The organism is Gabonia massiliensis (assembly GCF_001403595.1).
GTDB classification, from domain to species: domain Bacteria; phylum Bacteroidota; class Bacteroidia; order Bacteroidales; family Coprobacteraceae; genus Coprobacter; species Coprobacter secundus.
Genome location: NZ_LN877940.1, coordinates 260,809 through 318,479, shown reverse-complemented (window position 1 = coordinate 318,479; position 57,671 = coordinate 260,809). Strand labels below are relative to the sequence as shown.

48 protein-coding genes (2 of these 48 only partly in view) are annotated in these 57,671 nt (G+C 35.8%); 27 read left to right on the top strand and 21 right to left on the bottom strand.

What is annotated here, in order from left to right; all coding sequences use genetic code 11:
• From rbfA to aroQ, 4 genes are all read right to left on the bottom strand, one after another.
• On the bottom strand, positions 1-230 hold the 5' portion of the coding sequence (gene rbfA, locus BN2628_RS11355) for a 30S ribosome-binding factor RbfA (RefSeq protein WP_021929804.1). Its footprint begins 106 nt before the window's first position; the window shows 230 of its 336 coding nt (coding positions 1-230); it begins with the start codon at positions 228-230; the stop codon falls past the left edge of the window.
• 137 nt (positions 231-367) lie between these two features.
• A complete protein-coding gene (locus tag BN2628_RS11350; RefSeq protein WP_044226760.1) occupies positions 368-1,000 on the bottom strand; it encodes an O-methyltransferase in 633 nt (210 codons plus the stop codon).
• Position 1,001: 1 nt separating this feature from the next.
• A complete protein-coding gene (gene pyk / locus BN2628_RS11345) occupies positions 1,002-2,468 on the bottom strand; it encodes a pyruvate kinase (RefSeq protein WP_044226756.1) in 1,467 nt (488 codons plus the stop codon).
• A gap of 26 nt (positions 2,469-2,494) precedes the next feature.
• Entirely contained in the window at positions 2,495-2,917 is a 423-nt protein-coding gene (gene aroQ / locus BN2628_RS11340; RefSeq protein ID WP_021929801.1) for a type II 3-dehydroquinate dehydratase, read from the bottom strand.
• A 131-nt stretch (positions 2,918-3,048) separates the two neighbouring features.
• On the opposite strand from aroQ, the gene xerD reads away from it, so the two are divergent.
• From xerD to BN2628_RS11310, 6 genes are all read left to right on the top strand, one after another.
• A complete protein-coding gene (xerD, locus tag BN2628_RS11335) occupies positions 3,049-3,954 on the top strand; it encodes a site-specific tyrosine recombinase XerD (RefSeq protein WP_044227030.1) in 906 nt (301 codons plus the stop codon).
• A gap of 333 nt (positions 3,955-4,287) precedes the next feature.
• Positions 4,288-5,964, top strand: coding sequence for a tetratricopeptide repeat protein (locus BN2628_RS11330; protein ID WP_021929799.1), 1,677 nt, complete (start codon positions 4,288-4,290; stop codon positions 5,962-5,964).
• A gap of 143 nt (positions 5,965-6,107) precedes the next feature.
• Complete coding sequence (locus tag BN2628_RS11325) at positions 6,108-6,890, top strand: class I SAM-dependent methyltransferase (protein WP_044226753.1); 783 nt, start codon at positions 6,108-6,110, stop codon at positions 6,888-6,890.
• Positions 6,891-6,989: 99 nt separating this feature from the next.
• Positions 6,990-8,408 (top strand): adenosylhomocysteinase, encoded by a 1,419-nt coding sequence (gene ahcY, locus BN2628_RS11320; protein WP_044226750.1) that lies wholly within the window; start codon positions 6,990-6,992, stop codon positions 8,406-8,408.
• Between the two features lie 15 nt (positions 8,409-8,423).
• Entirely contained in the window at positions 8,424-10,880 is a 2,457-nt protein-coding gene (locus BN2628_RS11315) for a YfhO family protein (protein WP_055097317.1), read from the top strand.
• A gap of 680 nt (positions 10,881-11,560) precedes the next feature.
• A complete protein-coding gene (locus BN2628_RS11310; RefSeq protein ID WP_055097315.1) occupies positions 11,561-11,875 on the top strand; it encodes a hypothetical protein in 315 nt (104 codons plus the stop codon).
• Between the two features lie 12 nt (positions 11,876-11,887).
• Here BN2628_RS11310 and BN2628_RS11305 read toward each other — a convergent pair whose 3' ends face one another.
• Positions 11,888-12,772: a helix-turn-helix domain-containing protein gene (locus BN2628_RS11305; protein ID WP_082430169.1), complete on the bottom strand. Its 885-nt coding sequence runs from the start codon at positions 12,770-12,772 to the stop codon at positions 11,888-11,890.
• Between the two features lie 50 nt (positions 12,773-12,822).
• The gene (gene mnmA, locus BN2628_RS11300) at positions 12,823-13,875 is read right to left on the bottom strand and encodes a tRNA 2-thiouridine(34) synthase MnmA (protein ID WP_055097311.1); all 1,053 of its coding nucleotides are present in this window, start codon (positions 13,873-13,875) and stop codon (positions 12,823-12,825) included.
• Positions 13,876-13,957: 82 nt separating this feature from the next.
• On the opposite strand from mnmA, the gene BN2628_RS11295 reads away from it, so the two are divergent.
• Positions 13,958-14,680, top strand: a complete 723-nt coding sequence (locus tag BN2628_RS11295) for an HAD family hydrolase (protein WP_055097309.1) — start codon at positions 13,958-13,960, stop codon at positions 14,678-14,680.
• On the opposite strand, the gene BN2628_RS11290 is transcribed toward BN2628_RS11295, so the two are convergent.
• The gene (locus BN2628_RS11290; RefSeq protein ID WP_055097307.1) at positions 14,661-15,881 is read right to left on the bottom strand and encodes a M16 family metallopeptidase; all 1,221 of its coding nucleotides are present in this window, start codon (positions 15,879-15,881) and stop codon (positions 14,661-14,663) included. The genes BN2628_RS11295 and BN2628_RS11290 overlap by 20 nt on opposite strands.
• A 413-nt stretch (positions 15,882-16,294) precedes the next feature.
• On the opposite strand from BN2628_RS11290, the gene BN2628_RS11285 reads away from it, so the two are divergent.
• From BN2628_RS11285 to BN2628_RS11235, 11 genes are all read left to right on the top strand, one after another.
• Complete coding sequence (locus tag BN2628_RS11285; RefSeq protein ID WP_055097304.1) at positions 16,295-19,207, top strand: TonB-dependent receptor domain-containing protein; 2,913 nt, start codon at positions 16,295-16,297, stop codon at positions 19,205-19,207.
• 21 nt (positions 19,208-19,228) lie between these two features.
• Entirely contained in the window at positions 19,229-20,437 is a 1,209-nt protein-coding gene (locus BN2628_RS11280) for a DUF4876 domain-containing protein (protein ID WP_055097301.1), read from the top strand.
• A gap of 23 nt (positions 20,438-20,460) precedes the next feature.
• Complete coding sequence (locus BN2628_RS11275; protein WP_055097299.1) at positions 20,461-22,020, top strand: DUF6850 family outer membrane beta-barrel protein; 1,560 nt, start codon at positions 20,461-20,463, stop codon at positions 22,018-22,020.
• Positions 22,021-22,046: 26 nt separating this feature from the next.
• Positions 22,047-24,227 carry a hypothetical protein gene (locus BN2628_RS11270; RefSeq protein WP_055097296.1) on the top strand — a complete coding sequence of 727 codons (2,181 nt, stop codon included), beginning with the start codon at positions 22,047-22,049 and terminating at the stop codon, positions 24,225-24,227.
• A gap of 120 nt (positions 24,228-24,347) precedes the next feature.
• Positions 24,348-24,902 (top strand): LOG family protein, encoded by a 555-nt coding sequence (locus BN2628_RS11265; protein ID WP_055097294.1) that lies wholly within the window; start codon positions 24,348-24,350, stop codon positions 24,900-24,902.
• 6 nt (positions 24,903-24,908) lie between these two features.
• Positions 24,909-25,526, top strand: coding sequence for an SIS domain-containing protein (locus BN2628_RS11260; protein ID WP_021929785.1), 618 nt, complete (start codon positions 24,909-24,911; stop codon positions 25,524-25,526).
• Between the two features lie 10 nt (positions 25,527-25,536).
• Entirely contained in the window at positions 25,537-26,466 is a 930-nt protein-coding gene (locus tag BN2628_RS11255) for a carbohydrate kinase family protein (protein WP_044226734.1), read from the top strand.
• A 116-nt stretch (positions 26,467-26,582) separates the two neighbouring features.
• Positions 26,583-27,644, top strand: coding sequence for a tyrosine-protein phosphatase (locus tag BN2628_RS11250; protein ID WP_055097292.1), 1,062 nt, complete (start codon positions 26,583-26,585; stop codon positions 27,642-27,644).
• Between the two features lie 221 nt (positions 27,645-27,865).
• Entirely contained in the window at positions 27,866-29,617 is a 1,752-nt protein-coding gene (locus BN2628_RS11245; RefSeq protein ID WP_055097290.1) for a DEAD/DEAH box helicase, read from the top strand.
• A 139-nt stretch (positions 29,618-29,756) separates the two neighbouring features.
• Entirely contained in the window at positions 29,757-31,265 is a 1,509-nt protein-coding gene (locus BN2628_RS11240) for a GH3 auxin-responsive promoter family protein (RefSeq protein ID WP_044227019.1), read from the top strand.
• A gap of 123 nt (positions 31,266-31,388) precedes the next feature.
• A complete protein-coding gene (locus BN2628_RS11235; protein ID WP_074024146.1) occupies positions 31,389-32,780 on the top strand; it encodes an alkaline phosphatase in 1,392 nt (463 codons plus the stop codon).
• A 5-nt stretch (positions 32,781-32,785) separates the two neighbouring features.
• Here the strand turns inward: BN2628_RS11235 and BN2628_RS11230 are convergent, their stop codons facing one another.
• On the bottom strand, positions 32,786-34,846 hold the full coding sequence (locus tag BN2628_RS11230; protein ID WP_055097287.1) for an acetate--CoA ligase family protein: 2,061 nt from the start codon (positions 34,844-34,846) through the stop codon (positions 32,786-32,788).
• Positions 34,847-35,002: 156 nt separating this feature from the next.
• On the opposite strand from BN2628_RS11230, the gene metG reads away from it, so the two are divergent.
• Together metG and BN2628_RS11220 are read left to right on the top strand one after the other, a co-directional pair.
• A complete protein-coding gene (gene metG / locus BN2628_RS11225; protein WP_055097285.1) occupies positions 35,003-37,042 on the top strand; it encodes a methionine--tRNA ligase in 2,040 nt (679 codons plus the stop codon).
• A gap of 12 nt (positions 37,043-37,054) precedes the next feature.
• Entirely contained in the window at positions 37,055-38,467 is a 1,413-nt protein-coding gene (locus tag BN2628_RS11220; RefSeq protein WP_055097283.1) for a lipopolysaccharide biosynthesis protein, read from the top strand.
• A gap of 5 nt (positions 38,468-38,472) precedes the next feature.
• On the opposite strand, the gene BN2628_RS11215 is transcribed toward BN2628_RS11220, so the two are convergent.
• On the bottom strand, positions 38,473-39,732 hold the full coding sequence (locus BN2628_RS11215) for a glycosyltransferase family 4 protein (protein ID WP_055097281.1): 1,260 nt from the start codon (positions 39,730-39,732) through the stop codon (positions 38,473-38,475).
• Between the two features lie 106 nt (positions 39,733-39,838).
• Here BN2628_RS11215 and BN2628_RS11210 point away from each other — a divergent pair, with 106 nt between their 5' ends.
• Positions 39,839-41,311 (top strand): lipopolysaccharide biosynthesis protein, encoded by a 1,473-nt coding sequence (locus BN2628_RS11210; RefSeq protein WP_055097280.1) that lies wholly within the window; start codon positions 39,839-39,841, stop codon positions 41,309-41,311.
• A 3-nt stretch (positions 41,312-41,314) separates the two neighbouring features.
• Here BN2628_RS11210 and BN2628_RS11205 read toward each other — a convergent pair whose 3' ends face one another.
• From BN2628_RS11205 to BN2628_RS11165, 9 genes are read right to left on the bottom strand one after another with little or no spacing between them, the layout of a single operon-like run.
• Positions 41,315-42,361: a nucleotidyltransferase family protein gene (locus BN2628_RS11205; RefSeq protein ID WP_055097278.1), complete on the bottom strand. Its 1,047-nt coding sequence runs from the start codon at positions 42,359-42,361 to the stop codon at positions 41,315-41,317.
• 3 nt (positions 42,362-42,364) lie between these two features.
• Positions 42,365-43,060, bottom strand: coding sequence for an acylneuraminate cytidylyltransferase family protein (locus BN2628_RS11200; RefSeq protein ID WP_055100277.1), 696 nt, complete (start codon positions 43,058-43,060; stop codon positions 42,365-42,367).
• An 11-nt stretch (positions 43,061-43,071) separates the two neighbouring features.
• Positions 43,072-44,241: a UDP-N-acetylglucosamine 2-epimerase gene (neuC, locus tag BN2628_RS11195; RefSeq protein WP_055097276.1), complete on the bottom strand. Its 1,170-nt coding sequence runs from the start codon at positions 44,239-44,241 to the stop codon at positions 43,072-43,074.
• Between the two features lie 3 nt (positions 44,242-44,244).
• Positions 44,245-45,249, bottom strand: coding sequence for an N-acetylneuraminate synthase (gene neuB, locus BN2628_RS11190; protein WP_055097274.1), 1,005 nt, complete (start codon positions 45,247-45,249; stop codon positions 44,245-44,247).
• Positions 45,250-45,253: 4 nt separating this feature from the next.
• The gene (locus BN2628_RS11185) at positions 45,254-45,571 is read right to left on the bottom strand and encodes an HAD family hydrolase (RefSeq protein WP_021929360.1); all 318 of its coding nucleotides are present in this window, start codon (positions 45,569-45,571) and stop codon (positions 45,254-45,256) included.
• Positions 45,555-46,508 (bottom strand): ATP-grasp domain-containing protein, encoded by a 954-nt coding sequence (locus tag BN2628_RS11180; RefSeq protein ID WP_055097272.1) that lies wholly within the window; start codon positions 46,506-46,508, stop codon positions 45,555-45,557. The genes BN2628_RS11185 and BN2628_RS11180 overlap by 17 nt, the downstream gene beginning before the upstream one ends.
• Positions 46,505-47,644, bottom strand: a complete 1,140-nt coding sequence (locus BN2628_RS11175; protein ID WP_055097270.1) for a LegC family aminotransferase — start codon at positions 47,642-47,644, stop codon at positions 46,505-46,507. Before BN2628_RS11175 ends, BN2628_RS11180 begins: the two co-directional genes overlap by 4 nt.
• Positions 47,637-48,614, bottom strand: coding sequence for an NAD-dependent 4,6-dehydratase LegB (locus tag BN2628_RS11170; RefSeq protein WP_044227013.1), 978 nt, complete (start codon positions 48,612-48,614; stop codon positions 47,637-47,639). The genes BN2628_RS11175 and BN2628_RS11170 overlap by 8 nt, the downstream gene beginning before the upstream one ends.
• A 34-nt stretch (positions 48,615-48,648) precedes the next feature.
• Complete coding sequence (locus BN2628_RS11165; protein WP_257606472.1) at positions 48,649-49,536, bottom strand: hypothetical protein; 888 nt, start codon at positions 49,534-49,536, stop codon at positions 48,649-48,651.
• A gap of 220 nt (positions 49,537-49,756) precedes the next feature.
• Here BN2628_RS11165 and BN2628_RS11160 point away from each other — a divergent pair, with 220 nt between their 5' ends.
• Both BN2628_RS11160 and BN2628_RS11155 read left to right on the top strand, forming a co-directional pair.
• A complete protein-coding gene (locus tag BN2628_RS11160; RefSeq protein ID WP_055097267.1) occupies positions 49,757-51,031 on the top strand; it encodes a glycosyltransferase in 1,275 nt (424 codons plus the stop codon).
• Complete coding sequence (locus BN2628_RS11155) at positions 51,028-51,780, top strand: glycosyltransferase family 2 protein (RefSeq protein WP_021929366.1); 753 nt, start codon at positions 51,028-51,030, stop codon at positions 51,778-51,780. The genes BN2628_RS11160 and BN2628_RS11155 overlap by 4 nt, the downstream gene beginning before the upstream one ends.
• Before the next feature lie 5 nt (positions 51,781-51,785).
• Here BN2628_RS11155 and BN2628_RS11150 read toward each other — a convergent pair whose 3' ends face one another.
• Positions 51,786-52,649 (bottom strand): alpha-1,2-fucosyltransferase, encoded by an 864-nt coding sequence (locus BN2628_RS11150; RefSeq protein ID WP_055097265.1) that lies wholly within the window; start codon positions 52,647-52,649, stop codon positions 51,786-51,788.
• A gap of 74 nt (positions 52,650-52,723) precedes the next feature.
• Between BN2628_RS11150 and BN2628_RS11145 the strand changes: the two genes are divergently transcribed.
• Positions 52,724-53,713 (top strand): glycosyltransferase, encoded by a 990-nt coding sequence (locus tag BN2628_RS11145; RefSeq protein ID WP_021929368.1) that lies wholly within the window; start codon positions 52,724-52,726, stop codon positions 53,711-53,713.
• 29 nt (positions 53,714-53,742) lie between these two features.
• On the opposite strand, the gene BN2628_RS11140 is transcribed toward BN2628_RS11145, so the two are convergent.
• Together BN2628_RS11140 and BN2628_RS11135 are read right to left on the bottom strand one after the other, a co-directional pair.
• Positions 53,743-54,444: a DNA alkylation repair protein gene (locus tag BN2628_RS11140; protein WP_055097263.1), complete on the bottom strand. Its 702-nt coding sequence runs from the start codon at positions 54,442-54,444 to the stop codon at positions 53,743-53,745.
• 7 nt (positions 54,445-54,451) lie between these two features.
• Complete coding sequence (locus BN2628_RS11135) at positions 54,452-55,429, bottom strand: NAD(P)-dependent oxidoreductase (RefSeq protein ID WP_055097261.1); 978 nt, start codon at positions 55,427-55,429, stop codon at positions 54,452-54,454.
• 378 nt (positions 55,430-55,807) lie between these two features.
• Between BN2628_RS11135 and BN2628_RS11130 the strand changes: the two genes are divergently transcribed.
• The 3 genes from BN2628_RS11130 to mnmG all read left to right on the top strand — a co-directional run.
• Positions 55,808-57,040, top strand: a complete 1,233-nt coding sequence (locus BN2628_RS11130; RefSeq protein ID WP_021929372.1) for a nucleoside recognition domain-containing protein — start codon at positions 55,808-55,810, stop codon at positions 57,038-57,040.
• Positions 57,041-57,167: 127 nt separating this feature from the next.
• Entirely contained in the window at positions 57,168-57,593 is a 426-nt protein-coding gene (gene ybeY / locus BN2628_RS11125) for an rRNA maturation RNase YbeY (RefSeq protein WP_021929373.1), read from the top strand.
• A 33-nt stretch (positions 57,594-57,626) separates the two neighbouring features.
• A protein-coding gene (mnmG, locus tag BN2628_RS11120; protein WP_055097260.1) for a tRNA uridine-5-carboxymethylaminomethyl(34) synthesis enzyme MnmG crosses the window boundary here: on the top strand, positions 57,627-57,671 show its 5' portion. Its footprint extends 1,830 nt past the window's final position; the window shows 45 of its 1,875 coding nt (coding positions 1-45); the start codon lies at positions 57,627-57,629; its stop codon lies beyond the right edge, outside the window.

Sequence of the window (57,671 nt, the reverse complement as noted above, 5' to 3'; positions counted from 1 at the left end):
AATTCATATCGTATATTTCTGGCATTCAATCGTATAGAATCTAATATTTCCTGTGCTTTTTCTGAAGGGAATATACTCAGATACACTTTTGCCACACTTAAATCCGGGCTCACACGAACTACACTAACCGATATCAATACACCATGAGTCTTCCGGGTTTCATTTAAGAATATATCACTTAAATCTTTCTGTAATAAGCGACTTATTTTACTTTGTCTGGTCGTTTCCATAATAACAATTTTAAATTTTTCAAGATTTGATATTCCATTAAAACAGGAACAAAAACCTATCTATAAAAAAAGGGTATAAATTTCACAAAGTTCAATATACGAACTTTCTATGAATTTACCCTATTTTTTATCTTATTTTATTTTTTCCAAATCAGAGTTAACCCATCTCGTAAAGGCAGAATAACTTTTTCGACCCTATTGTCTGCAGCAATCATTTCATTAAAACGAAGTATGCCGACTGTCTGTGCATCTCTCGACTGAGGTTCGGTAACAACCTTACCGTCCCATAAAGTATTGTCGGCCAAAATAAAACCTCCCGAACGTACCTTATCAAATACCAAATCATAATATTCGACATAATGCCGCTTATCTGCATCAATAAAAACCAGGTCGAACACACGATCAATACTCGGGACAATATGCATGGCATCGCCTATATAGAAACGAATACGCTCCTTATATTCTGACTGTTCAAAATAAGAACATGTGAAGTCCTCTATTTCATCATCTATCTCAATCGTATGAATTTCCCCATCAGGAACAATCCCTTCTGCCATACACAAAGCTGAATATCCTGTAAAAGTACCTAACTCAAGAACATACTTCGGCTTTATCATCCGACAGAGCATCTTAAGTATACGCCCCTGCAAATGCCCCGACAACATACGAGGTCTTAATAATTTTACATGGGTTTCCCGATTGAGCCGGCTCAATAACTCCCCTTCTTCGTCACTATGCCTGAGAATATAGTCCTCAATACGATCATCCATATCAACGATCCGATTCCTCTAAATTAGGCAATACATAGTGATGATAATCATCTAACACTCGGTCCACCTGATTTATTTCAAGGAATGTAGAACCTCCGCCTTCTCCGAAAGCCCCTCCTACATAAGCAATTAAATCATCTCGCGTAAGCCATCCCCGCCCAATCAACAAATTCAGCCCATTATAAAGATATTCACGCGATGTTTTAGTCTCAGCCTGATACATTGGGAAAACACCATAGGAGAGTGCCAACTCTCTCATTGTCCGTTCCTTATAACATACGGCCAAAACTGGATATTTGCCTCTATATGCTGCGACATAACGAGCCGTGCGTCCGGTATAACTATCTGTAATGATAGCTTTGGTTCCTAACTTCACTGAAGATTTTACTGCTTGTTTTGCCAAAAATGAAGTAACATCCATCGCTGATTCAGGTGTAACTACACGAATATCATTATCGGAAAGTTTTGTTTTCTCCGCTTCCTCTGCAACTTTCGACATAGTAGCAATAGCCTCTACAGGATATTTTCCATAAGCTGTTTCCCCACTGAGCATTAAAGCATCGGTACGATAATATATCGCATTAGCGATATCTGTAACCTCTGCCCGAGTCGGCCGAGGATTTTTTATCATAGAATGCAACATCTGAGTCGCCACAATAACCGGTTTTTTAGCCTGAACGCATTTCTTTATCAAAATACGCTGTATACCCGGTATCTTTTCTTGCGGAACTTCAATACCCAAATCTCCACGAGCAATCATTACCCCATAAGCGACCTCAAGAATCTCATCAATATTATCAACACCTTCTTGATTCTCTATCTTCGCAATAATTTTTATTTCACTGTTATGGGCATCCAATATTTCTTGTATATCAAGAACATCTTGCTTATTACGTACAAAAGAATGTGCAATAAAATCAATATTGTGTTCTATAGCGAAAAGAATATTTCGTTTATCCTTTTCCGTCAAGGATGGTAAATTGATTCGTACACCCGGTACATTGACACTCTTTCTTGACCCCAGCTCCCCTTCATTTTGTGCTTCACACAATAAGTAATCAGGATGCTTTTCCAAGACAGCAAACTCAATTTCTCCATCATCGATAAGAATACGGCTTTGCGTCGTCAAATCCTGGACAAAATTGGGATATGAAATACCTATACATTCTTTAGTGGTAGGAATATTCGGATCCCCAACCATTTTTACCCGATCCCCAGTCACAAAATTCACTCTCCCATCATCCTCTATTGTAGTCGTACGCATCTCAGGGCCTTTAGTATCCATCAGAATAGCTATCGTATTTGACACGGCTCTTACATTCGTAATGATTTTATTGAACCCGTCAGCATTTAAATGCGCAGAATTCATACGTACTACATTCATTCCATTATCGAACAATGCTTTGACGAATTCTACATCGCACCTCAAATCCGAAACTGTAGCAACAATTTTAGTGTGTTTAGACATATACTTATTTATTATGTTACTTTCTATTATAATTTATTTACCAAAGCTTCAACAGCCAAACGATATGAGTCAAGGCCAAAACCTATTACCGAACCTTTACAAGCTGCCGCAATCATTGATACATGACGATACGATTCCCGATTATGAATATTAGAAATATGTACTTCGACAACCGGAGCAGGAATTGCACGTATAGCATCGGACAAGGCAATTGATGTATGCGTATAAGCTCCTGCATTCAAAATAATACCATCTATGTCAAAACCATATTTATGTATTTGATCTATAAGCTCACCTTCAATATTCGACTGGAAATAATGAATAATATGATCCGGATAATGCTTTCTTAACAATTCAAGATAATCTTCAAACGAACTCTCCCCATAAACGCTCTTTTCTCGTTTTCCCAATAAGTTTAGGTTAGGGCCATTAATAATTAAAATATTCATAATTAATCATCCTTATTTATATCTTTGTAATGGCAATTGTTCTGTTTGAGCACTTTCAACAGCCCAATATCCGATTATACAAAGATGATGCAAAAGTAGATAAAAAAATTGAATATATAATCAGCTATACTATGATACTTAACGAAGAAGGAATAATAAAAAAATATACTTCTTATCTGAAAATAGAAAAAGGGTTATCTGCAAATACTGTTCACGCTTATCTCGACGATTTGAAAAAGCTGATTTCCTATATAGATAGCTGTGACATAAAAATAGAAATATTTGAATCTATAGATTTGCACAAATTCATCCACAAATTGCAACAAGATAAAGTTCAACCTCGCACCCAAGCTCGTATCATATCGGGAATCAAATCTTTTTACGAATTTCTTTTACTTGAAAATTATATAACACATAACCCGACAGAATTAATTGAAGGTCCTAAAACCGGATTAAAATTGCCCGAAGTCCTCACCGTTAAAGAAATTGATTTACTATCATCATCTTTCGATTTATCTCAACCCGAAGGACAACGCAATAAAGCTATTATTGAAGTAATGTACGGATCGGGGCTTCGAGTATCTGAATTGATAAATTTAAAACTCTCACAAATATATCCCAAAGAAGAATTTATTATTATTGAAGGTAAAGGAGACAAACAGCGCTTGGTCCCAATTTCCCAAACCGCTCTCCACGAAATAAACTTATATTTGCAAGACCGAAACAAGCTTGATGTAAAAAAAGGAGATGAAGACATTCTTTTCCTAAACCGTCGAGGCGGCCGACTCACCCGTGTAATGATTTTTTATATTATACGCAACCAATGCAAAAAATGTGGTATTTCTAAAAAAATAAGTCCTCATACTTTACGACATTCATTCGCAACACACTTATTGGAAGGTGGAGCCAATTTAAGAGCAATACAACAAATGTTAGGACATGAAAGTATTACTACCACCGAAATATATACCCACATGGATAACGAATTTTTACGAAGTGAAATTCTCACACATCACCCCAGAAATACCCACAAATAAATTTATGATAATAAAACCAAAACTGAAAGATTATAAAAAATTTGCTGATAGGTTTTATTCAAAAAGCAACATTTATTTACAAAAATATATATATAATATCCATATCAAGGGGATTTTCTCTTTTATTTTTGTTTTTTTAAACTATTCAATGATTTAATTTTAAGACAATATATCAAAGCCTATTATACTTTTAACTATATTTGTAACGGTATTTTTTATGTATTGTTGTAAACAAATGATAATATATTTTATAGACAATAAAAACAGAAATATAGAGAACTTACTATTTTTGCAATTATAAAAGTATAAGTGTAACCAAATAAACAATTAGTTATGAACAAAAAACTTTATTTACCCTTATTGTTAGCTGTATTGGTAGCCTTTGTAGGGTGTAAAAAAATGGGAGGACTTAAAGCCGAGTACTTTACTGTAACCCCGAATCCACTTGAAGTTGTTGGTGGTGAAGTTCCAGCGACTATTACCGGCCAGTTCCCGGAAAAGTATTTTAACAAAAAAGCAACTGTAGTCGTTACTCCATATTTGGTATATGAAGGTGGAGAAACTGCAGGAACTCCGTACACCTATCAAGGTGAAAAAGTTGTTGGAAATGACCAAACTATTTCTTACAAATTGGGTGGAAATATTACAATGAAAACTTCATTTAAATATATTCCCGCTATGAGAAAATCAGATTTATATCTGGCATTTAAAGTTTCTCAAGGCAAAAAATCATATGACTTGCCTCGCGTTAAAGTTGCAGAAGGTGTTCTTTCCACAGCAGAAATATGTGACCCGAATTCCTTGACTCCAGCTCTCGCTGCAGATAAGTTCCAACGTATCATTAAAGAAAATTATCAAGCTGACATTTTATTCTTGATACAACAAGCTAACCTTCGTTCTGAAGAGCTGAAAAAAGCAGAAGTTCAAGACTTCCAGTCAAACTTGAAAGATGCAGCTGCCGCTCCCAATAAAAAAATCACAAACGTAAATATTTCGTCTTATGCTTCTCCTGATGGAGGTGTAAAATTAAATACTACTTTGGCCGAAAATCGTGAAAATGCGACAGTAAAATACATGAAAGGTCAAATGAAGAATAACAATGTAGAAGCTGACATGACAGCTGAATTTACTGCTCAAGATTGGGAAGGCTTCCAAGAATTAGTATCTAAATCCAACATTCAGGATAAAGACCTTATTCTTCGTGTATTATCTATGTACAAAGATCCAGAACAAAGAGAACAAGAAATCAAAAATATGTCTTCTACATTCCAGATCTTGGCCGAAGAAATTTTACCCAAACTTCGTTATTCCAGAATCTCTGCAGCAATCGATGTTATTGGTAAATCTGACGAAGAAATCAGCAAATTGGCTGCTTCAGATCCTAAATCTCTTACTGTAGATGAACTTCTCTATGCTGCTACTTTGACTAAAAATCCGTCAGAAAAAGCTGCAATCTACAAAAAAGCTACAGAAATCTACCCGAACGATTATCGTGGATTCAATAACTTAGGTATGGTCAACTTCGAACAAGGAGATCTTAATGGTGCAGAAAACAATTTCAAGAAAGCTGCAAAAGTAAACCCGAACTCTCCTGAAGTACAAATGAACTTAGGCTTGATCGACCTTACTAAAGATGAACTCAACAGTGCAGAACAAGCATTTGGCAAATCAGCAGGTGTTAATGAATTGAACGATGCTCTCGGTGTTCTCTACATGCAAAAAGGTGATTACACCAAAGCTGTACGCGCATTTGGTGATTCCAAAACCAACAATGCTGCGCTAGCTCAAATCTTAACAAAAGATTACAATAAAGCTAAAAATACGTTGTCTGCCGTTAGTGAACCTAATGCAACTACATATTATTTGATGGCCGTTGTCGGAGCTCGTACCAATAATCAAAAAGCTGTTACTGACAACTTGAAAAAAGCTGTTAGCTTAGACAGCAACATGGCACAACAAGCTGCTACTGACCTTGAATTCGCAAAATATGATATTTCTTCTATCAAATAATAATAGAAAATAAACTTACAGGAAAGGGCCCTTCAATGAAGGGCCCTTTCCTTTTTATCCCAACAATTTGATACCGATTCCATTGCATAAGCAGTATAAATATTATATCTTTACATCATATATTTTCATTAAAAATCGGCATTATGCAGGAACGCCATTTAAACAGAAAAAAATACTTTGAAGAACTAAGTATAACCAGCCAAAAATATTACATCCCATACTTAACACAACATTTCGAATTAACCCCAGAATGCTCGATTCTCGAAATCGGATGTGGTGATGGAGGTAATCTTCTTCCTTTTGCACAATACGGATGCAAAGTCACTGGAATAGACATCTCAATAAACCGAATAAAACAAGCTCAAGATTTCTTTTTAGAAGCAGGACTTAAGGCTCAATTAATAGCATCTGACATTTTTAAAATAGATGATTTTGGAAAACTGTTCGATATCATCATTATGCATGACGTCATAGAGCATATCGCCGATAAAGAAAAATTGCTAAAACAACTAAAAATCTATGTGAAAGATAATGGTATCATCTTTATCGGATTCCCTGCATGGCAAATGCCTTTTGGGGGGCACCAACAAACTTGCAGAAACAAAATAATTTCACATCTTCCGTTTATCCATCTTTTGCCCAATCCAATATACAAAACTTTGTTAAAAGCTGGAAACGAAATCCCCGAAAAAGTAGAAGAGCTCCTTGATATAAAGTCTTGTCAGATCTCCGTCGAACATTTCAGAAAACTATCTAAAAAAACCGGATACGATATACAAAAAGAAACACTCTACTTTATAAATCCTCATTACGAGATCAAATTTGGCTTAAAACCCAGAAAGCTATCCCCAATACTTTCACACATACCCTATATCAGGAATTATTTTACAACTTCGGCATTCTTCTTATTGAAGAAACATATCTAATTATAGCTCAACATAGTAACAGATATTCATTTTTATATAGATACCCCAAAATCATCTCACATTTTTTCGTAGATTTGCAAACAAAATATTGATTACGACATGACAGAAGAATTGTTTTCACAACTGCCTTATAAAGTAGCAGATATTACATTAGCCGATTTCGGACGTAAAGAAATAGAATTAGCAGAGAAAGAAATGCCAGGATTAATGGCCCTCAGAGAAAAATATAAAAAAGATAAACCGTTAAAAGGTGCCCGAATCATGGGTTCCCTGCACATGACTATCCAAACTGCAGTATTAATAGAAACTTTAGTCGAATTAGGAGCAGAGGTACAGTGGGTTAGTTGTAACATATATTCCACACAAGATCATGCAGCAGCGGCAATTGCGGCAACTGGAGTTCGGGTCTTTGCATGGAAAGGGGAAACTCTCGAAGACTATTGGTGGTGTACACTCCAGGCATTACGATTTCCAAACGGAAAAGGGCCGAATCTAATTGTCGATGACGGAGGAGATGCAACTTTAATGTTACATATGGGATATCGGGCAGAAAAAGACCCCTCTACATTAGATTACACACCGGAAACCCAAGATGAAATCGCACTGATAAAAATATTAAAAGCAACTTTAAATGCCGACAACAAATTATGGACTCAAATACTTCCCGAAATAAAAGGTGTCTCTGAAGAAACGACAACTGGAGTACATCGATTATATCAAATGATGGAAGAAGGTAAATTATTGTTCCCGGCTTTTAATGTAAACGATTCTGTAACTAAATCGAAATTTGATAACCACTACGGATGTAGAGAATCTTTAGCAGACGGTATAAAACGAGCTACGGATATTATGATTGCCGGAAAAGTCGTCGTTGTATGCGGATACGGTGACGTAGGTAAAGGATGTGCCCAATCAATGCGCTCCTACGGGGCCCGAGTCTTAGTTACAGAAATCGATCCGATTTGTGCATTACAAGCTGCAATGGAAGGATATGAAGTAACAACAGTTGAAGACGCTTTGGCGGAGGGTGATATTTATGTTACCACTACAGGAAATTGCGATATAATACGTATCGAGCATCTATCAAAAATGAAAGATAATGCAATTGTATGCAATATTGGTCATTTTGACAATGAAATTCAAGTAGACAAATTAAAAAATTATCCGGGAATTCAATGCCGAAACATAAAGCCTCAAGTAGATCAGTATTTTTTCCCAGAAGGACACTCAATCATTTTATTGGCAGACGGGCGACTTGTAAACTTAGGTTGTGCTACAGGACACCCCTCTTTTGTTATGAGTAATTCATTTACAAATCAAACTCTTGCACAGATTGAATTATTCAAAAATAGTTATAAAATCGGGGTATACCGTTTACCTAAGATATTGGATGAAGAAGTTGCTCGTCTACACTTAAGTAAACTCGGTGTCAAACTAACAGAACTGAGCGAAAAACAAGCTGCCTATATCGGCGTTCCTAAAAACGGACCATTTAAGCCCGAACATTATCGCTATTAATTTAATAAAAGCTTTATGAATAAACAGTTGATGAAAAAAGCTCTTCCCTACATTGGGTCAGTGCTATTCATGATTTTATTGTCATATATATATTTTACTCCCGATATTTTCGAGAATAAAGTCTTATTTCAGGGAGATATGCAACAAGGCATTGCCATCGGTCAAGAAGGTATTGCATTTAAAGAAAAAACCGGAGAAACAACTCGATGGACTAACTCTATTTTTTCTGGAATGCCTAATTTCCAAATCTCCCCCAGTTATGACAATAATACTTGGATAAACCAGATTACAAACGCCTATCATCTATGGATAAAAACTCCAGCATCATTAGTTTTCATTATGATGTTAGGATTTTTCATTCTATTGATAACTTTACATATTAAATGGCCCCTGGCTCTCATAGGTGCAATTGCTTATGCTTTTTCATCCTATTTTTTTATAATCATAGCAGCCGGTCATATCTGGAAATTCATCACTTTGGCCTATATTCCCCCAACAATAGCAGGCATTCTATTGGCTTATAAAGGGAAATATTTAGCAGGTGCAGCATTAGCAGCTTTCTTTGCCATGCTACAAATTGTTTCGAACCACATCCAAATGACCTATTATTTTCTATTTGTAATTGCGGCCATCGTTATCGCTTGCTTTATAGATGCTTATAAGCAAAAACAACTTTCTCGTTTTTTCAAAGCAACCGGGTCCTTGATAATCGCAGGACTATTGGCCGTAGGAGCCAATCTGCCCAATTTGTATCATACATATGAATACTCTAAGGAAACCATGAGAGGTCAGGCCGGATTAGAACAAAAAAAGCAAAGTGCAGAAGAAGAAAAAGAAGCAAAGTCAGGTCTTTCTACGGAATATATCACACAATGGAGTTATGGTATAGGGGAAACGTGGACATTACTTATCCCGGATACTAAAGGTGGAGCCTCGGGCTATATAGGAAATAACAAAAAAGCTTTAGAAAACGTTTCACCTAATATGCGTGAATATGTCGCTCAAATGAATCAATATTGGGGTGACCAGCCTGGAACATCAGGTCCAGTCTACGCAGGAGCCCTCATTATGTTTCTTTTCATTTTAGGCTGTTTCATAGTTAAAGGGTCACTAAAATGGGCACTCTTAGCAGTAACGTTTTTGTCTATCATACTATCATGGGGAAAGAACTTTCTTCCCGTAACACAATGGTTTATAGATTATTTCCCGATGTACAACAAATTCCGTACAGTGTCAAGTATTCTTGTTATTGCAGAGTTCTGTATACCATTATTAGCAATACTTGCATTGAAAGAACTAATCACAAAGCCAAAACTATTATTAGAACAGCGTACATATACAATCGTTGCTTTCATTCTGACAGGAGGAATGGCATTATTATTTGCACTGTTCCCATCCCTATTCTTTAATTTTACAAGCGGATATGAAAAAGACTTTCTTGCAAAGAATATGGAATATGGCGAAGTATTTGCCAATATGGAGATTGCCCGAAAAGCAATTTTTGTTTCCGACGCCTGGCGAAGTTTCACTATCATAATCTTAGGTATAGGATTCCTATGGCTTTATTCAATAGGAAAAGTCGGAAAATCGACTTTAATCGTTGCTATAGGTATTATTGTTTTAGGAGATATGTATAACGTCAATAAACGATATCTTAGCACTAAAAACTTCGTCCCTGAGCGGACAATTAAAGAGCCATTCCCAATGACCGCTGCTGACCGCCAAATACTGGCAGATCCCGACCCTCATTATAGGGTATATAATCTGACCTCTGATCCCTTTAACGATGCATCGACATCTTACCACCATAAATCTATCGGAGGATACCACGCTGCAAAATTAAGAAGATATGATGACCTTATAAAATATCAATTAGTCAATAATAATCAGCATGTAATCAATATGTTGAATGCAAAATACTTTATTGTCCCGGGAGATAATAATGGACAACCACAAGCCATCCCCAATCATAATGCTATGGGCAATGCTTGGTTTGTTTCCAATATAAAATGGGTAAAAGATTCCCACGAAGAGATGGATGCATTAATCGAATTTAATGAGAAAACGACGGCAATAGCTGACCAGTCATACAAAAATCTTTTCGGACAATATATCTCTTCCTATACTCAAGGTGATACCATATTCTTAACCTCATATAAACCGAATGAACTACATTATAAAGCTAAGACTTCAAAAGGTGGCAGTGCTGTTTTCTCTGAAGTTTTTTTCCCTTGGGGCTGGAATATTACTATTGACGGGAAAAAAGCCGAAATGGCAAGGGTTAATTATGTTTTAAGAGGATTAGATATTCCTGCAGGAGAACATGAAATTATATTCAGATTTGAGCCTCAATCAATAGCCATTACGACTTATATAGCATATGCATGTATTATAGTCATTTTTATTTTACTTTTGAGCACAGCTATAATGCAAATAAAGAAAGGAAAAATTTCTGAAATAAAGACCGAATAAAAAATCTACTTCTCAATTTTTCATAAACGGATTATTAAGTATATGTTTTAAACTGAATAATCCGTTTATTTTTTCCCTCAACAAACTAATTATATAGGATATTATAGCGAAAATCCGAATATTTTAGTTATATTTGTTTATAATATTTAAAATCAATAAAATATGGACATACATTTAATGGAATACTATTAACCTGTTTATTGAGAACTTCCGTATACCGGCACTTTCAGAATTTTCATTTCAATTCTGCTGCCGCTTAACGAAAAGGTTCGTATATTTGCAAAATAAAAGAGACCCTTTATATAACAAGTGTCTTTTTACGAGCAGATATTTGTGCTTCTTATGAAAATTCTGGCTGTATTTTTAACTGGAGAAGCATAAAGAAAGTTCTGCACAACCCTTTTACTAACAATAGATAAATCATTTGTTCTATTCGGGCAGATAAGGTTTTTATATAAAAAAGTAAATCGGGGGTGTAGAACTGACTTTATCTCCGGTTGGGTCTTAGCCAGAGCCTTCATAAGATAAAGCTCAGTTTCTATACCCCTTTTCTACACGTAAGATTCCAAGAACTACAATCGAATCATTATTTAATGACAAAGTTTCTTCTCTGAAGCGAATTTAGATTATTATATATCTAAGTACATATATTACATCTTCCCGATCATAAACTAAGTCTTATGAACACATATTTGTATGATGGAATATCTGCTCTGATAAAAGCTCTCATTGAAATATCTGAGAGTCATACGGGAAATGATTATACAAAACGGCTCATAAAGGAAATTTGTAACCAATACAACATCTTTCCTAATATCCCGGATATCCTTGATGTCGATGTAGTCTCCTCCTTTAAACAGCTGCCCAAAAAGCAAAAAGCAGAATTTAGTTATTATATTCTCAATTCACTTCGGAATAGCTTAAAAAAAAATAATATTACAGAAGATATTCAAGCCCTTATAAAAATTTATATAAAGGCCTTGTTAACAAAATAAACATCCCTTCAATTACGCATTCAACTTATATTCCCGAGGCGTCATTCCTGTGTATTTTTTAAAAAACTTCCCAAAGAAAGATGCATTTGGAAAATGAAAATAATCTGCAACCTGCTGCATAGACATAGGAGAAGAGCGTAAAACTGATTTTATTTTCAACAACAAAATATGATGTATCCATTCTGCACCGCTATATCCTGTCAAAGATTTAATATTGGATGATAAATATTTAGAAGTAAGACTTAATTTTTGCGCATAAAATTCAAGGGCCCTTTCTTCTCGACAATTCAATTCGACCAAACGAAGAAACTCTTTTAACTGTTCCTCTTTTTTAAGACGTTCTTTCTTATCCGAAATATTAGGTTCTTGTTGCTCATAAACAGCACATATTTCATACATAGCAATCAATAATATCTCCCTCATAATTTCTTTATGATACGGATGATCAGTCCTTCCCATTTTATCAGAAAATATTTGCAATGACCGTTGTATTGTATTTAGCTCTTCCGAAGGAATGGGAATTACCGGATTATTTTTATTATACAAAAAATATGTAATAGATATATGTGTATCAAGATTCGAAATAAAATAAGAACCTATCACAACAATATATCCAATGAATTCCAGAGAAGAACCCTTATATTCAAAACGATTTCCGGAAAAGAATGTACATAAAGTACCTTTATCCATACATATAGGGCTAGAATCTATCTCTATATATAAATTCCCATCAAAACAAACGATAGCAACACCTCCCGTCTCTTCTTGCAAGGAAGCAAAAATAGACGATATATCTGTACTGTTCCCTGTTACCATATAGCATTTCGACTGGAAGTCCTTTTCATCGAAAATTTGCCTACCAAAGTTCTTAGAAGCACTATTTTTCGTGTTCTTCATATATCACCTTTATTTTAATGAACATATATTCTCAAGAATCACAATATACTTTACAATGCTTTTTCGATTATTCCTCCTCCAAGTAAACGGTCCCCCTTATAAAAAGCTGCTGCCTGTCCCGGAGCAATCGAATGTTCCGGCACACAAAAAGATACTTTCGCTTGATTTTCTGATAACCATTCTACCCTACATAATACAGACTGTTTACGATAACGAATACGGCATATCACTTCCTGATTATCGAAATCTTCTCTCGATACGATATTTACAGCCTTCAATAACATTGTATTACAATATAAACCTGATAATGGAGACAACTTTATTCTATTGGTTTCCGGAATAATCGCTTGCACATACATCGGAACTTGCCAATTAATACCAAGACCTCGACGCTGACCAATTGTATAGAAAGGATACCCTTCATGTTTTCCAAGTACATGACCCGATATATCTTCATAAAATCCCACATTAAAGCTACTTTTGGACACACGGTTTCGAAGAAATGAACGATAATCCCCAGGACAGAAACAAACTCCCAAACTATCTTTCTTATCCGCCATCTTTAGTAACCCTCGCTGACGTACGAATTCCCGGACCTGACCTTTAGTAAATCTACCCAAAGGGAAAAGTGCTCGCTTCAGCAAATCCTGTCTTAATCCCCATAAGAAAAAAGACTGGTCTTTGTCTCTATCCAACCCGGTATATATATAATTGGAATTATTATATAATTTGTTCCTCACATAATGTCCCGTAGCAATATAAAATATGCCTTTCTCATCTGCAATACGTGCCAAAAGCGGCCATTTGAAAGAATTATTACAAACAATACATGGAACAGGAGTACGTCCAACCATATATTCATTTATAAAATAAGATATTATTTTCTCTTCGAACTCCTGTCTTACATCAAAAATTTGATGCTGTATCCCAAGAATATGAGCCGTATCCTGAGCATCGTCAAGATACCTAGTATCCCCTTCAGGCTCATAAAAACGAAATGTAACACCTACCACTTCATAACCTTCTTGCTGTAGGAAAAGAGCAGCCGCAGAGCTATCTGTCCCTCCACTCATTCCCAATATAACTTTTTCTTTCGATTTCATTCTATATCCTTGAAACAAACAAAGATAAAAATATTTTGCAAAAAAGTTCTATCTTTGCAACCATCTACTAAAAAACTAAAATATGAAAAAATATATAAACACTATATTATTCGACGCAGATGACACACTTTGGGAAAATGAAATATTTTTTAGACAAACAGAACAAGAATTCTGCCTATTACTCGAAAAATTCGGGTCCAAAGAAACTATCTTAAAAACATTACTTAAATCAGAAATAGAAACTTTACCCATTTATGGCTTTGGTATAAAAGGATTCATGTTAAGCATGATAGATACAGCTCTTCAATTGGGTGGAGAAAATCTGGAAAGTAACACCATATTAAAAATAATGGAACTGGGAAAAGAACAATTACAACGTCCTGTAAAAGTCTATGAAGGCGTCGAAGATGTTCTCAAATCTTTACAGTATTCATATCGCCTCGTTCTTGCTACCAAAGGTGACCCCATAGATCAAAAAAGAAAAATCGAAGCATCTGGATTAAAATCCTTTTTCTCTCACATAGAAATAATGCCTGATAAAACAATTCGAAATTATGAAGAGTTATTAAAAAATATCGACTGTTATCCACACGAAATCATAATGGTAGGTAATTCTGTAAAATCTGACATTCTACCTATACTACAATTAGGAGGAAGAGGCATTTATATCCCTTGCCATACAACATGGATACACGAAATAGCCGAATGTCCTCAGGAAAGTCCATATTTTAAACAAATACAAAATTTCACTCAAATACCAGAGATATTGCAAATGATGACCGAATTCAATCATAAATCAGCATAGAAAGACTCTTTTCATCGAAAATCTCATTGGCTACAGCCAAAATATCCGACGCTGTAACCATTTCCAAGCGGAGATAAATCTCATCCATCGAATCGTAACGATTGCAATGCAAAAAAGTTTTACCTAATCCCAAAGCCAAGCTTTCCCGATTGTCTGTACCCACACCAATTTGCCCCATAAGCTGCTTTTTGGCCATTGATAGTTGCATTGAAGTAAGACTCTTATCTCTAAACTTTTTTAATTCCTTTTGGATCAACTGGATACATTTGTCCGTATTTTTATGGTCTGTCCCAAAATAGATTACAAATACTCCTGTATCTGTATAAGATGTCAATGAAGATTCCACAGTATAAACATACCCTGTTCTTTCTCGTAGTGAGATGTTCAATCGGCTATTCATCCCAGGACCACCTAAAATATTATTAAGCAAATATAAAGCTGTACGCCGTTTATCATATATCGTATAAGCTCTGTTACCGATAAGGACATGCGTCTGGAATGTATCTAATGACTCTCTTTTACAAAAAGGTGTATAATCATCAGGTGAAGACCTTTTATTAAAGCTCGTCCGTCCAGGTACACTCCCTAAATTTTTAGAGACTAAAGAAACAATTTTTTTAAAAGGTGTACTTCCCATCGAAAAGAAAACCATATTCCCCGGACAATAAAATCGGTCAAGAAAATTCTGACCAGAAAAAGAGTTGAAATTTAATAAATCTTCCTTATCGCCCAATATATTATGGCCAAGTTGATGATTCTGGAACAATAAATTTTCAAAATCATCATAAATCAACTCTGAAGGATTGTCCCGGTAAGAATTAATTTCATCAAGTATAACTTCAACCTCTTTCTCTATTTCTGATTGAGGAAAGCAAGAATTCAATACCAAATCTGAAAGTAACTCTATAGCTCTGCCTAAATGCTCTTCTAAAAAAACCGAATAGATAAGAGTCTCTTCCTTTGCTGTATAAGCATTCAACTCTCCTCCAACATTTTCCATTCTATTCAGAATATGTAACGACCGTCGATGAGACGTGCCTTTAAATATCATATGCTCGACAAAATGAGCCAAGCCAAATTCATGATTTGATTCATCTCGTGTACCGGCATTTACAGCAAAACCACAATATGATACCGGAGACAATAATGGCAAATGAACAATACGTAGTCCATTTTCAAGAGTATGCGATTGATAATACATTACGAATTAATTAAAGCCTAAAAGTAATCATTTATAATGAGCACAACTATAAGTTCAATAAAAAAAATACCAACTTTATGGGATTGTTTATTTTCCAGTTCCTATCTTTCTTTGTACTCTTCTTAAAAGTAACAGCAAGAAGAAAAATACATTCATAAAACTTTAGATTAATAAAAGATTATAACAAAATGCAGCAAAATAAGGGTTATTTATAATAAAACTATTGGAATTTATATTATTTAGTTTTACTTTTGTCCTTTGATCTATCAAAGGAGATACTAAAAACAATTAATCACATTCATTTAATTGCACATATAACAGATATATAAGAAAGTTTTTTTTATTCTGATTATATACTTATAATATAATCTTTGGAGCACTTAAAATTTATATTAAAACAAGAATAATAATAAATGGATGCAACTTTGAATAAAATTTATAAATACATCTTTTGGGTTGTTTCAGTTCTATTCACTTATTTCCTATTTACAACAACAGCTTCTGCCCAATCTCCTAAAGCAGAAAATAAGCCGGTTTTATATAAATTATCCGGAAAAATAATTAGCTCTGAAAACAATGAACCATTAGAAATGGCCAATATAACTATATCTACAAGTTTATGGGCCACTTCTGATACAAAAGGAAATTTTTCGATACCTCAAATAAAAGCCGGAACTTATGAATATGAGGTGTCTTATCTTGGTTTTGAAAAACAAAAAGGTAAAATTACGGTACAAGGCAATGTCGATAACTTTATCATAAAGCTAAAACCTCTCGGATTAGGATTAAAAGAAGTTGTTGTAACAGCTCAAGAACAAAAAATGGGATCTGCCTCTAAAATAGAGCAAACAGCGATACAACATATACAGCCCAAAAGCGTTGTCGACCTTTTACAACTGTTACCTGGAAATGTAACTCAAAATCCGGATATTAATTCTGTCGCACAAGCAAATATACGAGAAATATCGAGTGATGCGAATAATGCTTTGGGTACTGCAATCATCATGGACGGTGCACCTGTATCAAACGATGCCAACATGCAAGCATTCTCGACCGCAGCTTCAGGGGCCAATTCATCGCAAAAAATGAATTCTATGAATGACCAGACTACCAGCGGGCGGGGTACCGATTTACGTTCCATCTCTCCGGACAATATAGAATCTGTTGAAGTAATTCGAGGCATCCCCTCTGCAGAATATGGAAATCTCACTTCCGGTGTTGTAGTCATCAAAACAAAATCAGGAGCAACACCTCTTGAAGTAAAAGCCAAAGTCGACCCTTCATCAAAAATGTTTTATGCAGGGAAAGGATTCAATCTGAAAAACAAAGGGGGAGCAATAAACATAGCTGCCGACTATTCTCAATCATACTCTGATATTCGCAAAAAATATACCGGTTATGATCGCATTACAGGGAACTTAGGATACTCCAATGTATTTATGTCACAATCTCTCCCTTTAAGTCTGAACTTAAAGCTATCTTATTTCCGTAATTTATATAGTGAAAAACAAGATCCGCAACTTCTTTCCGAAGAAAGAATAAAAAACAATAACGAAGGTTGGCGATTCAACGCAGAAGGAAACTGGAGACTCAACCAAAGCTGGATATCCAATCTTTCTTACAGTTTCATGGCTCAATACAGCCATCAGTCTGACTTCTCAAAAATGCTTTCCGGATCATCGGTTATGCCCTACTCCTCTTCATATGTATCAGGAGAATTTGTCGTCCCGTTCCTTCCCAGTGGATATTACAGTGAATATACACTTGACGGCAAACCAATCGACATTTTCGGGCAATTAAAAGCAAACAAAATATTCCAATTCTCTTCTGAAACCTATACCAACATAAAATTGGGGATAGAATGGAGAACAAACGGCAATAAAGGAAACGGATTAACATATAAAGACGGGTTACCTCCATCAACTGGGAGCGGACAAGCTACTCGTCCCCGGTCGTTCAAATCGATTCCGATGATGAACAATCTATCCATATTCTTAGAAGATAAGGCCGTATTGCGAATGAAATCAACATTATTGACTCTTCAAGCTGGTGTAAGAACGTCGACTTTGTTTGTCGATGAGAATCAAGCCAAGAGAGGAAATATTACCACAATAGAACCCCGTATAAATATCGATTATCAAATATTGAATCGGAGGAATAATAAAATATTCAATGACCTAAGTATTGTCGGAGGATTTGGTATATCATCCAAAGCACCTACCATGTTATATCTGTACCCGAATCCTACTTATTTCGATGACATTTGCTTCAATAGTTACAGTAGTGACCCGGCCAAGCAACTGGCTGTAATGAATACGTTAGCCATTGAAAACACAGCAAATGCAAACTTAAAACCGGCAACCAGCAAAAAATTTGAAATTGGACTAGCCGGGAAAATAAAAAAAGTAAGTGGAAATATTACTTTTTTCTATGAAAAACATTCTAATGAATTTTCATTCAACAGTGTACCTCTCACCTCAGAATACACTAAATATGAAGTGCCCACCGGAACAACCCCATCATATCGAGATGGAGCTGTCTACTATACCGATGCAACTGGTGGTACTTTCCCGGCCAAAGCTCAATTAGATACCATGATTTATACTTATGGTACGCCTTCAAATTCGGGCAAAACAATAAAAAAAGGAGTAGAATACAGTCTCAACCTTGGACAAATCAGAGCATTGAAAACAAGTATCGTCGTCGACGGAGCATGGTTTTACATAAAAAGAACTTCGGAACAAGCTTATTACTCTTATGCCGGAGGTACCCTAAACGGAAAACGATACCCATTTCTCGCTTTGATGCCTGCGGGTAGTGGAAATATAAGCCAAAGAATCAACACCAATTTCAGATTTATCACACACATACCTTCTCTGAAAATGGTTTTTTCAACGACTGCACAAGTGATATGGTACCAAAGCGACCAACGAATATATAAAGATAGTAACGGGAATGACGTTTTTTATAAGCGAACTGTAAAAAACGGGAATGAAGACATCACTAAATATTTTATTGACCCTATCGGCTTCTATGATAAAAAATTGGACTTCATTTCCTGGCAACCAGAATTCAGGGATAATTCCGACTATGAGCGTATGATGTCCATTTTTGCTAATAGATATTATTATGACAAAGAGGTGTATCCCCCGACAATTATGTTGAATTTCAGACTAACTAAAGAATTCGGAAAATTCATGGAACTATCATTTATGGCAAACAACTTCCTGAAACTCACAAAAACCTATAAAACAGAAGTTTTCGGAGGATATAAAGACCTAATCACTCCCTTATATTTCGGAGCAGAAATAAAAATAAAAATTTAATTACTCACTAAAATAAATGTTATGAAAAAAATCTTGTTTTACATTTTACCATTACTCGCCATACTGGCTGTAGTATCTTGTAGTGATGACGATGAAAAAGTTGCAAAAAATGCAACACTGAGCATAACCCTGAAATTTCCTGATGGTTATACGGCTGCAGACCTTAGTGAAATATCAGTCAAAGTAACAAATACTCAAACTTCGCAGACTTATGACGCGACAAAAGGAGACAACGATAAATACAGTGTCGTAGTACCTTCGGGAGAATACCAAATTTCTGTATCCGGACAGCTTCCTGGCTATATAAAAGCATTAAATGGATTAGCTAATGTATCAGTATATGCAGATACTGAAGCTACTGTCACGCTAAGTGAAGGAAGTTTCAGTGGTCTTATTTTTAAAGAAATATACTACTCTAAAGTAAAGAAAAACGGAAAAACTCCGTATAATGATGAATTTTACGAATTATATAATAATTCAGACGAAGTTGTTTATCTTGACAATGTTATTTTTGGTGTATTAGAAGGGTCTCAAGGAATATTACCATCAGGTTGGATGGAAAATGGGGAATTGATGAAGATATGTGCATTGACCAGCTATATAACCGCTTTCCCCGGAAATGGAACAGACTACCCTCTACAACCTGGTAAAAGTGTCGTTATCGCAACCAAAGCTATGAACCATAAAGATGATCCCAATGGTTGCCCTGAGTCTCCTGTAAATTTAGAAAATGCTGACTGGGAAATCTACGTAGGCGATTATAATCAAAAAGATGTGGATAATCCGGATGTTCCGAATATGAACATTATCAAACAAATAGGCTCTGTTTTAGTAGACTTCCAAGTACCTTATACAGGAAATGCGATTATCATTGCCCGTTTACCACAAGGTACAGACTTAAACGCTTTTGCCAATGATGAATCAAACTTAATGACAAACCCGGCTTCAACAGCAGCGACCAAATATTTAATTATTCCTCAAGAATATGTTCTGGACGGAGTAGATATCGTAAATACAAACGCCAGCAAACGGGTAAAACGTTTACGTCCTGAGATTGACGCAGGTACTATCCATAATACAACAGACTATTGCGGACTGAGTATCAGACGTAAAGTTCATGAAATAAAAGACGGACGTGTCATTTACCAAGATACGAACAACTCTGAAAATGACTTTTTAATTGACCAAGTACCTACTCCGGGTATTCACCCAACAAGCGTAGACAATTAAAACAATGTTTATTAAAACCATATATGTTCCTTAAACATAAAATATTGACATTATTTGGTATTGCTTTGTTTCCGGTAGCATTATCGGCATCATCAGATGCCGATAATAACCGGCAACGGCAATATAAAGATATTCTATATTTAGAAAACATCCGATATGGAATAGATAATCCCACTTCTGTATCATATTCCCCTCTCAACCATACCGCAGACATCAAAATAGGTTATAACTATAAAAAAGGCGATTTCGTCAACATAGATAAATCTCCTAAAGAAAAAACTCTATTTATAGATATGTCTGGTACTAAAAAATTAAAAAAAACAGCTTTTGAAGGAGGCATCGGATACCAAAATACCATCGAATATGACCGTAGATGGAACAGTACCCTATATATTGCCTCTGATAATCCGTTTATTTTAGCAGACTCGGTACGTAGTAAATATAATGTTGAGAAATTTATATTGAATGGTGGATTTTCTTGGGATGCTCTCTCCTTTATGAAGTTCGGTATCAAAGCTCACTATGAAGTCGGTAGTTCAGCTGACCAAACCGACCCTCGTCCTGACACAAAAGGTATGCGCTTCAATATTACTCCGGGTTTAGATTTTAAGTTATCAGAAAAATTAAGTATAGGGGTTTCTTTAGGTGGCCGATTATTGAATGAAGAAATTAAATACACAAATGTTGTTGGAACTACCAATTACAATTTCTTCCTGATGAATGGCCTTGGCTGCTTCTATCTTCAAAACGGAACTTCATATCAACGCCGCTACAAAGGAAGTGGTTGGTATGGCAACCTCCAACTTATATGGAACAATCGTTCTTTTCTAAGCAATATTGTAAGTTTAGGAATAGATAAAAATTCTGAAAAAGCCGAAGATGGAGGAACACAACGCTTATTTATCGGAGGAAAATACAACCGTACCCAGTACAATATATATGACAGATTTTCCATTCTACATGAAAATAGTGCGCACAATATAACGATTTCTGCATCCATCCATCAAATTGACGGAATATGGTATGACCAAAAAAGTGTAACTAACGACAATGGCCAAACATATTGGGAGATTGTAAACAGCTCTATTAAACATAAAGAAGACCGGCTAGAAGGAACTCTAAAGTATAGATTCGATTTATTACGACATTCCGTCCCGACCTTAACAGTAAATACAGGAATAAATTTTGTACAATCAAAAACTACTAATTATCCTGACATATATTTGCAAAAGTATAATAACTTGATTATCAATGCAGATATATCAAAACATTTTTCAATTAAAAAAAGCCTTCTGACTATAACTTTTTCCGGAAATTACAAGTTCAATTTATCATCATCTCTTTATTCCGATGGTATAACTTTAGCCGAACAATATACAATTCCTATGTTTGATTATTTAACAGCTAATCATTATGGAATTTACGGAAAAATCGAAAGTAAAATTCCATTGAACATACAAAAACTACAATCATATATAGGTATTTATTTACAAGGTTCGACCCAACAGTATACCGGGAAAAGTGTCCATTACTCAAATACATCTTATAATCAAATAGAAGGAGGAATACAATTTCTCTTTTAGAAACCGTAACTATAAAAAATCAAATAATGAACAAGTCACGTATTATCCTATTATGCATATTATCGGTTCTGGCTTTTATGAACATATCGGCCAAGAATCGAGGTTTTGCTATTTTTATTGATCCCATCAGTTATAAAAAAGTTCGTCCGGAAATAGAACAATATGCCCAGTCTATAGAAAAACAAGGACTAAAAACTTTTATAATCGAAGACAAATGGGGCATACCGGATTCCATCAGAGCATGTATACTTCAATTATATACACAAAAAAACTATCCGATCGAAGGCGCAGTATTCATCGGTGATATACCCATTCCCATGATAAGAGATGCACAGCATATGACAACAGCATTTAAAGTAAATCAAAACCTCAAAAATTTTGAGCGTACAGCAGTTCCCTCTGACAGATTCTACGATGACTTGAATCTCAAATTCACATTCATTCAGCAAGACAAAAAGAAACCAAATTTATTCTATTACTCTCTAAACGCAGACTCACCCCAACGTTTGGAGCCAGTAATATACTCAGGAAGAATAAAACCAGGAGATACACCAACAACATCAAAATACGAAAGATTGAAAGCATATCTTCAAAAAGTCGTCAGATTAAAAGAAGAGCAAAATAAGGTTGATCAACTACTCTATTTTAGTGGTCAGGGATATAATTCTGAATCTCAATTGGCCCGTATTGATGAAAAAGAATCTTACTACGAATATTTCCCTTGGTTGAAACAACAACGCAATGGCATACAGCATATAGACCATTTACGCGATAATTTTATCAAATATCGCATGATGGCTGAAATACAACGTAATGATTTGGACATAGCAATTTTGCACCACCACGGAGCCCCGGGCAAAGAATATCTTAATAGGTACCCTGTACCACGCAATGCAAAAGATAACCTCGAATCAGCAAAAATATTTTTCCGGTCAAAAATCCGTTCTGCCGTAGATCGCAAGACCCCTGCTGATACCGCTATTGCGTATTATGTAAGAGAATATGACGTCCCCAAAGACTGGTTCGACGACATATTTACTAAAGCCTCTATCGACAGTGATTCCATCAGAGACTATCAACTCGACCTTCATATTGAAGATTTCGACACATATAAGCCGAATGCAAGAGTTGTACTATTAGATGCATGTTTCAATGGCGCATTTAACAATGATCGCTACATAGCAGGAGAATACATCTTTAATTCAGGAAATACCGTAGTTGCAATTGCCAATAGCGTAAATGTACTACAAGATAAATGGACAGACCGAAATCTTGGATTGTTAGGATTAGGAATGCGTATAGGAAATATGACAAAATACAATCCATATCTCGAATCCCATACTATCGGAGATCCGACTTATTCATTTTCATCTCATGACGCATCTATCGATATCAATAAAGTTCTGACCGAAAAGAATACCGGATATTGGAAAAAACAGTTAAAAAACCAGTATCCAGCCATGCAATTAATGGCAATACAACAAATTGCTCAAAATGGTAATTGTTCAGATTTTCTTCTAAATACATTCAAGACCAACCCCAATTATATTGTCCGTTTAGGATGTATGATGGAATTATCTCGTTATGACGATGACAACTTTGTTTCTTGTCTGGAGTCGGCAACTGAAGATAGTTACGAACTGATACAGCGTTTAGGATGTATATTGGTAGGCAAGAATGGAGATCCACGCTTGATTCCAGCAGTTATTCGTTCTTTGATAAGAAACAACAATGGAAAACGTGTCGAATTCCAACTCAAATCAGCAATGGGAATGTTCGAAACCGAACCATTACTTGACGAGTTCGAAAAGCAATTTGCAGAATGTTCTATATATTTGAATAAAGCAGAGAAAAAAGCATACTTCGAAAGCTTTATCCGCAATGCAGCTGGACGATGGGATGAAAATGTACAAGTACTTTCAAATCGGGATTCTAAACCTAAAGACGTTCTGTTCTGTATACGTTCTATCAGGAATAACCCCATTCATGCAGAACTACCATTCCTTATCGATTTTTTCAAAAATTGTAATAATGAAGAATATCAACTTTTATTAGCTGAAGCATTTGGCTGGTTCGAATTATCATATAAATCACCCGAACTTCTTCAAGAACTTTTAAAAATAAGCCAGGATAATAAATATTCGGAAAAAGTCAGAAATGAAGCCCTGAAATCAGTAAACAGAATTACCCACCGAAAACATGAATAAAAAATAAGCACTTTACAGATGGTACGTTTGTACCATCTGTAATTTTTTATAAATAATTTTATACATTTTCCTTTTTGAAATAAAAGATATATCTTCGCCCTCCATAAAAAAACAATATTAATGATAAAAAATATCGGAGTTTTTTGTGCATCTGGAAATCAAATAAATCATCAATATTTTGATGAAGCAGCCATTTTAGGAGATTGGATAGGGAAAACCGGCCGTACATTAGTTTACGGTGGAGCAAATGTTGGACTAATGGAAAAAACAGCTCAACATGTCAAAAAACATGAAGGGAAAATTATCGGAATAATTACTTACAAAATCTGTACACTCGGGAAGAAGAGTTCTCTACCTGATCAGCAGATTGTCGTGAACGATTTGAGCGAGCGGAAACAAAAGATGATCGACTTAGCGGATATTTTTATCGCACTTCCGGGAGGATTCGGTACTCTGGATGAAATATTTACCGTAATTGCCTCTGCTCAACTGGAATATCATCAAAAACATGTTATATTTTGTAATACAAACGGGTTTTATAACAACCTTCTCAATCAAATTGAAATATTTTACAAGCAGCGTTTTGCCTCTGAAAAGTATCTTAATAATTATACAGTAGCAAAAAACATAAGCGAATGTATCACTATTATTGAAAATATAGAATCAAAACAATAACGAACAATGTCATCTAAAGAAAATATCCGATCTATTTTGCAAAGAGAAGCTGATGCAATTTTAAATATCCCAATCACTGACGAATTCGATAAAGCTGTTGCCTTAATCGTTGATAAAGTACATTTGAAAAAAGGAAAATTAGTGACGAGTGGCATGGGCAAAGCAGGCCAAATCGCCATGAACATTGCAACCACATTCTGTTCGACAGGAATTCCCGCCGTATTCTTACATCCCAGTGAAGCTCAACACGGAGATTTAGGAGTCCTTCAAGAAAATGATATTATGCTCGTAATCTCCAATTCTGGAAAGACTAGAGAAATACTGGAATTGTTAACATTAGCCACACGGTTGAGACCAGATATCCAATTTATCGTCATCACAGGAAATAAAGACAGCGAGTTAGCCCAAAAAGCTAATGTATGTCTTTTTACAGGAGGCCCGGAAGAAGTATGTCCTTTGAAACTGACACCAACAACATCCACAACCATGATGACTGTCATCGGAGATATTCTTGTCGTAAGTACAATGGAGGCGACAGGGTTTGACTGTAAGCAATATGCATTGCGCCACCATGGCGGATATCTGGGACAACTATCCCGACAACAAAGTCTCGATAAAGAATAAATAAAAGAATATGCGTAAAGTAATTGGTATAGGAGAAACGATACTTGACATTATCTTCAAAAACAACCAGCCGACAAAAGCATTGCCCGGAGGCTCTGTATTCAATGCTATGATATCTTTAGGGCGTCTGCATACTCCGGTCTGTTTCATTACAGAATTAGGCCAAGACAGAGTTGGAGAAATGATTCAAAATTTTATGCACGAGAATAATGTAACAACTGAATATGTAGATATATTCTGTGATGGCAAATCTCCTGTTTCCCTCGCATTTCTCAAAGAAGATAACAGGACTGAATATATGTTCTATAATCAGTATCCGGAAAGCCGACTCAATGTTGTATGGCCACGAATTGATGCCGATGACATTCTTATTTTAGGTTCATATTATTCGATAAATCCATCTTTGCGTTCAAGAATAGCGGAGTTTCTCGAATACGCCCAAACCCGCAAGGCTATTATCTATTATGATCCTAACTTCAGAAAACCACATGCTCACGAAGCAATGAAAGTCATGCCGGCTGTTCTCGAAAACCTTGAATATGCAGACTTGGTAAAAGGTTCCGATGAAGATTTTGAAAATCTTTTCCATATTACCGATGGGAACAAAATCTATAAAGACAAAATAAAATTTTATTGCCCAAACTTCATTTATACCCGAGGAGAAGGAGGAGTTGAACTATTTACCCAAAGCGAACATGTCCATTATGATGTACCGCATATCACACCCATAAGTACAATAGGAGCCGGTGACAGCTTCAATGCCGGTATCATTTTCGGACTATTAAAAAACAACATTACCAGAGAACAACTTTACGAGCTACCTCAAAACGAATGGGATACAATCATAAAAAATGGTATAGATTTTGCTACGGATGTCTGCTTGTCTTATGACAATTACATTTCCTCAACATTTGCAAAAAAATATATTCTAAACGATTAATATTTCGCAAAATATAAGAGATAATGGTCCTATATATTTAAAATAATACAACACAATATCGCATTATACCTCATGATATATATATTTGTAATAAATATTATTCATCGAGAGACTTTATGCTGAAATACACTTATTCACTATTACTATTTATTTTATCAGTTTCCTGTTCTTCATCACGACCCGAAATTGAAGTAGCTTGTGAAGCTGTCGATAATTTTGAATATTTAATCAAATGGGATGTATACCCGATGGTCCAAGGGACCGTAAAAATATATAACTCCTCTGATCCTGAAAATTTTGATACAAAGAAGGACCCCATAGCTGAATCTCCTATCTCAGATCAAGCAGCTCGAGTTAAAATAAACCCAAATCTGCACCGTCAATATTTTTTAGTACGTTTTGATGATAAATATGACATGGTTACCGCAACACGAGCTCCTCAATTAAATTACATACAAAATTTTCGGGATATAGGCGGATATAGAAACAATCATCAAAAATATATTCGCTGGGGCATGATATACCGAGCAGGTAGCTTAGATTCTATGGATTATTTAAGTACAAAACGTCTTAATTTAATGGGCATTCGAACACTTATAGACTTCAGAAATCTCGAAAATTTTAGAACCCCTCCAGGAACCCTACACTTAGAGAATGTTATAAATTTACCTCTTTCCTTGCCTTGTGAAACTCCCTTATGCGACAAAATAAAAAACAACGAATTACTCCGTGGTGATGCCATTATATTTATGCAAGACCTCAACCTAGAACTGTCCGAAAAGGCAAAAAGTACTTATAAATCAATGTTCAACCAACTTATTGTTGAAGATAATTATCCCATCATTATCAGTGGTGATTTAGGCAAAGATTATGTAGGTTTTGCTATTGCACTTATTATGGTAGCCTTAGATATGCCTAAAGATGTCATTTTATACGACTACCTACTGTCCAATACCTATTTAAATAAAAGAAACGTCAGCTTAGACTGCCACAAATATCCAGTACATGTACAAGAAGCCATAACTACCTTACTGTCGGCAGACGAACGTTATTTATCATGCGGTTTAGAAAAAATTATCAGAGATTATGGTAGTGTTACAAAATATCTCGAAAAAGAGCTTGGAGTGACACAGGAAAAACGTAATAAACTACGCCAGATATTACTTCAAAGTAAATAAACAGGCATAATAGTACATACTATTCAGCTATAAATTAAACAAATTCAGTTAAAATATTGCACTGGATAATAAGGATGCGAATATTTATACTTACCTTTGCCGGCACAAAAAATATCTTTAGATACATTATAGACGATTTATTCCCCTACACACAATTATTACTTTAAGGCGGAAAGGTTTTTTGCTATAACTCTAAAGTTATAACAAGCAATTATTATTAAATGAAAACATTCGAAGAATTAGGAATTTGCCCGGTGATTCTAAAAGCAATAACCGAGATGGGTTATGAGAATCCAATGCCAGTACAAGAAGAAGTAATCCCCCATTTATTGAGCGAAAATACAGATATGGTAGCATTGGCTCAGACTGGTACTGGAAAAACGGCAGCATTTGGGTTACCTGTTATCCAAAAAATAAATATAAAAACCAATCAACCTCAGGCTCTTATTCTAAGCCCGACTCGAGAATTATGCCTTCAGATAGCCAGTGATCTGACTGATTACTCAAAATATATCGATGGATTAAAAATTCTTCCTGTATATGGAGGTTCTAGCATCGAAAGCCAAATCAGGACTCTAAAAAAAGGAGTACATATAGTCGTAGCTACTCCCGGACGGCTTCTTGATTTGATGAATAGAAAAATGGTAAAACTGGAAAATGTCAATACCGTAATTATGGATGAAGCCGATGAAATGCTTAACATGGGGTTCTCCGATAGTATCAATGCGATATTGGCAGAAGTACCGGAAAACCGAAGTATGCTCCTCTTCTCTGCCACTATGCCCGCCGAGATTGCCCGCATATCAAAAAAATATATGCATAACCCGAAAGAAATAGTTATCGGAAGCAAAAACGAAGGCGCAAAAAATGTGAAACATGTTTATTACATGGTACATGCCAAAGACAAATATTTGGCTTTAAAAAGAATTGCAGATTACTATCCCAGTATATATGGTATTATATTTTGCCGTACACGACGTGAAACTCAAGAAATAGCAGACCAGCTAATACAAGATGGATATAATGCCGATTCTTTACATGGAGAATTATCCCAAGCACAAAGGGATGCTGTCATGCAAAAATTCAGAATAAAAAATTTACAATTACTTGTAGCCACTGACGTTGCTGCCCGAGGTCTTGATGTAGATAACTTGACACATGTTATCAATTACGGATTGCCTGAAGATATAGAAACATACACACATCGCAGTGGCCGTACCGGCCGAGCAGGGAAAACTGGTACTTCAATAGCAATCATTCATGTCAAAGAAAAAGGCCGGATGAAAGAAATTGAACGTATAATCGGGAAAAAATTCGAAAAAGGGTATATCCCCACCGGCAAACAAATATGCGAAAAACAACTTTTCAACTTAGTCGATAGGATCGAAAAAGTCAAAGTAAATGAGGATGAAATCGCCTCATATCTGTCTCCCATATTCCGTAAATTGGAATGGCTCAGTAATGAAGATTTGATAAAACGGGTAGTTTCCCTTGAATTCAATCGTCTGCTTGACTATTACGCTGATGCCCAAGAGTTAGACATTCCTGATGAAAGGAGTCGTACCAAAGATAGCAATAGCAATGAAAAGAAACGTAGTAGACGTGCTGAGCCAGGTTTCACCCGGATGTTCATCAACATAGGGAAAACCGACGGTCTATATCCTAATACTCTTATTGACCTCATCAATAGTAATGTACAAGGGCGTGTAACCATTGGGAAAATAGACCTTATGACGAACTTTTCATTTTTTGAAATAGAAGAAAAAGAGGCTCGAAATGTTATAAACGGATTAAAAAATATTGATTTCTTCGGTCGGCGCATATCTGTAGAAGAGGCTTCTAATTCAGGATCTCCCAGAGAATCAAAACGAAAAAATAACGACAGTGCATACCGAGATCGAAAGAATAACCGGCAAGGTAGCAGTAGCCGTCGTAGAAAATACCAAGAATCTTCGTCAAAACGTAGAAGATAAATATAATCTCTATTAAAAAAAGGTCCCATAGCAAATTTTATGGGACCTTTAATATTACCATCAAAAATAATGTATTTGTAGTTGCACAGCTCATATTATTATGTAATTTTGCGTCACATGATATAGAACTTTCATGAAAATGAATACTACTAAACTTTTATCTCATATTTTCAATGCCAGGCAAAAAGAAATTGCCTTATATGGCAAATACGGTTCAAACATCCAAACCGACCAGCTCAAAAAACTTCTAAAAGCAGCAAAAAACACGGAATTGGGACAAAAATTACATTTCTCCAATATTTCCAACTACAGCCAATACTCAGAACAGGTACCCCTAATAACATACGAGGAACTAAAACCTTATGTAAAACGATTACAAAAAGGTGAGACGAATCTTATCTGGCCATCCAAAATACGATGGTTTGCAAAGTCTTCCGGAACAACAAACGATAAAAGTAAATTTATTCCTGTCAGTTATGAAGCTATGCAGGAATGTCATTATCGCGGAGGGAAAGATTGCGTTGCTCTTTATCTACAAATGAATCCTGAAAGTCGTTTTTTTTCCGGAAAAGGTTTGATTTTAGGAGGTAGTCACAATGTAAGTCCGTTATCAGCTCACTGTTACTGTGGCGATTTATCTGCCGTTCTTATACAAAATATCAGTCCTCTTATCAACATGATTCGTGTCCCAAGTAAGAAGATTGCATTGATGTCGGAATGGGAATCTAAGCTTGAAGCGATCTGTCAGTCGACCATGCATTCTCACGTAACCAATCTTTCAGGTGTACCTTCATGGTTTCTTGTTTTGATAAAGTTAATGTTAAAAAAAAGCGGAAAAACATATTTGACTGAAATCTGGCCCGACCTTGAAGTATTTTTTCATGGAGGTATTAGTTTCGATCCCTATCGTACTCAATATGAAGAACTGATACCATCTGCCAAAATGCATTATGTAGAAACATATAACGCATCTGAAGGATTCTTCGCTGTACAAAACGAATCTACTCCGGGGATGTTATTAATGCTCGATCTTGGTATCTTCTACGAATTTATCCCTCTCGAAGAAGTCAACAATGAGCACCCTCGTACTTTACCCATTTGGGATGTTGAAAAAGGGAAAAATTATGCTTTAGTCATCACCACAAACAGTGGACTATGGAGATATCAAACGGGGGATACGGTAAAAATAGTATCGACATCTCCTGTAAAAATTATTATTTCAGGACGCACAAAACATTTCATAAATGCATTTGGAGAAGAACTTATGGTCGACAATGCAGAAAAAGGCTTAGCTAAAGCCTGCTCCGAAACTGGAGCAGTAGTCTCAAACTATACAGCAGCACCCGTATATATGTCTGAAAAAAATAGAGGACGCCACCAATGGCTCATCGAATTCGAAAAAATGCCTCCTTCTTTAGACAATTTCGCAAATACCCTAGATTGTGCATTACAAGCTCTTAATTCGGATTACGAAGCTAAAAGATATAAAGGCATAGCTTTGGACCGATTAGAAGTCATCGTGGCCAGAAAAGGGCTCTTTCACGATTGGTTAAAAGAGAAAGGCAAACTTGGGGGCCAACATAAAGTCCCCAGATTATCCAACCAAAGAGAAAATATAGAAGAAATGTTATCTATGAACCATGAGTAAATGATTATCATATCAATAAATTTAACGAACTATTATTCAAATATCTTCTATTTTCCTGTCTTATAGAGGGAATTTCTTTTATGGAAAAAGAGATGACTTAACGACCTTTAATATATAAATAATATGAATAAGCTTTCTAAATTTTCTCTTCTCGCACTTTTTATTAGCCTGTCATTACCTATATACAGTAAAGGTCCTAAATACATATTCTTCTTTATCGGAGATGGTATGGGATTTGGGCATGTCGAAGCAACCCGACTATTTCTGGACGAAACAAAATCTTCAGAGAATCTTCTCTTTTTGGACTTCCCGATTGTCACCCATGCTGTAACTCAATCTGCTGACCACCGAATTACCGATTCCGCAGCTGCAGCAACCGCTTTAGCAACAGGAAGCAAAACGGCCAATTATACTGTAGGAATGGATTCTTCAAGAACATATGCGCTTACACCTATAAGCAAACAATTAAAAAAAACAGGACGGCAAATCGGGATTATTACTACTGCGACAATTGACCATGCAACTCCTGCCGGCTTCTACGCGACCCAACCAGATAGAAATTTATACTATCAAATCGGGAAACAAGCAGCAGAGAGTGGATTTGATTTTTTCGGAGGAGCTTCATTACTGAAGCCTGTAAACAATAACAACCCTCAGGATATTGATTTATATACTTATTTCAGAAAAATGGGATATACCATATGTAACGACTTTAAAAACTACGATAAATCTGCAAAAAATGGGAAAATTGTTCTATTATATGACACTCTGGGAACAAAACATATTCCCTACGAAATAGACAGAAAATCTGGGACATTATCTTTAAAAGAACTTACTCAAACATGTATAAACCGTTTCATGAATAATCCCAAACAAGGATTTTTCATGATGATAGAAGGGGGTACTATCGACTGGGCTGCACACTCTAACGATGCAGCAACTATGATACAAGAAACCATAGGCTTCAATGAAAGTATAAAAGTTGCGTATGATTTTTATTTAAAACATCCCAAAGAAACACTTATCATCGTTACTGCTGACCATGAAACGGGAGGTATCGGTTTAGGAATAAAAGACAGTAATTTACCAATTTCCCTTCTGCAAAAACAAAAAGTTTCAGAAGAAAACTTATCAAACATATTATATCAACTAAAGGAAAGAAAATCATCCCCCTCTTGGGAAGATGCTAAAGAGATACTAAAAAAGAATCTGGGTCTATGGGAATACATTCCGGTAAGCTATAGTGAAGAAGCAGAACTGATGAGAATATTTGATGCTTCTTTTATCTCAAAAAGAGCAAAAGATATTACAAATCTATACAGCACAGTTGGCCCTCTGACAAATGCTGCAATTTCTCTCATCAATCAGAAAGCCCATATCGGGTGGACATCTAATAATCATACAGGAGCTGTTGTTCCGGTATACGTAATCGGAGCCGAACAAGGACAATTTTCAGGACGACTCGACAATACGGACATCCCGAACACTATACGAAAAATTACGGGAATAAAATAAATTAATTATTTTTTCACTCGTATACGAGCATCGACAGCAATGATTCCTTGAGATGTTGCCAATAAAGGATTAATATCCATCTCTTTTATTTCCGTTGCAAAACGAAGTAAAGTGGATAACCGTACTATAATTTCAGCAAACTGAACCTCATCAATAGGAGCTTCCCCCCTTACCCCACGAAACATTTTGTACGCTCTTAAAGAGCGTATCATCGAAAATGCCTCGTTATGGCTCAAAGGAGCTAAACCGGAAGCTATATCTCGCAATACTTCCACAAATATCCCACCTAAACCACAAAGTATTATATGGCCGAAACGAGGCTCATATTTAGCCCCAACAAACAACTCTTTTCCTTGTAACATAGGCTGTATCATAACCGCTGACACATCTGGGAGCTTCATCATACGTTCAAATTCAAAAGCAAGGTGTTTCTTTGATTGTATATTTACAACCACCCCACCGATATCAGATTTATGAATAGGACCTACTACTTTGGCAACAACCGGATATCCAATCTCCTCTGCTTTACGCAATAATACCTTTTTATTATTCGACACTTCCTCTCTAACAATTTGTATTCCTGCAGCAGCTAAAAGTTGCTGAACATAATAATGAGAAAGATACCCTTCTTCTGTAATTTCATCAATAATTCTCCGAATTCTCGGAACATCAACTCCATAAAGTTCTATACCTTCATTTGTCGGCTTAGATGCATTACATACACGAGTTACGGCCGTAGCAAGTTCTACTTCATCTGAAAAATTCACATGTCCTTTATTCAAAAAATATTCTACTTCCTTACCGGCAGTTACAACCGACGGCAATACTGGAAATATCGGTTTGGAACATTCCTCCATCTTCCGATGAAGAACATCATAGGCATCATATACTTTGACTAAACCCGGGCTTCCAAATATAACAGCAATCGCATCAATCTCAGGACATTCTTTTTCACAAAAATCAATAGCCTTTTCCAGATGCTCCGGAGTTCCGGTTGCCAATATATCTATCGGATTGGCAACAGACGCACCTGGATACAGTTCAGATTTCAGCATCAGAGTCTTCTCCCCTTTTATTTCAGGTACATGCAAACCACCCTTCGACAAAGCATCAGTCAGCATCACTGCAGGTCCTCCTGCATGGGTTACAATAGCAAAATTTCGACCATAAATCTCTTTCAGCGTAAAAACACAAGAAACCGTTGTCAAATCTTCTCTACTGAAACAACGCACTATTCCTGCTTTCCTGAAAAGCGCTTCGACAGCCAAATCCGAACTGGCCATAGCCCCAGTATGCGACGATGCTGCCCGACTTCCAGACTCGGAAGAACCCGATTTGACAGCCGCAATTTTACACCCTTTCCTAATCAATGATGAAGCATGCAGCAGTAAACGATCCGGATCTTTTATATTTTCTATATAAAGCATTTTTATTCGGGGCGACGTTTCCGGCTCAAACGTTCTATCAAGATACTCAAGAACATCCTCTACCCCAATCTGAGGAGCATTGCCAACTGACCATACAGAATTAAAACGTAGTCCCTTCCCGATAGCAGACTCAAGGATATATACCGCAGTAGCGCCAGAACTTGAAACCAAGTCAACACCCTTCGCATTTAAATCTGGAATCGGCAAGGTAAAGACACTCCGATGATTACGATTCATCAAACCAATACAATTAGGCCCTATCAGAGAAGCCCCATAATAATTTACTGTATCTAATATTTGCCGTTCCAACTTTTCTCCTTCCGGAGTCTCTTCAGCAAAACCCGCAGAAATGATGACAAAAGCTTTCGTACTTTTTTCTGAGGCAAGTAATTTTACAACTGCAGGACATGAAACTGCAGGAATTGCCAATATTGCTAGTTCAACGGGAGGCAGCATATCAACAGAAGCAAAACAAGGAACGCCTTGTACCTCCGTTTCTTTAGGATTGACAGCATAAATATCACCTTTAAAATTACCCTCCAGCAAGTTTCTTATAATTTTTCCACCTGGTTTTTGCACATTATTTGAACCTCCGACAATAACAATACTTTGAGGGTCGACTAATTCTCTATTTATCATTCAAATACATTTTATACATTTATCAAACAAAACTCGCTAACAATCTTTTACCAAAGATAGTGATTTTAATTCCAGGCAGATATCCTTTGCAACAAAAATAGTATATTTGCATTTTAATTTGAAATAAATCACAAATCACAATAAATAAAATATTGTATGGAAAAGAAATTTAAACGGACCCTCGTAACAACAGCATTACCTTATGCAAACGGCCCTGTACATATAGGGCACCTTGCCGGAGTATATGTCCCAGCCGATATATATACTCGATATCTCCGATTAAAAGGTGAAGACGTGATAATGATAGGTGGTTCGGACGAACATGGCGTACCTATCACATTAAAGGCAAAAGCTGAAGGTGTCTCTCCACAGGTAATCGTTGACCGTTATCACAATATCATAAAAAAATCCTTCGAGGAATTCGGTATTTCTTTTGACATATATTCTCGTACCTCATCCGAGATACATCACAAAACAGCTTCAGATTTTTTTAAAAAATTATACGAAAAAGGCGAATTTATCGAGAAAACGTCCGAACAGTATTATGATGAAGAAGCTCAACAATTTTTAGCAGACCGATATATTATAGGGACATGCCCCCATTGCCATAACGAAAGAGCATACGGCGATCAATGTGAAGCATGTGGAACTTCTTTAAATGCAACAGACCTGATAAATCCAAAGTCTGCAATTAGTGGAAGTACTCCCGTTATGCGTGAAACCAAACACTGGTATCTCCCTTTAGACAAGCACGAAGCTTTTCTAAAAAAATGGATTCTGGAAGACCACAAAGAATGGAAACCAAACGTATACGGACAGTGCAAATCATGGCTCGACATGGGATTACAACCTCGAGCTGTTAGCCGAGACCTCGACTGGGGAGTCCCTGTTCCAGTAGAAGGGGCTGAAGGAAAAGTATTATATGTATGGTTCGACGCTCCTATTGGCTATATTTCGAATACCAAAGAACTATTGCCCGACAAATGGGAATTATACTGGAAAGATAAAAACACAAAATTGGTTCATTTCATCGGAAAAGACAATATTGTATTTCATTGTATTGTATTCCCTGCCATGCTAAAAGCTGAAGGTAGCTACATCCTTCCTGACAACGTTCCGGCCAATGAATTCCTCAATCTGGAAGGGGACAAAATATCCACATCCCGCAATTGGGCTGTATGGTTACATGAATATTTACAAGACTTTCCAAGCAAACAAGACGTATTACGTTATGTACTTACAGCCAATGCTCCAGAAACAAAAGATAACGATTTTACATGGAAGGACTTTCAAGCCCGTAACAATAATGAGCTAGTCGCTGTGTTAGGAAATTTTGTAAATAGAGCACTCGTCTTGACTCATAAATATTTCGATGGGAAAGTTCCTGCCTGTGGAGATTTGACCGAATATGATAAACAAACTTTGTCCGAATTTACCGGAGTAAAAGCCGAAATGGAATCATATTTAGAGCACTACCGATTTAGAGATGCACTGAAAGAAGCTATGAACCTGGCTCGTATTGGGAATAAATATTTAGCCGATACAGAACCTTGGAAACTGGCAAAAACAGACATGAACCGAGTGGCAACAATATTAAATTTAGCATTGCAAATCTCTGCAAACCTGGCCATTGCTTTTGAACCCTTTTTGCCTTTCTCTGCGAAAAAACTTCGCAATATGTTAAATATGCAAATCGTCGATTGGAATGTATTAGGACACACAGACATATTGCCCGAAGGATTACAATTAAATCCGGCAGAACTACTCTTTGAGAAAATAGAAGATAGTACGATTGAAGCCCAAGTACAAAAACTGTTAGATACAAAAAAGGCAAACGAACTCAAAAATCATAAAGCGGCTCCAGTTCGTGAAAATATCTCATTTGAAGATTTCTCAAAATTAGACATTCGGGTTGGCAGGGTTCTCGAATGTATAAAAGTTCCTAAAGCAGATAAACTGCTGCAATTTAAGATAGATGATGGCTTAGGAGGACGAACAATTGTATCAGGAATAGCAAAACATTATGCCCCCGAAGACTTAGTCGGTAAAAATGTATGCTTTATAGCTAATTTAGCTCCGAGAAAGCTCAAAGGAATAGAATCACAAGGTATGATTCTTTCTGCTGAAGATGCAGACGGGCGATTAATTGTTATTGAGCCTGCAGACGAAGTACGTCCTGGTTCAGAAGTAAAATAAACGTATGGAAAAATGATAGAAGACCTGGAAAAGACTACTCGGAATGCAATTATATGGAATGCATTGGATAAAGTCTCAAACCAGGTTATCTCTATTGTGATAGGAATAATACTGGCCCGCATTCTGAATTCGTCCGATTATGGTTTGATAGGAATGCTGGCCATTTTTGTTGCTATTGCCAACTCCTGCATCGACAGCGGCTTTTCGTCAGCTCTCGTTAGAAAACAAAATCCAACAGAAGCAGACTATAATACAGTCTTTTATTGCAACTTATTGATATCATTCATAATTTACATCCTCTTATTTTTAGGAGCTCCCAATATAGCCTCTTTTTTCGATCAACCCATCCTTATTCCACTCTCCCGAAGCCTTTTTTGCATATTCTTAATAAACGCTTTAGGACTTATCCAAACAGCCTATCTTGTAAAAGAAATACAATTCAGAAAAGTAACAATTATCAATTTCTTATCACTCTTTATATCGGGTCTGACAGCTCTTTATTATGCACTTCACAACTATGGTGCTTGGGCTCTTGTCGCCCAAATGCTGTCACAATCCGTATCCAAAACAATTTTATTATGGATTATCGGGAAATGGCATCCAAAAGCGGTTTTTTCGATTAAATCGTTTCGTGAACTCTTTGCATTTGGATCCAATATTTTACTGGCCAATATCTTAAATTCAATATTCCTAAATATTTATTCTGCGTTTATCGGCCGACTTTATGGAAAAACTTCTTTGGGATTTTACACCCAAGCTGCCAAATGGGCCGATATGGGAATCTCTACATTATACGGAACCATACAAAACGCGACCTATACAGTATTCAGTGCTATACAAAACGAGAAAGAAAGATTGGTCAAAGCATATCGAGATACAATGAAATTAACGGCATTTATAACATTTCCGTCATTACTCTGTTTCATATTAATAAGTAAACCATTTGTACTAATATTTTTATCGGAAAAGTGGACCGAATCAATTATTTATTTGCAATTATTATGTGCTGCGGGTATTTTTACCGTATTTACGACTATTAATGGAAACTATATAAAAATTTCAGGACATTCTCATCTTGTTTTACGCCTCGAGGTAATAAAAATAGGGCTAATATTCATAGCAATCTTCTTAACTTGGCACATGGGAATGTTACATATGGTTATAAGCTTAGTAATAGTAAGAATAATAGTATATATCCTCAGCATCATCATTATTGGGGAAAAAGTAGACTATCCTTGGTATACGCAACTAAAAGATATCTTCCCATATCTATCCGTCGGGGTTATATTATTCTTAACCAGTCTATCTTTTACAATATTTATTTCTAATATTTATTTCTTAGGAATAATTCAAATAGGATTCTTTTTCACATCTTACTATTCTATTTTTCGATACATGGATAGGCATTATTTGCTATTCAATTGACATATTTATTTTCCAGAAGACATATATTCATCCATAAGAACATTTATATTATGCTCATTCAAGTTAGGAAGACAGCTCTCTTTAAAAAAATCCATATAGCCTTCAGACATCAAATCAAGTGAAAATTTAAACGAAAATTTTCGGATGTAATCACGGTCCCAATACCGGCTAAAAGCCTCTGAAATCGCATAAGAAACAGCTTCATCGGTACGTTCTTTTATCAAGACTGTACATTTATCATCATAAATATCATAAGCAGCATCAATATCCGAAAAACAAATCGCAGGAAGGCCAAACCGATACCCCTCAATCAGAGACAATCCAAAACCTTCTTCTTTGCTAAGTAAACATGTACACCAAGACTCATTCATTAAAGAAAAAACTTCTTTATGAGGCAATGAACCTGTAAAGTGACAAAACTTATCCACACCTAAAAGTAAAGCCTGATTTTGTAACTTTCCGTGCAAATTATCATTTCCAATAAAGAAAACATGAAAATATTCTTCCATTTGTCCCTGAAGCAAAGCTATAGCCCGAATCAGCTGCTCCTGATTTTTATTTTGATTGATGTTCCCAACACAAACAATTTGTCTTTTTCTTATCACATCTAAATACGTCGTCTGCACTGAAGGAATCGCATTCAAAATCACTTTCAATGTCGGATATCGTTTCCCACCGAACTCTTCAATAATTTTTTTTTGTATTCCAGAACTGACAACAGAAACCCCCACTTGACCCTCCAACAGCAATTGAAGCATCTTAAACTCAAATGCCTTTGCAAAAGACGATAAATTGATAGATTCATTCAAAGAATTTAAGCCATGTAATGTAATTACAAATGAAACATTTCGCCTAACTGCAGCTATAATAAAAGGTAACGTATTTATAGTCAGACCATGTATATGTATATAATCAGGTGTAAGCCGTTTAATAATTTTCTCATTATAGCCGATACTAAAATAATATTTAAAAATATTATAGCGAGCCCATATAGACTCTTCTTTAGCCATTATTGCATATTTAAAACCACGAAATATATCTTTCCACTTCGAGGAAAATAACAAAGCATATAACCTCCGTGACAATAAGCAATACCCCAAACGTTTAGACGATGCACCGAAAAAACTGGAATTATTAACATATACCTCATTTCCAGACTTATACAGAGCTTCTGAAATAGATGAAACCATAAGTCCCAAACCTGTATTTGGAGAATGAGGAAAATCTGGATGGCAAAGTGTTGGCGTAGATACTAAAATTCTCATCACATTTCTTTTGACTGGTAAATATACATATAAACTACATACCTATTATATTTTCTAAAAAAGATTGAGTCAAATATTTAAAATATATTGTTATTTTGCGTCTTAAATGAAAGACGAACCACAAAATACAAACATCGACTTAAAGGCAAAAACTGCCAATACCTTGATGTGGAATACAATAGACCGTATATCTACTCAAATCTTATATGCAGTTACTGGTATAGTTTTAGCTCAAGTTCTCATGCCTGAAGATTTCGGCCTCATCGGGGCTATAACTATTTTTACAGCATTTGCCAATCTATTTATTGACAGTGGATTTTCATCGGCTCTTATTCAGAAAAAAAATGTTACACAGACCGATTTCAGCACTATTTTCTTTTTCAACATTGGAATCAGTGTAATATTATATATTCTTTTATGGTTTACAGCTCCTCTTATTGCTGATATTTTTCATGACAAAAGGCTTATAACACTCTCCCGAGTTATGTTCCTGAATTTCATAATACTGGCTTTTGGAATGGTACAAAGCACAAAGTTGATGAAAAAAATGGATGTAAAAATAATTGCCATTTCAAATTCCATCGGGCTATTTCTCTCCGGAGCCTTAGCTCTAATCATGGCACTAAACGGATACGGAGCATGGGCAATGGTAGCTCAAGCACTTGTACTTTCATCGGTAAAATCAGCAATTTTATGGAAATTCAACTCCTGGAGGCCAAGTTGGACTTTTAGCAAAAAATCTTTATCAGAAATATTCCAAATAGGTTCAGGTGTCATGATGACATCCTTGTTCAACACTATATTTCTCAACATTTATTCTTTTATCATTGGCTCTTTTTATAATCTAAAACATCTTGGATACTATACACAGGCGGATAAATGGAGCAAAATGGGAATCACAGCTTTAGGTCAGATTTTAGGTTCTTCCTTCCTACCAATTCTTGCCGATATGCAAGATAATCGAGAGCGGCTACATCGAGCAATAAGTAAAATGAATAAACTCACCTCTTTTATAATTTTTCCTATATATGCAGGTCTTATCATTGTTGCAGAACCTCTATTCAGAACATTATTCGGAAACAAATGGGATGCATCTATTTTACTCTTTCAACTCCTTATATTCAGAGGAATTTTTACTACACTGACAGTATTCCTTAATAACTGCATTCTAGGGATTGGAAAAGTAAAAATTATGTTGTATTTAGAAATTGTAAAAGATATACTGTCTCTGATAGCCATCTTTATTACACTAGAAATGGGTGTTACAATTCTCGTTTTAGGACAAGTTTTTGTCTCTATTTTACATTATCTACTTATGGCTTACATCAGCGGAAAAGTTGTTGGATATGGAATAAAAAAACAAGTAAAAGATATGATACCATATTGCGCAATTACTATAATAATTTCAATACCGTTAGTGTTACTACCCATAATCATCGATAAGGAATGGTTACTACTCATACTCCAAACACTAACAGGTGTTTTGCTATACTACGCCACCAACAAGAGTCTGAACTCTCACATTCTACAAGACATTTTGGAATACGCAAAAAGTAGAATAACCCCAAATAAGCAATGATGATTACATCTCTATATGCCGAGCCAAATCTTGTGCTCGTTTATAATCCTCTGGTTTTCCTATATCTATCCAATTTCCTGTTATTGGAAAACGAACGACCCTTTTCCCTTTCTCTATCAATAAATCGATAAAATCAGTAGCATTATAAAATGCATTCCGAGGCATAAGTTCCAATAACTCTTTTTTTATCAAATATATACCTGCATTTGCATAATAATTATATGTCGGCTTTTCCTCAAGAGCCAATACTCGTTCTGCTTCAGTTTTAAAAATAGCATAAGGAACTGATACCAGATAAGGTACAGCCGCCACTGATAAATCAGCTTTCTTATCTATATGGTGCAAATAAAAATCTTCATAATCAATATTGGTAAATAAATCAGAATTCATCAGTAAAATCGTATCATTATAAAATGAATCGATTAACGTAAGAGAGCCCATAGTACCCCAAAATTGGGGTTCTCGTACGCAATTTACCTGTACATCATTTACAAGTTTAGAAAAATGCACTTCAATCTGTTCTGCTAAATAATTTACCGTTACCGATATACGGTCTATCCCATAAGAGATAAGACGTTCGACATTATAATCGATGATACATTTATCTCCTACTTTCAACAATGGTTTTGGTGTTTTTTCAGTTAGTGGACGTAATCTTTCGCCTTTCCCTCCTGCCATTAAAACAGCATCTACCGGTAACACAGAACGTAATTCTCGTAAATTATAAACACCGGTTATACGATGTTCGTCATCCAAACAAGGAACTAAAGCTATTTGCAACTTCTTTAATTCCCTAATTGCTCTGACATCTATGCCACTGCTTTTTACATACCGAAAATGAGTAAACATGACAGAAGAAACAGGGTCATTTAATTGAGCTCCTGATATTAAACTTCTACGGATATCCCCATCTGTTAAAGTCCCGACCATTCGGTTATTTTCATCGACAATAAATAAAGTCAAAGTATTGCTCGGTAGTCGATTCAAAACTTTCAAGGCCTCAAGAATTGAAACATAATCTCGTATTACAAAACGTTCTGTATTTCCCATAACTCAAAAAGTTACAATATTTTCTTGTAGCATCATCTCTGCCACCATCCAGTCAAAAGGAGTATCTAAGTCTATAGAATACTTATCATCCATAACATATTTACGTCTACGGGGAAACTCTCCCAAACTCATCTTTCGAAGAGATGCTGTATTGATAACATATATAGCGCCATTGTATTCCCAAGCTTGAGGGGCATCCTGCCGACGAATCAATTTTCCGTTCCCTTTAGACAAATGCAGAAAATGATTACCATCTTCTTCATAACAATTATAATAAGGATTAGAAGCGGCCTCTTTTACGGACACGACCATATCAATATCTGGGGTATATAAAGTTAATGCTTCCTGAACAAACTTTTCTTTCCTAAAAGGAGAAGTCGGCTGTAACAAAACCAAAACATCATAATGTCTGCCTAAAGATTCATAATAACTAAGCGCGTGTAACAAAACTTCATAAGTTCCCACCTGATCACCGGACAACTCTTTCGGCCGTCTGAACGGAACAGCTAAACCATAATTTTCCACAACACGCACAATCTCCTCATCATCAGTGGATACACAAATATGTTCGTCAGACGTCAATTGACGAGCCAATTCAATAGAATATCCGATTAGAGGTTTTCCTCCTAATAATTTTATATTTTTATGGGGAATACCTTTACTTCCTCCTCTCGCAGGAATAACATATAATATATTCATTCCTTTATCCTTCATTTATCCGTACAAATCTTAACATCATAAAAATGCTTCTTAATAATATCTTCTAAAGGATAATTTTTTATTATCTTCCAAATATTCTCCGTAGTATTAGGCTTCTCATATGGATTTTTAGCTTCTTTAGCAGAAGCTTTCACTGTATTCGTGGCAATCATACTCAATCCTGCCGCAATAGCCTCGTAAGAAGCCTCACAATGTAGTACAGATGATGCAGCAAGGCGACCTTTTTGTCGGGCACCTATATCTAACGTCGGTATCCCAAAAGATGGAACCTCGACAATACCACTTGAAGAATTCCCAATTACCCCATCAACATATTGCAATGCAGACAAATATCGAAGATATCCTAAAGATGTGAAAGCTACTGATCTATCAGAATGACAGTTTACATATTCATCAATCATCGAGGCGATAATACGACCATTAGAATCAGAATTCGGTTTCGTAAAAATAATATGTGCATCCGTTTCATCCAAAGCTTTTAGCAGTGCGGAAAATTGTTCTCGAGCAGTCATATATTCAAGAGTAACCGGATGATACGTGACCATATAAGTTTTCTTTGAGATTTTAAATCCTATGCTCCTTTCTAAATCTTCTCTACTCAGAAGTTGTAAGTAACGAATATTATCCAATCCTATAGACCCAACATTAAATACTCGTTCTGGCTCTTCTCCTAGCTGAATCACTCGATTACGGTACTCTTCTGTCGTTGTAAAATGAAGATGGCTCATTTTGGTAATAGAATGACGAATTGCATCATCATAAGCTCCCTCCGTAACATCTCCACCAGAAATATGTGCAACAGGAATTTGAAAAAATAACGCTGTAGATGCAGCACCTAACATCTCATAACGATCACCCAAAATTACGATTAAATCGGGAGATAAATCTTGTATGGCATCTGCAAAACCTATAATTCCCAATCCCAAAGATTTTGCAATAGACGATGATGTATCAGCTGACAAAAGCATTTCTACCTTCTTATTGATAATGAATCCGTCATTTTCAATTTCTCGAAAGGTCAAACCGAATTCAGGAGATAAATGCATATTAGTAGCTATTATTTGTAAATCCAAATCCGGATCTTCCTGTATCATTTTCATTAGACGGCTCAACAATCCATATTCAGCTCTTGTCCCTGTAATTACACAAATTTTTCGCATAACCTATAATTCTAATAGTTCATCCTCTTTAAAATCACGAGGGGCAACTTTCCCAATTACCTCATACCAACGCATCGGAGAAATTCCATTTCCAGGACGCTTCACAGTCATATTATTTTCAGTGAAAACCTCTCCAGCTTTTATATCCCTGGCCGCAATCAAACTTTTACGAGCAACAATACTGTTCTTTGCCTCAGAATTAGAAACTCTTTTTACCGGACTCCCCAAACTCAATTCAATATTTCGGATAGACTCTATCATTTTCTTCAATTCTTCCGGTTCTAACGAAGCTTTGTGATCAGGCCCGGGAAGATTTCTATCCAACGTAAAATGCTTTTCTATTACAACTGCTCCCAAAGCTACCGCAGCTAACGAGACTTCTATACCCTTGGTATGGTCCGAATACCCAGTTTTTACACCAAAGCAATCGGATAATGTCTGCATTGCTCGAAGATTTACATCAACATAAGGGGTAGGATACTCAGTATTACAATGCAAAAGAGTAATCTGCTCCAAACCCAACCCCTCTTTTGTCAACACACCGAGTGCAGCCTCGATATCTCCCAAACCGGACATTCCAGTTGACATAATTACCGGACGTCCCAAACGTGCAATTTTTTGCAAATATGGTAAATTGGTAATTTCTCCAGATGGAATCTTATAATAGTCCATATCCAATGCTTCCAACACATCTATAGATTCTAAATCAAATGGTGTAGAAAGAAATTTTATCCCTATTTCATCACAAAAGTCCTTAAGTGGCTTATAATCTGTCAAAGGCAAATGAATTGCCCGGCACATATCAAGCTGCGACTCTTCTTTTTTTGTCGTACCTAACTGGTATTCCGCTTTGGGCGCATATCGGGAAATAACCCTCTCGGGACGAGCAGTCTGAAATTTTACATAATCAGCTCCGGCATCTTTAGCTGCAATAACCAATTTTCTTGCTAAATCATAATTCCCATTATGATTCACACCAGCTTCAGCTATAATAACAACCTTTCCCATGATATCACTTTTTCCTATTCTTCAAGTCTTTTATTATCTCCTGCCAATTATCCTTAAATTGTAAAGCCCTATCATCAATCCACACATCCCCTATAGGCTTTCCCATAATCAACTGATGATATTTCACTTTATGTTCCTTTAACCATGCTGTAGTCATCTCAAACTCCATCCATGTACGGGCAGAGTATATTATAATAGTATGTCCTTCGTCATACAAAGCATTTATTGACTCTACCGCATGAAGTTTAGGTACAGCCAAACAGCGGCTATACGTACGCTCTTCGGTACATATAGTACCGTCCATATCAATGATTATCTGCATAGAATATAACTTCTTTAAAATATCGCGTCATAAATATATTTTCTTTCCAGCTAACAATAGGTTCGACCGGATACTTAAGATATTCATCTAACAACGTAGAAAGAATATTAGCTCCGGCTTCGATGCTTGCAATTACCCCTCCACCCAAACGGGGATTAATTTCCATAATATATGTTTTATCGGTTGCCACATCTCGTATAAACTGTATAGTTACCGGGCCTATAAATTGCCCCGTTTGCAAAACCTTCCGAGATAAAGTTATACAAACATCATCCTTTATTGTTCGGGTTTTTATAACCTCTCCTCCGGCAACTTCGAGCCTAATTCTCGGAACTATCGATACAATATCCCGACTTTCTGATACATAACAATCCACAGTAAATTCTATTCCGTCCTGGATGTAGGTTTGTATTACATAACTGCCTAAATTTGAAATATTTCGTAAATCATCTCGGGAATAAACTATTTTTATACCTTTAGATGCAGAACCAGTTCGAGGTTTAAGAATCACGGGAAATTCGATATTCCCTATTGAAAAACACTGTGGCACAGGAATATCGTATTTTTTAAACCAATCCACAGAAAGCTGCTTGTCGAACATAACTTTACATATGTCTTCTCGGCAAACAGGGATAAAAACATCCGAGCAAATACTCCTTAATCGGCTCGCAACTTCCACGGCAGGATCGACAAATGGTAAAACAATGTGAATATCCTTTTCTCGAATGACAGATAGAAGATCTGGAATAATGTTTTCATCCTTCCACCGTAAACCAAGAATAACTGTTCCAACAGAAGCTATAGGGACAAATTCATCCAATTCATACGAATAAACTTCGACGTCAAGCCCTTTTCTCCTTGCCGTATCTATCAGATGTTCAGCTAAAGATACCCGTTTAGCACCACCTAAAAATAAGACATTTAGCTTATCATTCATAACCTGACACTACTTGGAATATTCACCACTCGTTTCTCAAAATACAGACAGTTGCTCAAATCTCCACACTGCTCTTTTTCAAACATAGGCAACTTATTCATCAATCGCCAAATAGGACGAGTCATAACTCCATTAGAATTACTATATTCAAGAAAATCATCACGTTCCTTTTCATTATCCAATAAAATGGCATTTAGCCAATAGTTTGAATGACAATGTTCTGGTTCAACAAAAAAAGAAATACCTTTTTTACTAAAATAACCTTGATAAATTTCAGCTAATTGGCGTTTTTTTTCTAAAAATAAAGGCAATGTTTCCATCTGAGCACATCCCAAAGCTGCATTAATATTAGGCATACGATAATTATATCCTATATGGTCATGCACAAACTCCCATGGGTGAGGAAGCTTAGACTGCGTAGATAGATGTTTTGCATAACTCCCCAGCTCCTCATCTTGGAAAAGTAACATCCCCCCGCCACCGGTTGTTATAGTTTTATTACCATTAAAACTCAAAACGCCAATCTTTCCAAATAACCCGGTATGCTTCCCCTTATAAAAAGAACCGATACTCTCTGCCGCATCTTCGACCAATTCAAGAGAATAACGCAGACAAATATCAGCTATAGCATCAATTTTACATGGATGCCCGAAAGTATGCATAGGCACACAAGCTTTAATCCGTCTGCCTGTACCCTTATTATACAATGCATCTCCTCTCATTTCTGCATTATCGAGAATCCACTCTTCTAATTTTTCTGGAGACAATCCCATTGTCTCCCTATCTACATCAATAAAAACCGGATGTGCCCCGCAATAACTAATTGCATTACATGTCGCAATAAAAGTCAACGGTTGAGTCAAAACTTCATCATTCTGTTCAACTCCAACTAAAAGTAAAGCCAAATGAATAGCATTAGTACCATTTACACATACAACAGCACGCTTAGCCCCCGTATAAACAGCAACCACATCTTCGAATTTATCGACATATTTACCAACACTCGAAACAAATGTAGAATCGATACAATCATTCAAATATTCCTTTTCATTACCGATAAAACACGGAGCATGTAAAGGCACAAACTCTTGATTGGGAAATAACCTTTTTATAAAACTAATCGTCTCTTTATACATTGTAAATATTTGCTTTATATCGGTTTAGATTATTCTTATCCATAAACCACTTCACTGTTTCTTCCAATCCCCTTCGTATAGGATATTCAGGTTTAAAATCTGTCAAGCTCTTTATCTTTGAATTATCTCCCCATAAACGAAATACTTCGGAACCTTTAGGCCTGATACGTTGCTCATCTTCCACAAAACAAACTTTTACACCCATTATTTCCGATATCAAATTCAAAGTATCTCTCATCGATATCTCATAATTACTGCATACATTGACTTCCTGCCCTATCGCTGCCTCACATTGTGAAAGCTGAATAAATCCCCGACAAGTATCCTTTACATAATTAAAATCACGCGTAGGACTAAGGTCTCCTAATTTTATTTCTTTAGCTCCATTGGCAATCTGAGTAATAATGGTCGGAATTATAGCTCTAGCTGACTGGCGAGGACCATACGTATTAAATGGACGGACTATTACAACCGGAAGTTCAAAAGCATTGTAAAAGCTCATGGCCAAAGCATCTGCCCCTATTTTAGTTGCTGAATAAGGAGACTGAGGCTGTTTAGGGTGGTTCTCATCAATAGGAACATACTTGGCCGTCCCGTATACTTCACTGGTAGAAGTAACCAATACACGCTTCACGCCTCTCTCTTTAGCTGCTTGGCATACATTCAGTGTTCCTTTTATATTGGTATCAACATAACTATCAGGAGCAACATAAGAATACGGAATCGCAATGAGTGCAGCCAAATGAAAAACAATATCAATCCCCTGCATAATATGTTTGCAAAAATACGGATCTCGTATATCTCCACATACAACCTCAAGACCAGGATGAGTAATACCTTCAAGCCATCCCCAATTATTAAAAGAATTATAATAAGACAGTGCTCTTACCTGAAAACCTCGGTCTAAAAGCATCTCTGTAAGGTGAGAACCAATAAAACCGTCAGCCCCTGTGACTAATACTTTTTCCATTTTTCCAATTTTTATCAGGGTATTACCCCAATGTTTAAAAAATTCGACCAGGGTCATTTTGCTTTGGGATCATTCTCTCAAAAGCATCAATAAAAGAACCTGGAGTAATATTTATAATTTTACATCCTATACGCTCAGCATAATCCCGAATGACAAAATATGACCGAAAAGCTATATACATACTATATAGAACTTCATGCAAATGAATATTAGCATATTCAGCATCCACCTGTTTATTATGTTGTTCACTATCCTTATAAAAATGTGGTTGACGAGTAATTACTCGATTATTGTCATCCACCGACAATTGTGGAAGCCAAGAATGGTCAGCTCCGGCTAAATATATTTTTTTAAAGCCTAATCGAAAAGCCAACATGATAGAAGGTATAAGGACATTCCTGGGCCGAGGACACCCCCACCCCTTACGAAAAGCATATCTGGAAAACCATTTGTAACCCTCCACTGGTGTAATATTATATTGGACAATATGTATATGAGGATTCGTACTCAAAATTTCTTGCCACCATCTTCTTTTAAACGCAAAAACCGGAACAAATAGATACATTTTCCACGTAACCGACTCAGACAAAGCACAATATAAATCAACAGATTTTTCTTTTGACGCATCAAAAAAATAGGGATCCGCTATAACATATAGTCCAGGACACAATTGTTTGAACAAATCAGTTGACCCTGCAAAATTTACAGCCAATAATGTCTTATCTCTTAAAAATGCAGAAGAGCTCGCTACAGTCGTATTCAAAGATGGACCGTTTCCCAAAATTACAATTTCTCCTAAAGAATCGAATTCAGTAGGCATAGGAGTCCTATTTTTCGAATAAATGACAATCTTCAAAATACTCAACAACGTTTGAACGCCATCATTTATCCATTTTTGCATTTTATCTAACAAAGGATTCATATATCTCTATCCACATTAATCCAATTTTAGAGCTCTCTTCCACACAGAAAAAATAACAGCCTTTATCAGCTACCAATTTCCCGAGAACGCTTTCTGCAAATGTAACTATTTTTTTAAAATCACTTCTATCACAAAGGTATGAAAAGAAAAGTTCATTTTTCAAAGTAGAAAATAATGAGAGAAAAATCGTACCTTCGTATTCAAATCGTGATTCTGTTTTATGAAAGTTTTGCTTATCAATACATCTGAAAATACCGGTGGAGCGGCTATTGCTTGTAGCCGTCTGATGTCGGCCCTCAAAAACAACGGGGTAAATGTAAAACTACTTGTAAAAAAGAAAATTTCAAATAATCCCGATATTATTGGTGTCGAACAAAATACAATACAACGATATCTTGGACTTCTCAAATTTGTATGGGAACGTTTTATCATTTTTATTAATAATCATTTTTCAAAAAAAAATCTTTTCTCAGTATCGATTGCAAATACTGGATTCAATTTGGTTTTACGTAAAGAAGTTCGAGAGGCTGATATCATCCATCTTCATTGGATAAATCAAGGATTTTTGTCTTTATCCGATATAAAAAAACTAACGACTTTAGGTAAACCAATCATATGGACACTACATGACCTATGGCCCATAACTGCCATATGCCACCATCCGAGAACATGTAATAAATATACCTCCCTATGTCAAAATTGTCCTCAACTGCAAAAGCCTGCACCACATGATCTTTCTTATCGTATATGGAAGAAAAAAAATTTCTTAGCACAATCGTATATTACGTTCGTCAGTGTAAGTCAATGGCTATGCGATAAAGCTCGACAAAGCAATATCTCAAAAACATCATTGAACCTGGTAATCCCCAACACAATAGACACTCAAATATTTTATCAGCAAGATAGGAATAAAATAAGGGAAAAATTGTCCATTTCTAAAGATAATTTCGTTATTTTGTTTGGAGCAGCAAAACTAAATGACCCGATAAAAGGATTCGATTTACTTTGCCACGCCATATCTTTATTACCAATAGAACAAATAAAAAAGCTACATCTACTTATGTTTGGAGGAATAAAGAACGATGAGAACTTTCTCAACACTATTCCGTGTAAATACACTTATATGGGGAAATTATCAGATATCTCAATGATAGCTTCACTATACTCTGCTGCAAACGTTACTGTTGTCTCATCTCATTATGAAACATTTGGGCAAACGTTAATAGAATCTATGGCCTGTGGTACCACGGTTGTCTCCTTTGATCAAGGAGGACAAACAGATATAATAGACCACTTAGATAATGGTTATCTCGCCAAATATCCATCAGTCGAGGACTTGAGCAAAGGCATATTATGGGCATATGAGCAGAAAGACAATCCTTCTCTGCAAGACAAATGTATCGAAAAAGTTAAAAAAAACTATACAGAAGACATTATAGCAACACATTATAACCACCTTTATCAAAGGTTACTGTCAACAAAACAAAAACAATGATACAACCCTTATTTTCAATCATAACAATTACATGGAACGCTCATAAAACTATAGAAGTCACACTTAACAGCGTAGCCGACCAAACATATAAAAACTACGAATACATTGTAATAGATGGTGCGTCAGATGATGGTACAATTGATATTCTCGATAAAAACAGACATCTGATAAATATCTTAATAAATGAGCCTGATAACGGACTTTATGATGCAATGAATAAAGGTTTGAATCTTGCAACCGGTGAATATGTTATATTCTTGAATGCCGGAGACACATTTTATAATAACAAAACTTTAGAGAATATATATCATTCGATAGGCTACTCTCGTCCCGATATAATTTATGGAGAAACCGCTTTGGTTGACCTAAACCGAAATTTTATCGGGATGAGACGATTAAAGGCTCCCGAACAACTATCATGGAAAAGCTTCCGTATGGGAATGCTTGTCTGTCACCAAGCATTTATCGCCAAACGCAGCATTGCCCCAAATTACGATTTGGCTTATCGTTTTTCCTCTGATTTTGACTGGTGTATAAAATGTATGAGATCTGCCCAAACGTTATTTAACACCCACCAAATATTGATAAACTATCTGAATGAAGGGGCGACGACAAAAAACAGAAAAGCCTCCCTCCAAGAACGATATAACATTATGGTTAAATATTACGGAAAAACTACAGTAAAAATATTACATATATGGTTTGCTATACGTTTTTTATTCGCCAAAATATTCAAGAAAAATGCATAAACATATCAAAAAACAGGTATCTTAATCCAACTTTTCGGTACAATACCGACAGCATCTGTATGGTTAAACCATTTGTTTGGCGTTAAAACGATTTTGTTTTTATTCGGATTTAGCCATGCAGCCCACCAACTAAAAGAGCTATTTGCTATAATATGGTGACGGCAACAACTCATAAGATACATATCTTGCCAACTATCTTCTCCCTGATTCCAGTCTATGATACATCTGTTTTCTAACTGCAAATTTTCTTCCACCCAATTTATATCATCAGAAAATAAATAAAAACATATATTATTATCCAGACGCTGACGGATAAAATCTATTGCTTTATGATAATAATCCAGAGAACAAATACCTCCATGCATAGCCTTGGCTTCCGGAAGATTTTCATAATCTCCCCGGCGAACATGAATACTCACCGATAATTCTCGACGCATTTTAGAAGCAATAGCTTTTGTTTTTTCAGATAAAATATTTACATTAAATTGAAATGCTTCACGAATCATTGGTTCAATATCTACAAAATAACCCTCATTCTGCCAATAACCGCGATAATAACGATATGGACGCAATCCACGATAAACAGGTTCATCAAATTCACACTCAGAATGCTCATACAAAGACTTTACAAAATGTTTTGCAAAACTTCTTTTTTGCAGATTACGATGCAATCTGTTCGAGATAGGGCAAAGAGAAAGATTGAACACCTTTTCAAGTTCCAGACCATAATGTCTATCATAAGTTTTCATAGCTTCTATATCGACATATAGCCTGTCCCAGATATGACTTTTATTTTTTAAATAAAGGAAAAAAGCATATTGAAACATCTGATTTCCCAAGCCTCCTATTATCTCTACAATACGCACCATTATAAGCTTTTTTAAAGCAAAAATAATACAATTAATTTATTATATCTATATTTGCATTTAAACTCGCAATATATATGCTACATTCCATAGACCTTTCCGTAATTATACCCGTCTATAATGTTGAAAAATATCTACCGCATTGTTTAGAATCCGTATTAATACAAGCAGATAACAACATAGAGGTAATTGCTATAAACGATGGTAGTATCGATAAGTCACCAGAAATATTAGATCAATATGCAACCCAATATCCTTCTCTCAAAATAATAAATCAGCCCAATCAAGGAGTATCAGCTGCACGACAAAAAGGAATAACTGTAGCTCACGGTAAATATATTCTTTTTTTGGATGCTGATGATTTTCTTGAAGCCTCATCATTAAGTATTCTATACAAAAAAGCTATTGAAGCAGACGCTGATATGGTTCTTATGGATTATTATACCTATAATCCTGATGATCAAAAAAAAACATATATCCAACAAATCTCAATCCACCAATATAGCCAAGCATCTTTGCTAAAACAAATGTTTTGTGCAGAAAGGGCATGGGCAGTATGGTCATATATTGCTAAAAAAGAATTGCATGAAACTATAAAATATAATTTGGTATCGGACTTATCTATAGGAGAAGATGCTGTATATACCACACAAATTGTTCTCGCTGCACACAAGATAACCTCGATAAATAAGCCTCTTATCAACTATGTTTCCCGACCCGACTCTGTCACTCAACAAAAAAATATTTCTGACCGACAATTTAGCAGTTATCTAAAATTTCCACAACGCATATACGATTTGCTCTACCCTAGCTATTTATATCCGGAATTAAAGGAAAGTATTGCCTATGTATTTTTACGTGCATGTTATGAAACGTTTTACTTTCATCATTTCAAAAATGCCGCCACAATAGCTCGACTTGCATACCGGCAACAACAAGTCATCAAATCAAAAAAACTATTAAATAACTTTGGGAAATGGTTTTATAAGGCAATACGATATTATCATATACACCCTTTTTTAGGAAACTTATATATAAAAAAATGTTTGAAAAGAGGAAAAATATAATGCATTTCCAATAATCAAGCTATATATATTTATTTTTTCATAAAATAGGAACGCTCCTCTGGTGAAAATTTCTCAATAGAATAACGCAACATCGTACGGGGCATAATATGCGCACGCTGTTCTAAATAATCGACCAATATCTTTTTATTTCTTTTACCTACTTCTCGCAACATCCATCCGACAGCCTTACGAATAAGGTCTTGTTCGTGCTGCAACAATATATCAGCAATCTCCAATGTATCTCTAAACTGTCCTTCCCGTATATACAACCATGTTGAGACAATAGCAATCCTCTGTTCCCAAAAATTATCACTTTTAGCCAGACTATATAATATACTCCGGTCTTTATCTATCAAATAACGTCCAACAATTTGGTAAGCTGTCAAGTCCACTAAATCCCAATTATTTATCGCATAAGTATGTAATAAATAAGAATCAAATATGGTTTTTCTTGTTTGATTATCAGATTGTTCAAAAAGCGCAACCATCAGCAAAAGCCCCAACATCCGGCACTCATGTATAGACTCATCTAATAACACTTCAGCCTCCGACAAAGAGACTTCCTTCCTATATCGTTTTGCAATTGACCGTATAATTGGGACAGGAACTCCGATGAAACAATCTCCTTCCCCATAAGCCCCTTTACTTGTTTTAAAAAATCGACTTAAAACTTTTGATTTTTCATCATCCGAGAAAGATAAAAGTATTTCTTTTATTTGCTGTGCATTCATTGATTTTCTACTTCAAATTTACTTTTGCAACAGGACCATTCCCTTCAAAAAAATTGATAATATTTCGGGACACATAAGCTGCCATCTCATGTCGAACATCAATAGTTTGTGTTCCTGTATGCGGATTCATTACTACATTATCCATTTCTAATAATTCTGGAGAAGGATAATCTCCAAATTCAAAAACATCTAAACCTGCACCCCAAATTTTTTTACCTTTCAATGCTTCAATCAAAGCCTTCTCATCAACAAGAGGCCCTCTTGCAGTATTAATCAATACAGCCTGACTCTTCATTAACCCCAGCTCTCTCTCCCCTATCAAATGATAAGTTTCTTTACTAAACGGAGCATTTACCGATACGATATCAGACCTCATCAATAATTCATCTAAAGATAAAAAGGTAGCATTATATAAATTCTCGATAGCAGGTTCCAAACGACGACGATTATGGTACACCACCTTCATACCTGACGATAAAGCTCGTCTGGCCAAAGCCTGTCCAATACGTCCCATACCGATAATACCTATGGTTTTCCCATATAAAGAAAGGCCTAAATTTCCCAATAGCTCAACTTTCACTGCACCCGGTATACGCAAGCGACGATCTAATTCTGATATTCTACGACAAACCGAAAGTATCAACCCCATCGCTTGGTCAGCCGTAGGTTCTGTAACCGGATCTGGAGTATTCGTTACTTGAATCCCTTTCTTCGTCGCATAAGAAATATCTATATTATCATACCCCACTGCATAATTTGATATAATCTTCAATTTAGGAGCAGCATCTATCAATTGTTTATCAACAGGAAAATTAAACATAGACTGTAAAGCATCATATTCCGAAATCATATCCAAAACTTCATCATACGAAAAACTCTCTTTCCCTTCCGGAGGAAAAGTAACGTCATACTTTTTTATCAGTTCAGAATAACCCGGGCGAAACATATTATAGGTTACCAGCACTTTCTTTCTTATACCAACCATCGAATTTATATTTAGACAAAACAAAATTAATAAAAATATACTTTATCTTATACATTCAATTTTAAATACTCAATCCCATACTAAATGAAGCATCACTCGACAAATCGTAAAAATAAAAATTAGCACAAGAAAATATTATTTAACAAAATAGCTTTTATTTTTTCGGGTAGATATTCAAATAAAAATTTTTATCAAAATCTCACACTGTCATTTTAAAAATAGCACATTGTAAATCAAATATTTACTATGATTTTTACAATACAAAATCATCATCTTAAAAAATTATACATCTTATAAAAAGAAAGAATAAGGCACTAAAAAAATGGGAATCAGACAAATTTGCATAATTTTGTCATCAACCCCTAATATTAGCATACAATGATTTTAAATTACATTTGGATCGCCTTCTTCCTGATTGCATTTGGTATAGCAATTATCCAGTCCCTATTTTTTGGAAATCTCCAAATATGGTCAGATATCATGAATTCATCTTTTTCTTCAGCCAAAACTGCATTCGAAATCTCATTAGGATTAACCGGAGTTTTATCATTATGGTTAGGATTAATGAAGATTGGAGAACAGGGAGGAGTAATAGCATTTTTTTCACGTCTAATAAGCCCGTTATTTGGAAAACTCTTCCCAGATATTCCCAAAGGACACCCAGCTTTTGGGTCTATTTTTATGAACGTATCAGCCAATATGCTTGGTCTCGACAACGCAGCAACACCCTTAGGGCTCAAAGCAATGAAAGAGTTACAAGAACTGAACCCACAAAAGGATACTGCCAGTAACCCGATGATAATGTTTCTTGTACTTAATACGACAGGACTTACACTCGTTCCTTTAGGAGTTATGGTATATAGGGCCCAAATGGGAGCAGCAAACCCGTCTGACATATTCCTACCAATCTTAATTGCAACCTATTTCTCAACAATGGCAGGATTAATTGCAGTCTGCTTAAAACAAAAAATTAACCTATTTGACAAAGTCATACTTTCATCTATTTTAGGATTAACAATTATAATAGGAGGTATAATCTGCTTTTTCATAGGATTACCGCAAGAAAAAGTTTCTTTATATTCGAGCTTCGGTGCAAATTTTATTCTTTTTTGTATTATTATCGGATTTATTATCGCAGGAATACACAAACGAATAAATATATATGACGCATTTATCGAAGGAGCAAAAGAAGGTTTTAAAACAGCCGTTACTATAATTCCATATCTGGTAGCGATGTTAGTTGCTATCGCTATTTTCAGAGCCTCAGGAGCAATGGATTATATTATTTCAGGATTGTCCTCTGTCATCAATGCTTGCGGCATTGATTCAGGCTTTGTCGGAGCTCTTCCCACCGCACTAATGAAACCCCTAAGTGGAAGTGGAGCCAGAGGTATGATGGTGGACGCCATGGCGACTTACGGGGCAGATTCTTTCGTTGCTCGAGTTGCCTCCACAATACAAGGCTCCACCGATACAACTTTCTATATTCTTGCTGTTTACTTTGGAAGTGTAGGTATTCGAAATACACGATACTCTGCAGGCTATGGACTATTTGCCGATTTCGTAGGTATTGTTGCTGCAATATGTACAGCATATATTTTTTTCAAATAACCTATTATAATTTGCACTTTATAATTGAGTAAAGAAGCATTAGAGTATTTGCTTTCTATCCCTGTCTTTTCACTAAAAGATTATTATCTTTGTAGTCATAGAATTATATCTAAAAAATTATAATTATATGGCGATAAGCTACTATGCCGAAGAAGTTAGTTTCCCTGCTATAAAAAAGAGAGAAACAAGTGAATGGATACGTCGTGTTGCAGAAAAACATGGTAAAAAATGCGGAGATATAGCTTACATTTTTTGCTCGGATGAAAAAATTCTTGCTGTAAATCGAGAATATCTTCAACACGATTATTATACAGATATCATTACGTTTGACTACACACAAGGGAATCGTATCAGTGGAGACATTTTTATAAGCATAGATACAGTTTCCAGCAATGCTGAAGAATATCACACTTCTTTAGATGAGGAAATTCATCGAATAATAATACATGGTATCCTCCATTTATGTGGAATAAATGATAAAGGAGAAGGTGAACGAGAGGTGATGACCGCTCATGAGAATGACGCATTAAAAATGAGATTTCCAAGTTTGTGAAATTAAATAGTTAATACAGAAAAGAGTTATTATATGAAATTCAATTATGATGTGATAGTAGTAGGTGCAGGACACGCC

Coding starts and splice junctions, on each gene's coding strand:
- BN2628_RS11220 (WP_055097283.1), top strand. CDS start 37,055: ATGATAGAAGACCTGGAAAAGACTACTCGGAATGCAATTATATGGAAT.
- pyk (WP_044226756.1), bottom strand. CDS start 2,468: ATGTCTAAACACACTAAAATTGTTGCTACAGTTTCGGATTTGAGGTGC.
- BN2628_RS11280 (WP_055097301.1), top strand. CDS start 19,229: ATGAAAAAAATCTTGTTTTACATTTTACCATTACTCGCCATACTGGCT.
- BN2628_RS11305 (WP_082430169.1), bottom strand. CDS start 12,772: ATGAAGAACACGAAAAATAGTGCTTCTAAGAACTTTGGTAGGCAAATT.
- BN2628_RS11155 (WP_021929366.1), top strand. CDS start 51,028: ATGATACAACCCTTATTTTCAATCATAACAATTACATGGAACGCTCAT.
- BN2628_RS11270 (WP_055097296.1), top strand. CDS start 22,047: ATGAACAAGTCACGTATTATCCTATTATGCATATTATCGGTTCTGGCT.
- xerD (WP_044227030.1), top strand. CDS start 3,049: ATGATACTTAACGAAGAAGGAATAATAAAAAAATATACTTCTTATCTG.
- BN2628_RS11265 (WP_055097294.1), top strand. CDS start 24,348: ATGATAAAAAATATCGGAGTTTTTTGTGCATCTGGAAATCAAATAAAT.
- BN2628_RS11170 (WP_044227013.1), bottom strand. CDS start 48,614: ATGGAAAAAGTATTAGTCACAGGGGCTGACGGTTTTATTGGTTCTCAC.
- BN2628_RS11310 (WP_055097315.1), top strand. CDS start 11,561: ATGAACACATATTTGTATGATGGAATATCTGCTCTGATAAAAGCTCTC.
- BN2628_RS11160 (WP_055097267.1), top strand. CDS start 49,757: ATGAAAGTTTTGCTTATCAATACATCTGAAAATACCGGTGGAGCGGCT.
- BN2628_RS11285 (WP_055097304.1), top strand. CDS start 16,295: ATGGATGCAACTTTGAATAAAATTTATAAATACATCTTTTGGGTTGTT.
- BN2628_RS11350 (WP_044226760.1), bottom strand. CDS start 1,000: ATGGATGATCGTATTGAGGACTATATTCTCAGGCATAGTGACGAAGAA.
- BN2628_RS11185 (WP_021929360.1), bottom strand. CDS start 45,571: ATGCAGATAATCATTGATATGGACGGTACTATATGTACCGAAGAGCGT.
- ahcY (WP_044226750.1), top strand. CDS start 6,990: ATGACAGAAGAATTGTTTTCACAACTGCCTTATAAAGTAGCAGATATT.
- BN2628_RS11135 (WP_055097261.1), bottom strand. CDS start 55,429: ATGGTTGGTATAAGAAAGAAAGTGCTGGTAACCTATAATATGTTTCGC.
- BN2628_RS11330 (WP_021929799.1), top strand. CDS start 4,288: ATGAACAAAAAACTTTATTTACCCTTATTGTTAGCTGTATTGGTAGCC.
- BN2628_RS11150 (WP_055097265.1), bottom strand. CDS start 52,649: ATGGTGCGTATTGTAGAGATAATAGGAGGCTTGGGAAATCAGATGTTT.
- BN2628_RS11325 (WP_044226753.1), top strand. CDS start 6,108: ATGCAGGAACGCCATTTAAACAGAAAAAAATACTTTGAAGAACTAAGT.
- BN2628_RS11230 (WP_055097287.1), bottom strand. CDS start 34,846: ATGATAAATAGAGAATTAGTCGACCCTCAAAGTATTGTTATTGTCGGA.
- ybeY (WP_021929373.1), top strand. CDS start 57,168: ATGGCGATAAGCTACTATGCCGAAGAAGTTAGTTTCCCTGCTATAAAA.
- BN2628_RS11240 (WP_044227019.1), top strand. CDS start 29,757: ATGAATACTACTAAACTTTTATCTCATATTTTCAATGCCAGGCAAAAA.
- BN2628_RS11275 (WP_055097299.1), top strand. CDS start 20,461: ATGTTCCTTAAACATAAAATATTGACATTATTTGGTATTGCTTTGTTT.
- aroQ (WP_021929801.1), bottom strand. CDS start 2,917: ATGAATATTTTAATTATTAATGGCCCTAACCTAAACTTATTGGGAAAA.
- BN2628_RS11315 (WP_055097317.1), top strand. CDS start 8,424: ATGAATAAACAGTTGATGAAAAAAGCTCTTCCCTACATTGGGTCAGTG.
- BN2628_RS11200 (WP_055100277.1), bottom strand. CDS start 43,060: ATGAATATATTATATGTTATTCCTGCGAGAGGAGGAAGTAAAGGTATT.
- BN2628_RS11205 (WP_055097278.1), bottom strand. CDS start 42,361: ATGGGAAATACAGAACGTTTTGTAATACGAGATTATGTTTCAATTCTT.
- mnmA (WP_055097311.1), bottom strand. CDS start 13,875: ATGAAATCGAAAGAAAAAGTTATATTGGGAATGAGTGGAGGGACAGAT.
- BN2628_RS11290 (WP_055097307.1), bottom strand. CDS start 15,881: ATGTATTATCAATCGCATACTCTTGAAAATGGACTACGTATTGTTCAT.
- BN2628_RS11250 (WP_055097292.1), top strand. CDS start 26,583: ATGCTGAAATACACTTATTCACTATTACTATTTATTTTATCAGTTTCC.
- BN2628_RS11140 (WP_055097263.1), bottom strand. CDS start 54,444: ATGAATGCACAGCAAATAAAAGAAATACTTTTATCTTTCTCGGATGAT.
- BN2628_RS11165 (WP_257606472.1), bottom strand. CDS start 49,536: ATGAATCCTTTGTTAGATAAAATGCAAAAATGGATAAATGATGGCGTT.
- BN2628_RS11255 (WP_044226734.1), top strand. CDS start 25,537: ATGCGTAAAGTAATTGGTATAGGAGAAACGATACTTGACATTATCTTC.
- neuB (WP_055097274.1), bottom strand. CDS start 45,249: ATGGGAAAGGTTGTTATTATAGCTGAAGCTGGTGTGAATCATAATGGG.
- BN2628_RS11180 (WP_055097272.1), bottom strand. CDS start 46,508: ATGAATGATAAGCTAAATGTCTTATTTTTAGGTGGTGCTAAACGGGTA.
- BN2628_RS11145 (WP_021929368.1), top strand. CDS start 52,724: ATGCTACATTCCATAGACCTTTCCGTAATTATACCCGTCTATAATGTT.
- BN2628_RS11130 (WP_021929372.1), top strand. CDS start 55,808: ATGATTTTAAATTACATTTGGATCGCCTTCTTCCTGATTGCATTTGGT.
- BN2628_RS11260 (WP_021929785.1), top strand. CDS start 24,909: ATGTCATCTAAAGAAAATATCCGATCTATTTTGCAAAGAGAAGCTGAT.
- BN2628_RS11245 (WP_055097290.1), top strand. CDS start 27,866: ATGAAAACATTCGAAGAATTAGGAATTTGCCCGGTGATTCTAAAAGCA.
- BN2628_RS11235 (WP_074024146.1), top strand. CDS start 31,389: ATGAATAAGCTTTCTAAATTTTCTCTTCTCGCACTTTTTATTAGCCTG.
- BN2628_RS11210 (WP_055097280.1), top strand. CDS start 39,839: ATGAAAGACGAACCACAAAATACAAACATCGACTTAAAGGCAAAAACT.
- metG (WP_055097285.1), top strand. CDS start 35,003: ATGGAAAAGAAATTTAAACGGACCCTCGTAACAACAGCATTACCTTAT.
- BN2628_RS11175 (WP_055097270.1), bottom strand. CDS start 47,644: ATGTATAAAGAGACGATTAGTTTTATAAAAAGGTTATTTCCCAATCAA.
- BN2628_RS11295 (WP_055097309.1), top strand. CDS start 13,958: ATGAAAAAATATATAAACACTATATTATTCGACGCAGATGACACACTT.
- neuC (WP_055097276.1), bottom strand. CDS start 44,241: ATGCGAAAAATTTGTGTAATTACAGGGACAAGAGCTGAATATGGATTG.
- BN2628_RS11215 (WP_055097281.1), bottom strand. CDS start 39,732: ATGAGAATTTTAGTATCTACGCCAACACTTTGCCATCCAGATTTTCCT.